The organism is Aeromonas rivuli (assembly GCF_000820045.1).
Lineage (GTDB): Bacteria > Pseudomonadota > Gammaproteobacteria > Enterobacterales > Aeromonadaceae > Aeromonas > Aeromonas rivuli.
On record NZ_CDBJ01000052.1, the window covers coordinates 1 to 43,796 of the forward strand.

The following is a 43,796-nucleotide window of genomic DNA, read 5'->3' on the forward strand; positions in this document are numbered from 1 at the left end:
GATTCACTAGAGCCTATACAATCGCCAAGGTGATCTGAGCGCTGCCTTGACCGTTCCTGAGTGAGCGGCTGACGTCAGAGACAGAGAGGCCCGCCATGTGCGGGCCTCTCTTCATTTATATATCCCTATCAGCGACGACGCTTGCTGCTGCCCCCGAGCAGGGAGCCGAGCACGCCCCGTACCAGCTGGCGCCCCATCTCGTTCCCCAGGGTGCGGGCCACACTCTTGGCGGCCGTCTGCACCACCCCATCGTGCTGACCCCCCCGGGGGCCGGTGCGGCCAAACAGTATCTCGCCGATGGATCCAAAAAGGCCGCCGTCACCCTCGGCTTGCTCGGGGGCTTGACCGGGCTGGGGAGCTGACTCAGGCGCGGCTTGAGCCTGCCCTTTCAACCGCTCGAAGGCTGACTCCCTGTCCTGGGTCTGTTCGTACTGACCAAACAGCAAGGAGCCTTTGATGAGAGCCTGGCGTTCGGGGGCCGTCAGCGGGCCTATTCGGCTGGCGGGGGGCGCTATCAGTGCGCGCTCCACCACTTGGGGGCTGCCCTTCTCATCCAGGGTCGAGACCAGCGCTTCACCGACGCCGAGTTCGGTGATGACACCAGTGGCGTCAAAGGCCGGATTGGCCCTGAGCGTATCGGCGGCGATACGTACCGCTTTCTGATCCTGCGGGGTGAAGGCCCGCAGCGCATGCTGTACCCGGTTGCCGAGTTGGCCCAATACGCTGGCCGGGATATCGGCCGGACTCTGGGTCACGAAGTAGACGCCCACCCCTTTGGAGCGAATAAGCCGTACCACCAGCTCTATTTTTTCCAGCAGCGCCTTGGGGGTATCGGTAAAGAGGAGATGTGCTTCGTCGAAGAAGAACACCAGCTTGGGTTTATCGGGATCGCCAATCTCGGGCAGCTGTTCGAACAGTTCGGAGAGCAGCCAGAGCAGGAAACAGGCGTAAAGGCGGCTCGACTGGGTCAACTTATCCGCCGCCAGGACGTTGATGTGACCACGGCCCTGCTCATCGGTCTGCAGCAGATCCTGGATATCGAGCATGGGTTCACCGAAGAAGTGATCGGCCCCGGCGCGCTCCAGACTGAGCAGATTGCGCAAGATAGCGCCGACAGACGCGCTCGATACATTGCCGTAACTGGTGGTGAGCCGTTTGGCATTTTCGCCGACGAACTGCACCATGGCCCGCAAGTCTTTCAGGTCTAGCAGCAACAACCCCTCGTCATCGGCCACCTTGAACACCAGCTCCAATACACCGCTCTGGGTATCATTTAGGCCAAGCAACCGCCCGAGCAGCAAGGGACCCATATCGGAGATGGTGGCGCGCACCGGATGGCCCTGCTCGCCATAGAGATCCCAGAACACCACGGGACTGGCGGCAAAGGTGGGGGCCGCAATGCCCATCTGGCCGAGTCGCTCCTCGAGCTTGGCGGAACGGGTACCCATAGCGCCGAGGCCACTGAGATCGCCCTTCACGTCAGCCAGAAAGACGGGGACCCCCTGATTGGAGAAGCCCTCCGCCAGCACTTGCAATGTCACTGTCTTGCCAGTCCCGGTTGCTCCCGTTATCAGGCCATGGCGATTGGCCTTGGCGGGTAGCAGTGAGAGAGGGTGTTTGCCGGCATAGGCGAGGATCAGGGGGTCAGCCATGGGAGCTCCTTGTGGCAGGTTCGAGTAGCAACCGATTGATTGCACTCAGTGTGGTGCCAAGATGGGCCCCTGACAAGGGACGGGCAGGGCGGAAGATAAGGGAGGCCGAAGGAGACGGCTATCGCGAGGGGGCGGTTGGGATCATGCCGGTTTTCGCCGGCTCAATGACGGCGAAACAGCCTGAGCAGGAGGGCGCAAAGCAGGCCTCCCAGGCTCGCGGTCAGCAGACCAAGCAACAGACTGCCGAGCAGGAAGGGGGGCAGCAGCGTGGCGGCCTCCTGTTCGAACCAGGTCAGCGACCACTCCAGATGGAAGGGGGCCGGGGTCAGCTGAAGCAGTGCGCAGCCGGTGCGGTAAGCCCACAGATACATGAAGGGCAGGGTAACGGGATTGTTGAACCAGACCGCCAGCAGTGCCAGGGGCAAGTTGAGGCTAAACAGCAGTGCCAATCCCACGGCGATCAAGCTGTGCATCGGCAGGGGGATCCAGGATGCGAACAGACCGGCCGCGCAGGCGCCGGACAGAGCCCGGGTGCCCGACTGCCAGAGTTCAGGGGCGAACAGGCGCTTCCCAAACAGGGCAAACCACTTGTGCTGGCGCAGCTGCTCCGGGGTTATCCGGAACCGGCTACGCCAGTGGGCGTTCATGGTTTGTCCACCCCTGACTTGTCTGCGCTGCGATTGCGCCATTGACGCACTATGCTCAGCCGCCAGAGGCCGCGAACTACCACATAGCCTGTGATGGAACTGAGGATAGCCAGCACCAGGGAGCCGAGCAGCAGGGGCGGGGCTATGGTCTCGAAGACAGATGTCAGCCAGCTCCAGGTAAATTCAATCTCGATATGCTGGGAGGGCTGGCCAAGCAGATGGCAGCCAACCACGTAGGCGGCGTAGAACAGCGGCGGCATGGTGAGGGGATTGGTCAGCCAGACCAGGGCAACCGAGAGCGGCAGATTGACGCGAAAGAGGATGGCGCCACCGGCGGCCAACAGCATCTGGAAAGGGACGGGGATCCAGGCCATGAAGAGGCCGACCGCGAAGGCGCCAGCGGCGGAGCGACGGTTCAGATGCCAGAGGTTGGCATCGAGCAGCAGGTCACCGAAAAGACGTAAGTGCTTGTGTTCCTTGAGCGTTTTATGATCCGGCATCCAGCGTTTAATGAGATGTTTGGGCATAATGAAACCTTGCTAAATACTTGCTCCATGGATCTGCGTCTATTGTCGTTTGCCCTCGGGGCAAGCTCCTGTCTGCTTTGGCCATGGTTGCCTTCATTCCAATGGGGGGGATTATGGCTGTCCCTGCTGATCCCCTTCTGTTTTATACGCGCCTGGCGGCTGCTGTTTTTGGTACTGGGCATCCTCTGGATGCAGGTCAACATGCAGGCACGGCTCTCCTGGTTGGACACCCTGGGGGAGCAGGCGAGCCACATCATAACCGCACAGGTGCAAAGTGCAGAGCCTCAAGATAATAAATTTACGCGGCTGCGGCTCAAGCTCATCGAGCTGGATGGTCGCAGCTTACCCCTGCCTCCCTCGGTGCGCATCAATGCTTACCAAACTTTACCCGAGCTGACACCGGGCTCGACGCTGACACTGGTCGCCTCTCTCAAACCCGCCCACGGTTTGGCCAATGAGGCTGGCATGGATGGCCGCCGTCTGTTGCTGGGCAAGGGGATCAGCGCGACGGGCAACTTGCGTCGCCTCATCAGGGTTGACCGCGAGCCACCCGGTCTGCGGGCCCGCTGGCTGGCCAGCGCCGGGCAAGCCTGGCAAGGGTTGGCGCAGGCGCCTTTGCTCAGCGCGCTTACCTTTGGCGAGCAAGCTGGCATCTCGGATAGGCAATGGGAGCTGTTTCGCGGCGCAGGCCTGACCCACATCATCGCCATCTCGGGTCAGCACATCGCCCTGGTGGCGGTGTTGGGTTTCTGGTTGGGACGGCTGTTTGGCTTGAAAGGGGCATTGGTCGGCACCTTGCTATTTGCTGCCACTTACAGCTGGTTGGCGGGTTTTGCAGTGGCGACCGAGCGGGCCCTCATCATGGTGCTGGTCTGGAGCATACTGCGAGTCTGGAAGCGGGATTGGCCCCCTTATCGGGTCTGGTTGCTGGCCTTCGTGGCCATCTTGTTGTGGGATCCCTTTGCGCTCTTTGCCGCGGGCTTCTGGCTCTCTTTCCTGGCGGTGGCGCTCTTGATGGGGGCGAGTTACCTCTATGGCAGGCCCAGCCTGCTGCGGCTGCAAGGCCTCTTGCTGCTCGGCCTGTTGCCACTGCAACTCGCGTTGTTCGAGGGCGTGGCACCCTTGGCGCTGTTCATCAACCTGCTGGCTCTGCCACTCTTTTGCCTCTTTATCATCCCGGTGGCGCTCATTGCCGTGCTGGTGAGTCTCTTCTCCCCGAGCCTCGCCCATGGTCTGTTCTGGCTGGCCGATGGGGCGCTCGGCTATATCATGGTCAGCCTGGAGTGGCTCAATGGACAGTGGGCACTCTGGTGGCCGGTACCGGGCTGGGCGCTGCCGCTCAGCATCTTGTTTTTGCTGGGCTGGATAGCCTGGACGCTGCCTGGCGGCCGCTGGTTGGGGTTGCCGCTGCTTGTGGCCGCCTTGCTCGCCGGCTGGCCAACTGCGCCGAGCTGGCAGGTGCGCGTGCTGGATGTGGGGCAGGGGCTGGCGGTGCTGCTCAGCAGTCGTGGTCATCACATTCTATTTGATACCGGCGATCGCTTTCCCGGTGGTTACAACATGGCGGACGCGGCCATCTTGCCGATGTTGTATCGATTATCGGTCGATGAGCTCGATATGTTGATATTGAGTCACAGAGACCGGGATCATGCGGGCAATCGGGAGGCCCTGCGCGCGGCGCTGCCGGTCAGGGCCGAGTACTCGTCTTACGCTTTCTCGGCCAGCACCCAGGCCTGTCGACGTGGTCAGCAGTGGCAGTGGCAAGGATTGACGCTGCGCATGCTGTGGCCTGAGCGCAGTGGCGCCGGGCGCAACAACGATGGTTGCGTATTGCAGATAAGCGACGGGCAGGTGAGCGTACTGCTGAGCGCCGACATTGAGCGGGAGGCCGAGACCCGCCTGTTGGCACTGGAGGGGGAGGGAGTGCGCAGCACTGTGCTGGTCAGCCCGCACCACGGCAGCAAAACCTCCTCAACACCGGGTTTTGTGAGTGCGGTGGCGGCCACCGAGGTTGTGCATAGCGCCGGTTTCATGAATCGCTGGCACTTTCCTCGTCCTGAAATCGTGGCACGCTATCGCGCCCTGGTACCCGACTCACGGCAATGGATCAGTGGGGAGTCGGGGGCGATATTGATCGAGGTGGGGTCAAATGGACTTGAGATCCGGGGTGAGCGAGATGCCGGGCCCTGGTATCGACGCAGTGGAGCTTGGTGGAAACCACAGCTTTGGCTAGAATAGCCCGTCATTTCCCATTTATAACGGCGATTCATGCAACAAGATAACTCTCAAGATACCTCTCAAGAGAGCTGGCCCGTGTTCAAGCGGCTGCTCGCCTATGTGCGCGATCGCAAGCTGGGCTTGGCGGGCGGCATCATTGGCATGCTGGGTTATGCGGCGGTCGATACTGCCTTTGTCTACTCCATCAAGCCGCTGATCGATCAGGGCATCAATGGCAACGACAAGACGGTGCTGACCTGGATGCCCTTCTTCGTACTGGGCATAGTCGCGCTGCGCGGTGTCGCGACCTTTCTCTCCACCTTCTGCATGGCCTGGGTCGGTAACCATGTGGTACTCAAGTTGCAGCAGCAGGTGTTCAACCACCTGATGGCCATGCCGATGAGCTTCTTCGACCAGCAAAATACCGGTGCCCTGCTCTCCAAGGTGACCTATGACGCCAGCCAGGTCTCTTCTGCGGCGAGCTCGACCCTGGTCTCCATCGTGCGGGAAGGGGCGACCGTCATCGGTCTGCTGGGCCTGATGTTCTGGCACTCCTGGCAGCTCTCCATCATCTTCCTGGTGGTCGGCCCCGTGGTCGGTGTCTTGATAAGCTTCATCAGCCGCCGTTTCCGCACCATCAGCCGCCAGATCCAGAAGGCGATGGGCAACATCACCACCTCGACCGAGCAGATGCTCAAGGGTCACAAGGAGGTGCTGATGTTTGGCGGTCAGGAGGTGGAGTCCAAGCGCTTCTTCCGGGTCAGCAACCACATGCGCCAGCAGAATATGAAGATGGTCGCGGCCAACGCCATCGGCACGCCCGTGGTGCAGATGGTGGCCTCCATCGCCCTGGCGGTCTTCCTCTATGCGGCGACCGTCGACGGGGTGCGCGAGACCCTGACCGCGGGTACCTTCACCGTGATGATCACCTCGATGATGATGCTGCTCAAGCCGCTGAAGAGCCTGACTGACATCAACAACCAGTTCCAGAAAGGCATCACCGCCTGCCAGAGCCTGTTTGGCCTGCTTGACAGCCAGCCTGAGCCCGATACCGGCACGCGTCCCCTGGACCGGGCCCGGGGCGAGATCGAGTTTCGCAATGTCACCTTTACCTACCCGACCAAGCAGACCCCGGCGCTGCACAATGTCAGCTTCAAGGTCGAGGCGGGCAAGTCGGTGGCGCTGGTGGGCCGCTCCGGCTCTGGCAAGAGCACCATCGCCAGCTTGCTGACCCGTTTCTACGACATAGAGGAAGGGGAGATCCTGCTCGATGGGGTCAACATTCAGGAGTACCGTTTGAGCGATCTGCGCAAGCAATACGCCCTGGTCTCCCAGCATGTGCACCTGTTTAACGACAGTGTCGCCAACAACATCGCCTATGCTGCCGGCGATCGTTACAGCCTCGAGCAGATCCGCCATGCCGCCGTGGTGGCCCACGCCGATGAGTTCGTCAGCAAGATGAGCGACGGTTACGATACCGTGGTGGGCGAGAATGGCGCCTCCTTGTCTGGCGGTCAGCGCCAGCGGATCGCCATCGCCCGCGCCCTGTTGCGCGATGCCCCGGTGCTGCTGCTCGATGAAGCGACGTCCGCACTGGATACCGAATCCGAGCGTCACATTCAGGCCGCCATCGACGAGCTGTGCAAGGCGCGCACCTCGCTGGTGATCGCCCATCGTCTCTCCACCATAGAGAAAGCGGACGAGATCCTGGTAATTGATGAGGGGCGCATCGTCGAACGCGGTAATCATGAGGCCCTGATGACCCACGGTGGCACCTATGCCCAGCTGCGCGCCATCCAGTTTGGCGACGTGCCTGTGGGACATAAAGGCTGATGCTGGATCGGCTCTGGTATGGGCAGAGTGGCTGGCGCTGGCTGTTGGCCCCCTTTGCCCTGCTGTTTGGTCTCATCAGCGGTCTGCGCCGCCTGGCTTTTCGGCGTGGCTGGCTGGAGGCTTATCGCGCCAGCCTGCCGGTGATCGTGGTGGGCAACCTCTCGGTCGGCGGCAATGGCAAGACGCCGGTGGTGATCTGGCTGGTGGAGCAACTGCAAGCAAGAGGCTGGCGACCCGGCGTGGTCAGTCGCGGTTATGGCGGCAAGGCCCCCCATTACCCATATCGGCTCGATGCTGGCAGTACGACCGCAGAGGCGGGGGACGAGCCGGTGCTCATTGCCCGCCGTTGTGGCTGCCCCGTGGTGGTGGCGCCCACACGGGCCGATGCGGTGCGACTGCTCGAGGCAAGTGGTGAGGTGGACATCATCATTACCGACGATGGTTTGCAACACTATGCCCTGGCGCGGGATATCGAGCTGGTGGTGGTGGATGGCATGCGCCGTTTCGGCAACCGCTGTCTGCTGCCCATGGGGCCGCTGCGTGAGCCCCTTTCCAGGCTTAAACGGGTGCATGCCGTGCTCTGCAACGGTGGTGAACCCGAGTTGGGGGAGTACGGCATGCAGCTGGTGGCGGCCGCGCCGCGCCGGGTGCTGGACGACTCTGCCCCGGATGTTCCCCTGGGACCCGAGATCGATGCCCTGGCGGGCATCGGCCATCCCCCTCGTTTCTTTGCGACTCTGACCGAACTGGGCTATCAGCTGCGCCAGGCTCAGGGTTACGCGGATCATCACCCCTTCGATCCCAGCGAGCTGCTCGCCCGTTTCGCCGATCGTCCCCTGTTTATGACCGAGAAAGATGCCGTCAAGTGCCGCGCCTTCGCGCAGCCCCATTGGTGGTATCTGCCGGTCAGTGCCGAGCTGCCTCAGGCATTGCTCGACACCCTGTTGAAATCCTTGAAGGAGTCTCGTTTTGGCACTGGACATTAAGCTGCTCGACATCATTGCCTGCCCGGTTTGCAAGGGCAAACTGCAATACCACAAGGAAGCGGATGAGCTCATCTGCCGCTTCGACAAACTGGCCTATCCCCTGGAAGAGGGCATCCCCGTGCTGCTGGAGAATCGTGCCCGCACCCTGACCAGCGATGAGCTGCCCTCATGAGCTTCGTGGTGGTCATCCCGGCCCGCTACGCCTCGACCCGCCTGCCGGGCAAACCCCTGGCGGACATCCATGGCCAGCCCATGGTCGCCCATGTGGTGGCCAAGGCGCGCCAGTCCGGGGCAGAGCGAGTCATCGTTGCCACTGATGATGAGCGAGTGCGCGCAGCCCTGTGCGAGAGCGGGGTCGAGGTGTGCATGACCTCGAAGGATCACCAGTCTGGCACCGAGCGCCTGGCCGAGGTGTGCCGTCACTACGGCTTTGCCGCCGATACCATAGTGGTCAATGTGCAGGGGGATGAACCGCTCATTCCCCCGGCGATCATCCGCCAGGTGGCCGACAACCTGGCGGGGGCCAGCGCGCCCATGGCAACCCTGTCGGTGCCGATCCTGGCGGCGGAGGAGCTGTTCAATCCCAATGCGGTCAAGGTCGTGACTGACAAGGATGGCTATGCCCTCTACTTCAGCCGCGCCCCCATTCCCTGGGATAGAGACGGTTTCGCTGCCAGCAAGGAGCAGGCCGGCCCCTGGTACCAGCGCCATATTGGCATCTATGCCTATCGCGCCGGCTTCATCGAGCGCTATGTGGGCTGGGCACCGAGTCAGCTCGAACAGGTGGAATCCCTCGAACAACTGCGGGTGCTCTGGTATGGCGAAAAGATCCATGTGGCTCAGGCGCTGGAAGCGCCGCCGGTGGGGGTCGATACCCAGGCCGATCTGGACAAGGTACGGGCCCTGCTGGCGGTATCCTGATGACGCTGCCCATGACCAATACGGCATCTTCGGATGCCGTTTTTTGTTGATGGCTTATATAATTATTTGATTAATAACGTTATTCATGTACTTCCTCAAACTTTTCCCCGCCATGATTTGCCAAATCGATCAGTTTGGTTATGATGCAAGACGCCGTGTTAACCCTAACTGGCACATAACAAGATAAGAAACGGGGTGTTTGGGTGATAAATGTATTCCTGGTCGATGATCATGAGTTGGTGCGTACAGGGATAAGACGCATTCTGGAAGACGTCCGTGGTATCAAGGTGGTGGGCGAGGTACAGAGTGGCGAGTTGGCGGTCACTTTCTGCCGTCAACATCACCCGGATGTGATCCTGATGGATATGAATATGCCGGGGATCGGCGGGCTGGAAGCGACCCGCAAGATCCTGAGATTGCGGCCCGATGTCCGCATCATAGTGCTGACCATTCATTCTGAAAATCCGTTCCCGACCAAGGTGATGCAGGCGGGTGCCGCCGGTTATCTCACCAAGGGTGCCGCGCCGGAAGAGATGATCCACGCCATTCGCCTGGTGCACTCTGGTCAGCGTTACATCTCCCCCGAGATAGCCCAGCAGATGGCCCTGAGCCAGTTTGCCTCCGCCGACGAGAACCCCTTCAAGTCTCTGTCCGAGCGCGAGCTGCAGATCATGATGATGATCACCAAGGGGCAGAAAGTGACCGATATTTCAGAGCAGCTCAACCTGAGCCCGAAAACGGTCAACAGCTACCGCTACCGGCTGTTCAGCAAACTCGATATCAATGGTGATGTAGAGCTGACTCACTTGGCTATTCGTTATGGCATGCTCGATGCTGATACCCTGTGACGATTGATGAGAGTGAAATATAAGGAGGCGGCTTGAGCCGCCTTTTGCGTTCTTGGGCGGCGACGAGGTAAGCTGCTGCCATCCAAGTCTTTTGTTTCGCTGCCACGCCGAGTGCCTTATGACGACCAGCCCATCCTCCTCCTTCGACAGCAAAGCCTTCCTCAAGGTGGTCAGCCACCAGAGCGGCGTCTACCGCATGTATGACAGCGGCGGCACTGTCATCTATGTGGGCAAGGCGAAGGATCTGAAGAAGCGGCTCGCCTCCTATTTTCGCAGCAAGGTCGACAGCATCAAGACCCGTACCCTGGTGCGCCAGATCAGCGATATTCAGGTGACGGTGACCCATACCGAGACCGAGGCACTGATCCTCGAGCACAACCTCATCAAGCAATATCAGCCGCGATACAACGTGCTGCTGCGCGATGACAAGTCTTACCCCTGGATAGTCATCACCGGCCACCGCCATCCGCGGATCGGCCTGCACCGGGGGGCCCGCAAGTTAAAGGGGGACTATTTCGGCCCTTACCCCTCAGGGGGCGCGGTGCGCGAGAGTCTGCACCTGATGCAGAAAATATTCCCGGTGCGTCAATGCGAGGATGCGGTCTATGCCAACCGCAGCCGCCCCTGCCTGCTCTATCAACTCAAGCGCTGCGCCGGTCCCTGCGTGGCCGGTCTGGTGAGCGAAGAGGAGTATGCCCAGCAGGTCGAGCTGGCCCGCTTGTTTCTGGCGGGCAAAAATCATCAGGTCATAGGCTCGCTGGTGGGCAAGATGGAGTCTGCCAGCGGCGACTTGCGCTTCGAAGAGGCGGCCCGCTATCGGGATCAGATCCAGGCGCTGCGCAAGGTGACCGAGCAGCAGTCGGTGAGCGGCAACGTGCTCGATGAGCTGGATGTGGTCGGGGTGGCCTTCGAACAAGGTACCGCCTGTATTCATGTGCTCTTCATTCGCCAGGGCAAGGTGCTCGGCTCGCGCAGCTATTTCCCCAAGGTGCCCGCCGATACCGACCTCGATGAGGTGGTGCAATCCTTCCTGCTGCAGTTCTATCTGTCGGGGCAGGGGGGACGCCAGATCCCGAGTGAAGTACTGCTCGATGTGGCCCTGGAGGATGAGGCACTCATCGCCGACACCCTGAGCCAGACCGCGGGTTACAAGGTGCGGGTACAGAGTCGCACCCGTGCCGAGCGCGCCCGTTTCATCAAGCTGGCGGCCATCAACGCCCAGAGTGCGCTGCGCTCGCGGCTCGCCCACCAGAGCACCATGGCGGCGCGTCTTGCCCAGCTCGAGGAGTTGCTCGAGCTCGATGGCCCCATCAATCGCATGGAGTGTTTCGATATTTCCCACACCATGGGGGAGCGCACCGTGGCGTCTTGCGTGGTGTTCAACCGGGAGGGGCCCTTCAGCGCCGAGTATCGTCGCTTCAACATAGAGGGGATCACCGGCGGCGATGACTATGCCGCCATGGAGCAGGTGCTGGAGCGCCGCTTTGGCAAGCAGCAGGAGCCGGACAAGGTGCCGGATGTGCTCTTTATCGATGGCGGTCTGGGGCAGTTGCGCCGCGCCGAGGAGATCCTGGCTCGCCAGCTGGATTTTCTGGGGGGCAAGCACCCCCTGCTCATCGGCATTGCCAAGGGGGTAACCCGCAAGGCGGGGCTGGAGACCCTCATCATGGGGGAGAGCCATGAAGAGCTTCATCTGCCGGCAGACATGCCTGCCTTGCACCTTATTCAGCACATTCGCGACGAATCCCACCGTTTCGCCATCACGGGTCACAGGGCGCGCCGCGCCAAGGCGCGTACCACCAGTACCCTGGAAGAGATCCCGGGGGTGGGACCGAAACGGCGTCAGGCGCTGCTCAAATATCTGGGGGGTCTGCAGGAGGTGAAGAAGGCCAGTATCGATGATCTGGCCCGGGTCCCCGGCATCAGCACCGAACTGGCACAGGCCATTCATGAAGCGCTGCACGGCCATTGAGCATGGTGGCATGCATAAGGGCCGTGACGGGGAGGGGACCGAAATGCCATAATGACCCGGTATTTCAAGGTTATTGATGGATTAATAAACTAAGGCGGGTGTCAGCCCGGTTGTCATGGCAACCGGCTTGGGGCTACCATCTAGCGGCATACAAGAAGTGGCTGAAAATAATGACAAATATTCCTAATCTTTTGACGTTTTTCCGGATATTGCTGATCCCCGTCTTCGTCGTCCTGTTCTACCTGCCTTACCAGTGGTCCTATCTGGCGGCGGCAATCGTCTTCTTCCTGGCGGCCGCCACCGATTGGTTCGATGGCTACCTGGCCCGCAAGCTCAACCAGTCCACCGCCTTCGGTGCCTTCCTCGATCCCGTCGCCGACAAGATCATGGTGGCTGCCGCCCTGGTGGTCATCGTCGAGCACTACAACACCGTCTGGGTCACCATACCCGCCATGACCATGATAGGGCGCGAGATCATCATCTCGGCCCTGCGCGAATGGATGGCAGAGCTCGGCAAGCGCTCCGCGGTCGCGGTAAGCTGGATTGGCAAGTGGAAGACCATGATCCAGATGGCCTCGCTCACCGGCCTGATCTGGCAATACGACATCTGGATGGTATGGTGCTCTTACCTGCTGCTCTATGTCGCGACAGTGCTCACCTTCTGGTCCATGTTCCAGTACCTGCGCGCGGCCTGGGGAGATCTGACCTACCACTCCCGTTTCTGATCGAAAACACACTGCCATGTTCTGGGCCCGCGCCAGCGAGCGGGTCTGGAGCAAGAGTGATGGTTTAGTGCTTTGGGTCCAGGTAATGACAACAAGCATTGAAAAAAGACAAAAAGAGTAAAAAATGGTCGAACGATCAGAGTATTAAATATTTGGGGTTGACTGGTGAGCCAGCATCGCTAGAATGCGTCTCGTAGTCAGGCGTTATGCCAGACCCTGCGGGAATAGCTCAGTTGGTAGAGCACGACCTTGCCAAGGTCGGGGTCGCGAGTTCGAGTCTCGTTTCCCGCTCCAAATTTAGACAATCGAGAGCCAACTCTCTTTTGCATGGCGCGTTAGCAAAGCGGTTATGCAGCGGATTGCAAATCCGTTTAGTCCGGTTCGACTCCGGAACGTGCCTCCATATTGATAAGCTCGCATCATGAGCTTGATACCGATTGCGGTGCCCGAGTGGTGAAATCGGTAGACACAAGGGATTTAAAATCCCTCGCTTTCTGAGCGTGCCGGTTCGATTCCGGCCTCGGGCACCATATTAGAATATCATACTGTATCAAAACATATCTGAAACCCGCATAGCTTAAGGCTATGCGGGTTTTTTGTTATGTCTTGTCGTATCATATCCAGTCACAACATACCCCCATCTATGGGGGTACATCTGGGGGTATTGGTTCTGATAGGGGTTAAAAGTACCCCCAAACGTGCCTAGCCCTTGCTCTGTCTGGGCTGTGCCGTGGTGACAGATACCCCTGTGTGTGCAAGTACCCCCAAGCAAACACACGGGAGATACCCCCATATGCCGTTATCTGATATCACTGCCCGACAAGCCAAGTTCAATGGCAAGCTGCAGAAACTATCCGATGAGAAAGGGTTGTTCTTGTTGGTCAACCAGTCGGGTAAGTATTGGCGCCTCAAGTATCGCCACGGTGGCAAAGAGAAGACGCTCGCCTTGGGCGTCTATCCCGAAGTGTCACTGAAAGAGGCAAGGGCCAAACGGGATGATGCTCGCCGGCAGCTAGCTGAAGGGGTGGATCCGGGCCTCGTCAAAAAGCAGAGCAAGATCGCCAACAAGCTGGCAAGCGAGAACAACTTCGAGGCACTGGCACGAGAGTGGCACCAGAGCCAGCTTGCCCGCTGGACGCCTGTCCATGCAGCCAGGGTGCTAAAATCGCTTGAAGTGGATGTCTTCCCCGATATTGGGGTTGTGCCAGTTGCCGAGCTGACCGCGCCCATGATGCTAGATGCTCTGCGCAAGGTCGAGAAGCGGGGAGTTACTGAAACCGCGGGCCGGATCCTGCAGCGGATCGGCTCTATCATGCGCTACGCCATCCAGACCGGACGAGCCAGCTACAACCCAGCCCAAGACCTAAGAGGGGCGCTCAAGGCCACCAAGCAGGAGCACAGGCCCGCCTTACCCCGTTCTGAGCTGCCAGAGTTCTTCCGCCGCCTTGAGGCCGAGCCGCTGAATCCGGCGACTCGCCTTGCCTTCCATCTTCTGATGTTGACCATGACACGCCCTGGTGAGGTGCGCTTTGCCCGTTGGGATGAGTTCGACATGGAGCGGGCAGAATGGCGGATCCCTGCTGCGCGGATGAAGATGCGAACAGAGCACCTTGTCCCCCTTTCCCAGCAGGCGTTGGCCGTACTCGATGAGCTGCGCCTGCTGACCGGCCATTGTGAATTGCTATTCCCGAGCGAGCGCAAGCTAATCAATCCCATCAGTGAGAACACCCTGAGCTATGCCATGGGGCGTATGGGTTACAAGGGGATCGCCACGCCGCATGGATTCAGGGCGCTGGCATCCACCACACTGAACGAAGAAGGCTTTGATCCTGATGTGATAGAGCGTCAGCTCGCCCACGCCGAGCGAAATAAGGTGAGGGCGGCCTACCACAGGGCCGAATATCTGGACGATCGCCGCAAGCTGTTGCAGTGGCTGGCCGATTTCTACGAATCCCAACAGGGCTGCAACGTGCGCCCCGTGAATCTTACACGAGTGGATTAACAACGTTGAAAGGTGACACGATGACCCGGCATTCCAATCAAACTACTCCGAGCAAGCTGAACATTCTGAAACAACTTGAATACTGCCGCCTGGATAGGGCTGCAGAACTGCTAAGCTGTGAGGTCTCAGATCTAATCCATTTTGGAGTTACTGAGCGAGTGACGGTATATTTATTACTGGCTACTGAGCATGCTGCCTCTGTTCATTTTACAAAGATTACAGATGCGTTTTCTAATTCTTTAGGCACATACAAAAGTGGAACTTTTACATTCGATTTAAATACATCCATGCGCCATTTTAGACTTGATGAATTGGAAGACTCAAGCCTGTCACTTAGAGCCTTACTCTATGGGCTTTGGCAGTTGCCACCTTATATAATAGGTGACATTGAAAGTGATATATTGCCGGATCTCGACAACCTTAACGTACGAATTTCTGCCGAGACCGCCCAGGGGGAAATTGCATACGCGGACTTGAGCGAGTGGGATTTCAGGCCTACTGTCAAAGATCTATATCTCAAACAAGCTGACTTACAATCGCTATATGATCACCTTGCCAAGGGAACTCTATTGGAAAGGAAAACCAAATCATCTTGCGAGCAAGAGGCGCAAGCCAGACCGACTGCAGAAACAAAACATCGCACTACTATCAAGCAATGTGAAGCTATTGTTGATGCACTGAAAATGGCTGGACTAACTGATGCGGATTTTAAGGGAACTATTGAAGCACTAAAAGATAAACTCGCAGATCTGGGCTCAGATAAATTGGTATACGTAGACAAGAACACGCTGATTGACTGGCTAAATCGCGCTGGTGTTAGATAGCTCCTGGTGTTAGCTAGCTCCTGTCGGTGAGTTTTCATAACTCACGGTGAATTTTCAATAACTCACACACAACGCCACCGTTCTATGGTCTGATTACTCCCAACACACTACAACACTAAGGGAGTACCTAGACCATGTCTGTATATGAAGTTCAAGAAACCCACCTGCACATGTTACCCATGGGAGGTTATATCCGCGCCAAAGTATTAGCTCCTCTGCTGGGGATCGCCGTTGTTACCTTATGGCGCTGGTCTGCCATTGGCAAGATTCCTAAGCCTGTGAAGTTAGGTGAACGCGTGACCGCATGGCGTGCCGACGAAGTCCGCAACTGGATGAACGACCGTAACAACAAACAAGTGATATAAGGGGAAACATAGAAGCTACATCAGCAGCGTTGTGAGCATAGTTTTCTACTGTATCAATGTTCTTGTTCTGTACGCCAGGTTTGAACGACTTTATACATTGGAAGTCGCCGCGACGATGTAAACAATGGAAACTGCAAGGATAGGCAGAACTTAGGTTATGGTTTCAAATATGATGGATGGGCCAAAGATCTAATAATACTTCATGCTGATCTTGATGCAATTATCTGTGCAAAGTACTAATGTCGTCTATTCAATAATAGCTGACGGCATTGGACGTTTCATATTGAAATATTTCTTCTCGAAACATTGCGGGCCTTAACCATGGCGTCATAAAGAAAAATATTATTGCACCTTGTAAGGAAGGCGCAAATAAGTCACAAGTTCTGAATTCAGATTGCATAAGGTGCACGTCGTTATGATAGTGCGAACGTTAAATTTAATGAGTGGCTTCGAGAGTGGCCAACATAAGGATTTAGGTATTAAAAATGGAAAACTTCATTAGTGCTGAAGTAAATGAGCTTATTGCAATCAAGTCATTGCTGCCAAAATTTGAGACAAAGAAAGCATGTCGGGACGAAAAGAAATTTAGAATACGAAAGCTCACTAAAGCGAGTGGCTTTAGCGCGAGAGGCCTTGCCACAAAATTATCAGACTGTAACGAAGAGGAACCTTGCTTTAGCTTTGCCTGCCCTGAGTGCATAAGGCGATTACGAGTCAAAATGATAAGCCGATTGGCATTTTTCTGTGAAGATTATACAGAGTGGAAGTTTGCAACGTTCATCTATTATGACGAGATGGTTTGCGAGTTAGATCATCTGGACATTGCTCGCCTGAAAGATAGGTTTCGCAAGCAACTGCAACGTTCAAAGGTGAAGGATATAGCGATAGGTTTCTTTGAGGTTGACTATCATCCAGAGTATCAACAATGGATGCCTCATTTTCATCTCTTGGTTAGATGCGAAAACTCCCGTTCTAGAGAATGGCAGAAGGTGAGGGAACTATTTGAAAAGCAGCAAATATCAAGCGATATCTACATCCGAAATCGTAGGCCTGTTTTGTTTAAGGGCTTTAAAAATCCGTTAAGGCAAGTGGCTTACATTTGTAAGTTCATGTGGCAGCAAGTGGAGTCGTATTATGATGGAAGTGATAATAGGAAGACCAAAAAAACAAGGCTGCAACCTCACAACGTTGTCTCTTCATTGCTGATGCTGGACTCGTTGAGATTATCGGATCTGGAATTTATGTACGGGGTTAAAAGATATGGTGCAAAGTTGAGGGAGACTGTCCGTGATAAAAAATGACCCCTCGTTATTCTATGCTGGCAGATGACGAATACAAGGCTATGTAGCTATCTATTTACTGTACTAAGTGGCTAACACTACTCATCAGGTTGCATTGTAAGCTTGTAGCCTGATGAGCCAGTTACCCCCTTTCAAGTATCGTGCCCTAGCGGAGGGTCTTTTAACAACGTGATGTTTGCCGCAGACTTCCTCTGCTCATGAAGGCTGCGATGGTTCTTGCGGCGACTTTATCAATCGGCACTTTGGGCAAGGATTGCTTTCAACAATGTTAACCGTTTGTTCTACCATTACTATGATGATATTGGTTGTGACAATCACAAATCTAATGATTATTGATAAGTCAGAAGTTTTGTGAGTTTCACAATTATATAGTCTGCACAGTTGGTAGTAATAAGGTCTCACAGTTAAAGTTTGTGAGGGTCACAATTCGCTGCGCTTGCATATGTGAGTGACACAATTTTAGGGCGTATGGCTGGGCGGGCAGCAACTTAAAATGCCTTTGTGAGCGTCACTAACTCCTGTTAGAACACCATTAATTGAAGTGACAGCCCCCCAGAACCATAGTATGTAACTCGTCTGAAATGCTGCAGTTTGTGTGATGCAATTGGCGACAATACTATGTTTTAAATCTAACTTTCTGAGTAAACCTTTAAATTTATTTTTAGTGAGGCAAATTTATGAAGGGTAAGCGTGTGACAAAAATTAATAAAAAAAAGCCCTCAAATCAACGTTCTGCAGAACGAAAATTGACAACTCCACAGGCGGCTGAGATTTTCACTTCTCAGGTTACAAAGGAAGGTTTTTCTTCGGAGAATACTCGCCACGCGATGGAGAGAAAGAGGGTATCAAAAAACAGAGTGGTGGCATCTGGGTTTAAGCCAATGACATTAAATTTAGATTCTGCAGTTATGGAGTTGTTACATGACCTTTATGGTGGTGCAGGATTAAAATATACTACAAGAAATGGTGAGATATGTTTTAAGGTAGCTGAATTGTCTATGATGATATCATATTTGATTACCACCCACTATAATACCACTGTTACAAATCAGATATCTGGGTATAAAGTATATTTGCATAAAATAATGGCAGTTGTAAAGTTCAGAAAAGAATTTCAATTTGAAAATGAGAAAGAAATATGTGATTTTTTGAATGTAAATAAATTCAAAAGATATGCATCGGTGTTTCGCTTTAAGAATGGTTATGATTCAACGTGGGAACCCAAACACTTAGCTATGTACATTGAGGCTAAGTCTGCTGATGAGGTCTATAAAAAAATGAAGGATAGGAGAATTAGATTGATGAAAAAGGTTATTAATTGATTGTAGGTGATTTCAATAAAAATCTAGTTGCTGATTCAATCTGCATTTATATGTGCAGATGAACATTTCATTGCAATATATTTAATGTGATAAATATCACAGTAGTTATTTTGGTCACTAGCATCGACATGACAATTATGGCACTCTGTATCAATTTTGATTGATGGAATATAATGGGTGATGAATATGGCAATGTTAGAAACTGAAGAGCAACGAGAGGCAGCAGTATTAGAACTTAGGAAGGAGATGGAAAAAACGGCGGCAAAGATAAGGTCATTAGTAGTGAAAATGCCTCCTAAAGATCTTCTTGGGTACATTTATTCGCAACGTATCATGGGCGTAATGGCTGGGGCTTTATCTTCTCCAGATGAAAGCGACACTCATGATCCAATCAATGAAATTCAGTTTTTATTGGAATATGTGCATGCCGTCCTTGCATCAGATAATGCTCCTTCTGAAGTTGAATTTCATGAAGCAGATTGTGTTGAACTCTTTTCACTTAGTAACAATTTGCGACAACAAGCGATGCTATTTGCTATGGCATCTTCTATAGATTCCCCTAATAAGGAGTTTGGTTCTGCGACGGCAGATATAGAGTTCCATGCAAAAACAGCATGGGTTTTACTCAGAGGGAATCGCCATCAGGTTTTAGAAGGTGAATTTTATCGCTATGTCCTCGCCCCTCACGATGATGTCTTTAATGAAATATACGGGATTGGTTCAAATGATATTGCCGAAGGTTTTCAAGAAATAGCAGATTCTTACCGATTGGGGTTTGATAGTGCCATAAATGGTATAATGGGCCAGTATGGGGCTGTACAGAAATTTGCTGAAGAGCAGGGAAAGTCTCTTGAAGAAGCTATGGATGAATGGGCAAAAAAGGAGCCAACACAAATAAATGCTGCTGGATTGGCTTTGGACGATATGTTCTTTGGCGGTGTGGCAAATGTAAGTCGCCATACAAAATTGCCCCCAGTGCTACTAACTGACTTAGCATACCAACGTGGTGAGGATACTGATTTTTTTGCTGATGATGAATTTATGGGAACCCCATTTAGAACATTACCATCGCGCAAAAAGCCATTAATAAAGTTAGATGCTGACTACTATGCTATTGATCCATGTTTCATTCGAGATGCTGGCTATCGTGCACTTCTTTTTAATCTTTTACAGCGGAAGCCTGACTATAATGAGCTCTTCAAAGAGCGTCAAAAGGTAATGAGCGAGGCCGCTTTCCATGACATCCTCTCTGGGCAACTACCCAACGCGGTAGTCTATCAAGAAGTGTATTATAAAGACCCAGTGACCAAGCATTGGTCGGAAAATGACACATTGATTTTAATAGAGGACGTGCTCTATCTTGTTGAAGCAAAAGCTGGCGCTGCTGCCACTATTTCATCACCTGCAGTTGATTTTAAACGACATGCTCAATCTGTTCAGGATTTAATCATAAAAGCTTACAAACAGTGTAAAAGGTTTTTTGATTACTTATATTCAGCAGAAGAAGTTCCACTCTACAATAGGGTAAATGGGGAATATGAAGAATGTGGCCGTATTCGACATTCAAAGTACCGAGTTATGATCCCTATTGGCCTAACTGTAGAGTCATTCTCTCCGTTTTCATCCTTTTGCAAAGAATTGCCTATCATAGAGCCTCTTCTAGGAAAGCATGGTTTCATCTCCATGTCGATTGATGACTTGTTTGTTCTAAAACGTATCTTGCCTACACCTGGACAATTTTCGCACTATATGGAGGTGCGTCAATCTGTTGCGTCTATTCGAGGAGCCCATCTTTTCGATGAATTTGACCATCTTGGTGCTTACATAACCAAGAACAGAATTGATCAAACTATTGTTGACCAGACTAGAAAAAATTCTGCTGACTTAGTAGTATTTAATGGGATGAGCAGAGTTGTTGATAAATTCTTCGAAAGTGAGAGTTGGGAAACAGATCAAATACCTCAACAAAATTTTCCTGATGAGCTATTGAAAATGCTTAGCGCATTAGATGCAACGCGATCACAAGGATGGCTCTTAGCAGAGAGTTTAATTCGTGACTTTGGTGATCAAGCACGACATGATCTGGCTCAAACTCTTTTAGAGTTACGTAATAAAATAGACAAGTACCCAACCCGTTACTTTGCATTTTCTGGCGATGGCAAACCTCTATTCGTATGGATGCAAGGTACGGAATGTGATGTTGATTGGCAAAAGATAACAGACAAAGCATCTGCTGTTGCGCTATTTGCAAAGGTATCCACCATCGATGGTGTAGTAGTTCGAGTTAGTACTGCGGGGGGTTATGAAACAGCTAACCACTTCAAAGGTAATGCTCCTTCTGAGAGAACCGAAGCTAATGAACATATCTTCGAAGATGCAAAACATATGAGTCAGAAGAAAACCGCGCCTCTTTCCCAGCCCAGAGGACATGTTCCTGTGTCTACGCACACTAAAAAAATTGGACGTAATGAGCCATGTCATTGCGGAAGTGGAAAGAAGTACAAACGCTGTCATGGCCGCTAGGCGGCGGGTCATGAGTGAAAAGGAAAGGCCTCAGTAAGTGGGGCGGAGCCAGCAAACAGCCCGGCAAGTTCGTTGCCAGCTGGCGAGCCGAAATTTTTGGCTGAAAAACGCGATATCTGGAGAATGACCATGGATGAAATCGTAGTTTTTTGTGTCTTAACGTATCGTGCTATTGCAACTAAGCTGGGGGTATTTTTGGGGGTATATTTTAAGTGGTTGAAAGTTAAATCCATTAAAATCAATGCATTACGTAGTTGATTCGATAGAGGCCTCGGCACCATTAAAATTCAAAGACTTACGAAGGCCACTAGCGATAGTGGCCTTTTTGTTTTTTCCTCAGTGTCCACATTGGATCCACACAGAATTATTCTGGCAGTTCTTCTAGCTTCACCTCGAGTTGCAGGTGGTGACCCTGGTCGCTGAGGTCATGAATCATCTGGGACAGGGCGCAGAGCTGACATTTATATTGGTAGTTTCACATTCGCCGTTGAAAGGTATGCTTTCCAAGTCCAAGTCCAAGTCCAAGTCCAAGTCCAAGTCCAAGTCCAAGTCCAAGTCCAAGTCGTGGCGCCATCAATTAATGCAATGAACTAAGGTCCCCCAAGGGGGTGGCCTTAGTTTTTATGCTTAGAGGGATGGACATCAGTTCATATTGTGTTGGCCTACAGCCGAGTCGAGCGTGGTTAGAGGTATCAGACAAGTGAGTGCCTTCTTGTGGCGTTAGATCGAGAAGAGAGGATGGCGAGATGGGTGAGAACCCAGGCGAGCGTAACCGCCCGCCTGGGGTTGGGATCAACCTTGGACGTTGACCACTATCCGGCCGCGTACCTTGCCAGCCAGGAAGGCATCACCCTGTGCAACGGCCTGGGAGAGAGGGATTTCCCGGGTGATGAGGTTGAGGCGCTCGATGTCGAGATCGTCGGCCAGCCTTGCCCAGGCCTGATGGCGCAGGGAGAGCGGGGCCATGACGCTGTCTATGCCGCAGAGGGTCACGCCACGCAGGATGAAGGGCATCACGGTAGAGGGGAAATCCATGCCCCCAGCCAGTCCACATGCCGTCACGACGCCGCCGTAACGGGTCGTCGCGCAGGCATTGGCCAGGGTGTGACTGCCCACGGTATCCACGACACCGGCCCAGCGCTCCTTGCCAAGGGGGCGGCCCGGCTCGGACAGTTCGCTGCGATCGATCACTTCTGCCGCGCCCAGTGACGTGAGGTAATCCGCTTCGGCGAGACGCCCGGTGGAGGCGACGACCCGATAGCCCAGTTTGGCCAACAGGGCAATGGCCACACTGCCGACGCCGCCATTGGCGCCAGTGACCAGAATGCTGCCATCACCGGGGGCCACGCCGTGTTTTTCCAGTGCCAGCACGCAGAGCATGGCGGTATACCCGGCCGTGCCAATGGCCATGGCTTCCCGGGCACTGAAGCGAGGGGGCAGGGCTACCAGCCAATCCCCCTTGACCCTGGCTTGTTCGGCCAGTCCACCGCAATGGGTTTCACCCACGCCCCAGCCATTGAGCACCACCTTGTCGCCAGCCTGCCAATCGGGGTGGCTGCTGTCCAGCACTGTGCCTGCGAAGTCGATCCCCGGGATCATCGGGAATTTACGCACCACAGGTGATGCCCCGGTCAGTGCCAGGCAATCTTTGTAATTGAGTGATGACCACTCGACGGCCACGGTGACATCCCCCTCGGGTAACGTCTCCTGGGCGATGGCCTGGTAGGTGGCGCGATAGCCCGCCTCATCTTTCTCAATCAGGATACCCTTGAACATGCTGTGCACTCCCTTAATTGGACTGGTTGCTTATTAATGATCGGTAAAAATCACTTCGCTATCTTCATGAAAAATTGGAGGAAAGAGGTCATTGGCTCGGTGGAGCCCGCCAACCTTGCCCGCAGCACGGCCCCTTCCCAGCCGATCCAGAACTGGTGGGCGAGGGCCGCGCAGTCGCTCTCCGGGGCCAGCTCTCCCGCGGTCACGGCGTCCTTGAGGGATTGCTCAAGCAGCGCCTCCCAGCCGCAGAGGATCTGCTCGAGCCGCAGACGCAGCGCAGGTTCGAGCTGAACGACCTCCTGACCCAGGTTGCCGATGAGGCAACCGCGTTTGAAATCAAACCGCTCCAGTCCCCGGCAGGCGCTATCGACAAAGGCATGGAGTCTGGCCAGGGGCGCTTGGCTGCTATCCCCTAGGTAGCGGGTCAGCTTGGCGCAGAAGTAGTGGTGATAGGCATCCATCACCGCCAGGGTGAACTCACTCTTGTTGGCAAAGTAGTGATAGAAGGAGCCCTTGGGGATCTGGGTGGACTTGAGCACCTCGTCAATGGAGGTGGCACTGATGCCCCGCTCGGTCAGCAGCGCCATACCACGGCGGATCAGCAGGTCACGGGTGTCTGCATAGGATTGCCCATGGAGGGCTGGGCGGCCACGGGGGCGGCGGGGAAGCGCGTCGTTTGTGTGCATAGGGATTATTAGACGCCTCATCTAGAAATAGATCAATCCACAATGATGAACCCATGTTGAGCCTGGTTTCTCCCTCCACCCTGGGCAGTCATCTGAGGGGAGCAGGCGGCAGCCATCCCCCTGGTTGGCCTCTCTGTTGAAGAGAGCCAGCATCACCACGCCAGGTTGAACCCAATAGCAAGGGCGCCCCAAGGCGCCCTTTTGATACTAGATGGCCGTGACCGGCCGCTTAGTTGCTCATCTTCTTGTAGATAAACAGCACCAGCAGGGCGCCGATCACGGCGATGATCAGGCTGGGGAGATTGAAGCCCGTCACTGTGCCCATGCCGAGCAGGGTGCTGACGTAGCCCCCGACCATGGCACCGACCACCCCCAGCACCACCGTCATGATAAAACCGCCGCCATCTTTGCCCGGCATGATCCACTTAGCCAGTATGCCCACGAGCAGACCCAGCACAATCCAGGAGAAGAATCCCATGACACTATCCTCATCAATGTTTGGAAGTCAGACTATAGGCCCAAATGTCACCCAGGCACAGGGCCCTCAGGAGGGCATGAGCCAGCAATCGTCGGACTCATGGGCCGTTAACAGCCTAGTTCATCAGCACTTTACTCGATAGGACGCAGTGGCCGTGCCTCAAGCTGCTGGCCACTGGGCTTGCACACCAGTATGGATCCCTGCTCGAACCAATCCCCCAGCACGATGCGGCGGGCGCTGCGCTTGCCGAGGCGAAAGTCGTGAATGGCGGGTCTGTGGGTGTGGCCGTGGATCAGCAACTGGCAGTCATGGGCTTTCATCAGATCTGCCACGGCCTGCTCGGTGACGTCCATGATGGTGTGGGGCTTGTGGCTGTTTTGCTGCTGGCTCTGGCCACGCAGCTTGCCCGCTATCTTGCGACGGCGCGCCAGGGGCAGGCGCAGGAACAGCCAGCGCAGCCAGCTTAACTGAGTGATGCGGCGAAACTTCTGGTAGTCGACATCGTCGGTACAGAGCCGATCCCCGTGGCTGAGCAGGGTGCGGGTGCCATAGAGATCGATGATGCAGGGATCGGGCAGCAGCATCATGCCAGCCTGTTTGGCAAAGCCCTTGCCGAGCAAAAAGTCGCGATTGCCGTGGATGAAATAGAGCGGTACCCCGCGCTTGCTCAGGGCCAGGAAGGCATCGGCCACCTGTTGGTGGAGCGGGCAGGGATCATCATCGCCAATCCAGAACTCGAACAGATCGCCGAGCACATAGAGGGCATCGGCCCCCGGCGCCTCCTGTTGCAGAAACTGGATCAAGGCCGCCGTCATGTCGGGGCGGGCGCTGCAAAGGTGAAGATCACTGATAAAGAGGGTGCTCATGGGGCCCTATTGGTGAAGGTCATGGCGAAACGCCAGGGTTAAGAGTTGAAAAACGGGAATGCGGGATCCGTTAACGCTGGGGCCAGTGTAACAAGCCAAGGTCGCTCCCTTCCAGCGTTAGCAGTGCCAGATAGGGATCGCCCGGCAGCGCCAGTAGCTGGCAGATGGCGGCTTCCCCCTTGAGACCCTGCGTCAATCGCAGGTGCAGCACTGCGCGGTAGAAGTCGATGCCAAAGTGCTCAAGCAGCGCCGCCATCAGGCCAAGATGACGCCAGCCGTGCAACGATTCGATGGGCCCGGGCGTGACATAGAGCTCGAGAGGCCAGCGTTGACCATCTTGCCCGGTCAGGTGTCGCTCCAGCAGCCAGATGCCGTTGCCCTTGTCCCGGCCATGCCAGCCCTGTGCGGCGAGGCCCATGGCAAGGCTTGCCGGCTCTGGATGCTGGCAAATGATATCGAGATCGCTGCCGGGCCTGTCCAGACCGATGGTCAGGGTGCTGACCAGGGCCAGATCCTGACTAGTTGCCTGCAAGGCTTCCCAGAGGCCACGTTCGCTCAGCAGGGCATGGGCCGCGCGTTGGCGATCATTGCCCTGGGCCAGATAATCGATGCGGCGCCAGTCAGCGCCATGCTGGCCTCGCGCAGATGGAAAAACTGCGGCCGGGGCCGCAGTGTTATCAGTGCGCAGAAGGCAGCAATCAGTCAGCAAGGGTGACCTTGGTGATGACCACATCTTCTACCGGTACGTCCTGGTGCATGCGGCCGGAGTTGCCGGTCTTGACGCCCTTGATCTTGTTGACCACGTCCATGCCGGCGGTCACTTCACCGAATACGCAGTAGCCGAAGCCCTGGGTGGTGGCGGATTTGAAGTCGAGGAAGTCGTTGTTGCTGACGTTGATGAAGAACTGGGCGCTGGCGGAGTGCGGCTCGGAGGTACGGGCCATGGCGATGGTGCCAACTTTGTTGGACAGGCCGTTGGCCGCTTCGTTCTTGATGGAGGCGCGGGTCTCTTTCTCGTCAAAACCGGCGGCGTAGCCACCGCCCTGGATCATGAAACCGTCGATGACGCGGTGGAAGATGGTGTTGTCGTAGTGACCATCGCGGCAGTATTGCAGGAAGTTGGCCACAGTTTCCGGGGCTTTTTCCGCGTTCAGGGTCAGGGTGATGTCGCCGTGGTTGGTGTGCAGAGTAACCATGATATGTCCTTTATTCTGTCGGGTGAAAAGTGGGCATGTGACCGGGCCCGGAGGCAGTCACAGGCAAGCTTTCATCTAGGGGTAAAAATAGTGGCCGCAATTCTAGCCTATCCCGGTCCCCGGGCAAAGTCGCACGACCCTCTCAGGAGATCAACCCATGACGGGCGTCAGCAGATCAGCCAGGGTTCATGCTGGGGAGCGGCCTGGCCCCGTCCCCATCTTGGCTGCGTCGATACCGGCATGGCCGCCAATTGGCGAAAAAGCAGCCAGCCTGGACCAAAAAGGCGGCGACTGGTGGCCCCGGCTCGTTTTCTAAAGGGGATGCGGTTAGAATGGCAGGCCATTTCACTCACAGGCAGTGGTTCTCATCGATGCTGAAGATATACAACACACTCACTCGTCAAAAAGAAGAATTCAAACCCATCCACACCGGCAAGGTGGGCATGTATGTGTGTGGTGTCACCATCTATGATCACTGTCACATCGGCCATGGCCGCACCTTCGTCGCCTTCGACGTGGTGGCCCGTTACCTGCGTTACTGCGGCTATGAACTCAACTACGTGCGCAACGTCACCGACGTGGACGACAAGATCATCAAGCGCGCCGCCGAGACCCGGGTCACCTGTGACGATCTCACCGAGCGCCTGATTGGCGACATGCACGCCGATTTCGACGCCCTCGGCATGGTGCGCCCGGACGTAGAGCCGCGCGCCACCCAGCACATCCCCGAAATCATCGACATGGTCGAAGCACTGATCGCCCGCGATCATGCCTACGTGGCGGACAACGGCGACGTCATGTTCATCGTCGAGTCCTATGCCGACTACGGCAAGCTCTCGGGCCAGGATCTGGAGCAGCTGCAGGCCGGTGCCCGGGTCGATGTGGTCGAAGCCAAGCGCAACCCGCTGGACTTCGTGCTGTGGAAGATGTCCAAGCCCGGCGAGCCGACCTGGGAGAGCCCCTGGGGCCCGGGTCGTCCCGGCTGGCACATCGAGTGCTCCGCCATGAACTCCAAGCACCTTGGCAACCATTTCGACATCCATGGCGGCGGCTCTGACTTGCAGTTCCCCCACCACGAGAACGAGATCGCCCAGTCCTGCTGCGCCCACGAAGGGGAGTACGTCAACACCTGGATGCACAGCGGCATGGTGATGGTGGACAAAGAGAAGATGTCCAAGTCCCTTGGCAACTTCTTCACCATCCGCGACGTCCTGACCCATTTTGATGCCGAAACCGTGCGCTACTTCCTGATGTCCGGCCACTACCGCAGCCAGCTCAACTACTCGGAAGACAACTTGAAGCAGGCCCGCGCAGCTCTGGAGCGGATGTACACCGCCCTGCGCGATCTGCCTGCGGCCGTTGCCGCCGGTGGTGACGAGCAGGTGGCCCGCTTCAAAGATGCCATGGACGATGACTTCAACACCCCGGAAGCTTACTCCGCCCTGTTCGACCTGGTGCGCGAGATCAACCGCCAGAAGGCCGAAGATATCAATGTCGCCGCAGGCCTAGGTGCCCGCCTGCGCGAACTCGGCGCCGTGCTCGGCATACTGCAACAAGACCCGGATGCCTTCCTCAAGGGTGGCGAAGCGGACGACGAAGTGGCCGAGATCGAGCAACTGATCGCCCAGCGCAATCAGGCCCGTGCCGACAAGAACTGGGCCGCCGCCGACGCCGCCCGCAACCGTCTCACCGAGATGGGCATAGTGCTGGAAGACAGCGCCGGCAAGACCAGCTGGCGCCGTGCCTAAGATCGGTGGTCCTGTTGCTGCCAACTGGTTAGCCAAATAAAAAACCGCAGCCCTAGGCTGCGGTTTTTGTTTGTGCCTTTTCCCTCGACACCTCTCAAGCCTCGGTGGCCTGAGTTCTGATCCCCTCTCCCCTTGCGGGAGAGGGCCAGGGTGAGGGGCCTCTAACCTCTTTGGCTCGCCAGTCTGGCGACAAGCCGACGGTTTTGGTTTCAGCCTAAAAGAGGCGAGGGCTCTGCCCTCGAAGGGGTTTCGCCCGCCCTTCGGGCTGGGGCGAGTGACTTTGGAAAGACCCGCTCTCTTTGGCAAATAACACCAAAGGTCTTCTCCCCCGACAAACCGCCCGCTTCGCGGGTTCCCTCGTCTCGTTCAACGGGTCGGACGGAGCGCTGCAGAGGGTACTTTGGCCTTCGCCATCCCTGGCTTAGGCCAAAGTCCGCTTCGAACCTCCCTGTTCTCGCGCCAAATCGGGGTCGAGCAGTGCTCGCCCTGACCCGATTTGGCCCCTATGCCGGCTGCTGCTGCGCCATCATCCATGATGGCGCTCCTGACCTGTTGAACTCGACTCGGCGGTTTGCAGGGGGACCAATACCGTGCCCGCCCGTGGTTTTAGCGTGCATGTTGACCGTCTATTCCGCCGAAAGGGGAGAGCAGAGCAAGGGGTTGACGAAATAGCGTTTTGGTTTGGGTCAAAGCTTGTTTGGGGAATAGAAATAAAAACCGCAGCTCAAGGCTGCGGTTTTTTAGATGGGGATAAACATGGGATGTTCGGAACGTCGTAATTAGGATTTAAGTGTGCTAATTATATAATTAAGGTAAATACCACTCAACTAACTCTTGTATATGTGGCGAACTAAAGGTTACATCTGGCTTGAATAATATGTTTTCTTCGGAGATTTTATCAATGTATTCTGATATTTCTTTTAGGTCATCGGGTGGGAATCCATACCTAATTAATAGTGTATGTATAGTATTGTTTGTACCATACTTTAGTAACTCAATCATTTTTAATGCTTTACTATCTTTTGTCGCACTGTGATAAATATGGAATGCACCTATCAGTACATCTGATAGAGAAAATGCAATGACAGTGTCAAGATAGTCGTAGGTATCGAAAACTATCGCATCATAACTTACATCCTTTGCTTTGGTACCTTGAAACAAAGAATATGCATTTCTTAATGTGCTGTCGGGTAACTTATTAGCCGGCTGTGTGAATTTTGCCAGCGCATTTCTATCTCCATCACGGTCAGATATATCGTTATACCGGATCCCCACTATCTCCTTGAAAGGTCGGCCTCTAATAACACTAAAGAAAATAACTATGGCAGTATTAAATACATTTAACTCACCGTCTAGCAATTCTCTCCCAAGTGAGGCTTCATATATGATACGTAGGTTGTTTTTGACAATGTTTCGGTTTTCTCTGTTTTTACGGCCAAATAAATGCTTGCCAAACTCATCACCATAAATTAAATGAAGAGTTTCTTTAATTAAATCGAATGTGTGTTGATTGGATAGTCGTTCTATTTTTGTTTGAGGTAAATTAATATCCTCATTGAACGTGCCATCGATTATTGAGGAGATTAGCTCTTTTTCATCTGTAAAGTCGTCTGCATCTGATTCCAATAGAGAGGTTTCTGACAGACGGTAAGAGCTGTTAACTCTAGAGCATAAGAGCTTGGCATTACTTGTATAGACAAAGCCAAAATCAAAATCAGGTTTATTTGAAAGTCGTCCGCTTCTGCCAATTAGGTTCTTAAATGCTAAAGATTTGTCTTCTTCAGATTCACCTTGCATTCTCATATTATCCAACCAGACAATATCAAAAGGCATATTGATACCTTGAGCTAAGGTACTAGTTGCGAAACAAATTTTAGCAAAGCCCTCCCTAATGAAATCCTCAATCAAAAATCTTACATTCAGGGGAACTGAACCATGATGAATAACAACTCCGATTTTTAATAGCTCAACTAGTTTTGATTTATGATTATTGTCATTTGCCCCTAGGACTTCCTCTACCTCTCTAATTATATCCAATGCCCTTTTATTGGTTATTTTATCGAAATGGTCAACAAATTTCTTAAAGCTATCAAGGAAGTCTCCACGATAAAGAGATGCTTTGGATACAAAGACTAGAACTGATTTCTTTCCATCAAAAGCAAATTTTTCAAAATCACTATCTAACGCAATGCAGTTTTTTAAATTATGTCCTTTTTCTATATAAGGTGAAAAATAATAGTCTTTGCGATTTTTATGGCCAAAAACAAATACTTTTCCTACTGTGTTGTGAGGATAAGACCTTGAGTATGAACTTGTTTCATCTATAGCGTGCTTTTTAAATTGAGCTTCTGGATTATCAACAAATGGATGTGCAAATATTAATTTTGCTTTTGGGTAGTGTTTTTGTACTCGCCTTACCAACACATCAAATATAACTCCTCTTTCTTTTTCTTCTGAGACTTGAGCTTCATCAAAAAAGAATAAAACTATATTTAAGTGCATGTTTGATGTAAATAGCTCCCTAGCTCTTTCAGGAGTCAGAATGAAAATTCGCCTTAACTGTCTTTTTGTAAATACATAGTCAACAAAAGATGAAATCATAACACTCTTATCATCTTTAAACTTATCGCGCATTGTTTTTATATACTCTGCAATTAATGCGCGAGATGGGACAATAATGACGCAGTCACCTTGAAGATCAAAAATATAATCTCGAATAGAGAATGATTTTCCTGCACTTGTTGGTGCTGATATAGACACGAACTGCTTTTTTTCTACTGCTGTTCTAACACTAGCCTGAACGGGGGTAAGGTATTCACCAAATCTTTCTTTGTGGTTATGACCAATGTTTGAAAGGATGAAGGAATATAAATTTTTAGGTTTTGTGTTTTTGTAAAACAGGCCTAGAGAAGAAATTATTTTCTCTTCATAAATTGTGAATGTTTCTGGGTGGAAAATTTTATAGTATGTTAAGTTTTCTATAATTTTATTATCTATGGGGCCATCAGAATGTAACTTTTCAATTAATTTACAAAGGTCATCTTCTGGACTATTGGATTCTTTGATACTTTTTATGTTGAACATATCACACCCACTAAATAAATTGCAGTGGCACCTTTGACTAAACTTGAACGACAGATGCGATTAAGAGCGTTATCCATTATGGCTTGATGGTTGTCAGAATTTATTGAAAATGCAGCTATTACACCGAAGCTATCATCATCTAAATTATTTATTGATTTGTCACTAGCGATGTTTTTTAGGTGGGTCCTATCTCTAAAATGTTTCTCTTCGTTTATAAATTGTTCTATCTGTGGGATCGCCTTTATATGGGAGTTGATTGATCCAGAATACTTTGCCTCTCCGAAATTAATAAGGTTTTCTGGGCATTCTGTATGAAAATCGAAACCTTCATTTTGTTTTTTCTGTGGCTTCCAAATTTCAGCTATAGGTAGTGCTTTGTGTTCAAAAACTATTTCTAAGGCCCGTGATGAACCTATTGATATCATTATTTCGCCAAATTCAGAGCCAATTTCATTGCTGTCTTGAAATTTTTTAAAAATAGCGACAAGTGCTTCTGCTGTCTCATTAGCTGTATAGCTATAAGAGCGCTTTGTTCCCTTGTCCATAGAAAGCATCCATGAAGTATCCAGAACAGATTCAGTTAATTTTTGGGCTATGCATCTTAGATCGCTTACAGTAATCAAGCACGACTTTATATTTCCACTTGCTGGGAGCTTTTTATGTTTACATCCCCATTCTTCATCATCCTTTATCACAATGCCCCCTATGTTGAAATTTAATTTAATCAAGATCTTGTTTTCGATTTATGGAGTATTATCAGACGTTATTAAAAATAATCTATTGTCACAGCTGAATACTTACTATCTGGTCTTAAATATAAAAACTATTCCCCGATAGAGATATGTGCCGCTTGCTGTTGTATTCACAATGATTTTTTCACCTATGCAACCATGTCGACGGCACCTGTTGCATAGGTGCGACAATCTGATCCCACCATGGGGTGGCCTAGGGGCAGGATCAGGAAAATAGCTCTTCCAAGCTCGGTCCCAAATACATAGGGCGCTATTAACTGGCCTCGGAGTTGCGGGTTGGGTGTTGCCCCCTGTTGTTCGCCGAGGTGAGCCCCTTTGTCCAGGCCGCGAGGCAGGACGCCGAGCGAGCGCCGCTGGGCCAGGGATGGCCCATCGGCGCGTGCCGTCGGACAAACGTGTGAACCGAGGGCTCCCGACGCAGGAGGGCGAACAAGCGGGGGTGGCCTTTCTTTTGGTGACTTTTCTTTGGCCACGCAAAGAAAAGTCACTCGCCAAGCCGCGCAGCGGCGGCGAAACCCCGTCGAGGACGGAGTCCTCGCATCCTGCATGGCGAAGCCATGCCAATACCTTGTTGCAGGGCAATGACGTTACCGAACCCCTCACCCTAGCCCTCTCCCGCAGGGGGAGAGGGAATTGTTACCCTGGTGCAATGCGCTGTGCTTATTGCACCCTACCGTTCTCCCGCAGGGGAGAGGGGATGATTACCGTGGTGCAATGCGCTGCGCTTATTGCACCCTACACGCTTATTGGCACCCAACGCCTCTCCCCCAAGGGGAGAGGGGATGGTTACCGCGGACGATTACGCTTCGCTACTCGACCCTACTTGTCCCGGGTCCCGGGGCCGTCGGAAACCCCGTCGAGGGTGGAACCCTCGCACCTTGCGGAGGCGCGGGATGCCGGGCTGGCATCCGCCAACGACGCTACCGCCCCTGGCTCTCGCTACCACAATGCGCCGCTGACCCGACGGAACAAAACAGGGGCCAACGGGCACCCACCCCCATCCTACGGAGCCGACGGGGCCCGATCCATGGATATTGCTGACCCAAGTGTCAGAATCGACAGGTTTTTTGCGCTGGTTCAACGTTACGGCTGCAAGCCTGGGGTGGCGCGGGGCGTCAAGCCTTGGCGGGGGGCGCACCAAAGTGTGAACGGGCCGATATTTCCCCAGGTCGGTCCCATCTCCCCCTTGTCGGGCGTGTCCCGAGTTGGCTAAGGTGGTCGCCCATCACATGCAGGCAGTGGAGATAGGCATGGACAACATATTGCAGACCCTGTCGGAGCGGGTCACCCAGGCGCGGGATCTGGAGAGCCTGACCCGGCCGCTGTTGGAAATGCTCGAGGCGGTGACCGGGCTGGAGTCGACCTATCTCACCGAGATCGATCTGGTGCAGGGCAAGCAGAGCATTCGCTATGCCAACAATGCCAACGACGTGGCCGGGCTGCAGATCCCGGAGGGGATCACGGTGGACTGGAGCGATGCCCTGTGCCGGCGCGCCATCGATGAGGGGCGCATGTTCACCGACAACGTGGCCGAGTGCTGGGGCGATTCGGATGCGGCCAGGATCATGGGCATTCGCACCTATCTGAGCAGCCCGGTGCGCACCCCCTCGGGGTCGCTTTATGGCACCCTGTGCGCCGCCAGCGCCGAGCGCAAGCCCTTCGTGGCGGGCTCAGAGCAGCTCATCGGCTTCTTCGCCCGGTTGATCGCCGAGCATGTGGAGCGGGAGCAGTTGCTGCAGCAGTTGCAGCAGGCCAACCAGGAGCTGGCGCGCCAGGCCCTCAGCGATCCCCTGACCGGCCTGCCGAACCGGCGGGCGCTGATGCAGGAGCTGGCTCGCCTGTTTTCCCTGTCGGAGCGGGCCGGGCACCCTGTGCTCATCGCCTTTATCGATCTCGATGGCTTCAAGCAGATCAACGACACCCACGGTCACGAGGCGGGGGACAAGCTGCTGATCACCATGGCGCAGCAACTGTCGGCGGCCCTGCGCGGCGGCGATCTGCTGGCGCGGGTCGGGGGGGACGAGTTCGTCGTGGTGGGCATGGGACCTCATCAGGGGCATGAGACGGTCGAGGGGGCGGTGCAGGGCTTCCAGCGCCGGCTGTTCGAGCAGAGCGTCTTTCAAGTGCCAATCCCCTCCCGGGTGCTGGACTATCCCGGCGCCAGCGTGGGGGCCGTGGCCATAGATCCGGCGCACACCAGCATAGACGACGCCCTGCGCCAGGCCGATGCGCGCATGTATGCGGTCAAGCGCCAGCGCCGCGCGCTGGAGGGGCGGGCAGGTTGCGTCTGAGGCGCCCCTGCCCATGGCAAGGGGGCCAGGGGCCGCGGCTTTGATGCCGCGCATTGTTGCCCCTGCGCCCGGGATGCTAGGATGCGTCTCCCTCAACACAGGCACTCTCTACCATGGCAAACCGCGTTATCGGCCAGCTCCGCGCCCTGGCGGCGAAAGTGGCCACCCTCTTTGCGGAGCTCTGTGAGTTTCAGCAGCGCATCTGGGTGGTCAGCATCATCAAGGATGCCTACACAGACACCTTTATCGTCAATGAAGACAGCTTCGAGGAGCCGATGCAGTGGATGCGGCGCAAGGGCTACAGCGCCGACTTGCTGCAACGGGTCAATGAGATGCGGCGCTCCCAGGTGATCCAGCTTGAACTCGGGGATGTCAGCCATCGCCTGATGCGGGTCAAATAGCCCCGCTGGATTAGCGCTGTCGCCAACCCGCCCCCAGATGCCATGGGCGGACAAGCCCCCGTGACGTCACCCTTGCCCCATCGGCCCCCGCGATGGTGGCCTATGCCACTGCTTATTTTTCTTTGGTTCTCTCCGCCTTCAGGGCCCCGGCATAGATGCAGAACGCCGAGTTGTAGTCGTTATAGGCAATGGCGTAATTGAAATCGCAAAAGTAGGCCGGGTGCTTGGTCGCAATGGCATCCCCTGCCTTGCACTGGGTCTGCATGTTCTCCACGAGCCCGTCATTGTTTCCCCCCAGGCAGGCCTTGCCCGTGGTCTTGTCGTCGCCGCAGGCCGTCAGCAGGGTACAGAGGGCGATGCCCATCAAGGGTTTGATTAGGTAGTGCATGTTGATCCCGACCAAATGAAAAATCCTGACTGTGATGAGGGCGCCATGGGCTGCTGACGTTTCACCATGCATAGGTGCCATGCGCGTCGCTTGTTGGCGCCCTGCGGGAGCCGCATGCGTTAGACACGCTACCGCCCCTGGCTGTCGCTGCCACAGTGCGCTGACCCTGGATAAAAGAGGGCCAACAGGCACCCATGGCCATATTACGGATCCCGCCAGGCAGGAGTCACGGCATTGCGACGATCCCGGTCGGATATATCTGGTTTTCTTGCGCTGCTTCAAACTTCGGGCCATCCAGGTCCCTTTTTATCTCACAAGCCGGGGTGGCCTGAGGGGGACATCGTTGGCTGAACGGCCCCGTGACGGATGTTGATGCGCCATGGATGAGGGGGCGGGCAGGGGCGGGTTGAAGGCGTGTCTTGCGGTGCAAGGCGAGGGGCCTTGGGCGTTCACGTCAGGGGCAATTCTGGTCGGCGATATGCGGTTCTGTGAGCCGCGGCCTCTGGCGAGGCCGCGCTGAAGAAGGGATCAGGGGGCGGGGAAGTACTTGCGCTGGATCTGCTGAAATTCGCTGCTGGCCAGCACCTGGGTCAGGCCCTGTTGGAAGCTCTTGACCACTGCATCATCGACCCCCTGGCTAAAGGCGTAGCAGAACTGCTCCGAGCTCAGCACCCAGCGCACCTGATAGCGGGTCGGATCCGCGCCCGGGCTGCTTAGCAGACTCATGACGGTGGTCTTGTTGGTCGACACCAGATCGATCCGGCCCGAGTCGAGCATCTTGATGGCCTGACCCAGGCGGTTGGCACTTATCACCTTCTGTTCGTCAAAGCCGTTGTTGAGCAGCAACTGCTCCCCGACGTCGGCCCGCACCGCCCCTATGTTGTACTGCTGGGCATCTTCGAGTTTGTTGATGGTGATCGCGCGCCGGGTCAGACCCAGCAACACTATCTCGGCGTAGCCGATGGAACAGGCCCATTTGAACAGCGGATCCCGCGCCTCGGTGCGGGCGGTGGAGAAGAGCACCACATTGGGTTTCTGGGTCAGCAGGTAGTAACCCCGGGCCCAGGGCATGATGGCGATAGGCTGGGGCGGCGTTGCTGTCTGTTGCCAGACCCGTTGCAGCAGCTCGACCGCGAGGCCCGCGGGCTGGCCCGTCTCATCGAGGTAGTTGTAGGGGCGATACTCTTCGCTCAAGTAATGGAGGCTCGCCAGCGGCGTGGTGGCCCAGGCCGGTGCGGCGAGCATGAAGATGATCAACGGCAGACTGAATGGGGTGGTCCATGCTCTCATGCGGCCTTCTCCTGTGCGCCTGGGGCAACCTTGAGTGTCGCCAAGTCACAGGATTTCGCCAGCCATGGCCCCTCGACCTAGGGAGGGCCATGGGGCTCACCAGCGGCCGCGGGTCTCTCCCAGCGGGCGCAACTGCTCATCGCGCAAACCTAGCAACAGGCTGCTGCCATCGGGCTGCAGGCGAAACTCGCCATAGGCCGCCCCGGTCAGCGTCTCCCCTTGCCCCTCCTCGAAGAAGTAGGCGTCCGGCCCGACCTTGACCATGCCTTCCCGGCGAACGAGGTTGAGCAGCCGCTCGTCCGGCGCCAGTTTCCCGGTATCCCCGTGGGGCTGCCAGTGGGCCACGCCTTGGTTGTCTAGCCGGATCACCAGCTGGCTGCTGCCCGCCGGTTGCCGTGGGTGAGCCTGGGCCCATTGGCGGGCTATCTCGTAGTTGAGCCGCATATAGTCCCCCTGCATCAGGGAGCGGGGATCCACCGGGGCCAGACGCAGCAACACGGGTTCGCCGCTGTCGATGGCGTGCTCGAAACGCCACACCTGGGCGTTGACGCCCAGCAAGATGGCGAGGCCACAGAGCAAACTGGCAAGGGTTCTCATGAGTGTCTCCCAAGGCGCAGCAACAGGGCGCGCATCAACAAGAGGGCGGTGCCAGAGCCGAGCAGCAGCCAGGACTTGGTCATCAGCGGCAGGGCCAGATCGTAGTAATAGAGCGAGCCGAAACCGAGCAGCAGCAGAGCGGCCAGGGTCATCATGCCCAGACTCCCGGCGTAGAAGCCGAGCAGCAGCACCAGGGCGCCCGCCCCCATGCCGGGGATCAGCGCCGCCAGCAACACCAGGGGCAGGGCAAACAGCCCCTGGCGGCGAGGCAGCTTCAGATGGTGAAGCAGGGCGAGCAGCAAGGCCGCGCACAGCAGCGGGTTGAGCCAATGGGGCAGCCGCGACCGTCCCAGCTCCTCGAGCACGCTGGTTTCGTCAAACAACGGCTGATGCAGGCGCCCAAGCAGGATCAAGGAGAGGGCCAGGCCAAAGGCCATGGCTTCGAACCGCTCGTGTTGATGAGGACGGCGCTGTGCCCAGAGCCAGCAGGCGCAAAGCAGCGCCATCACCAGTGGCAGGGCCAGGATCTGCAAACCGAGGCAGGCGAGCGCCAGGGTCAGCAGCAGGGCGGCGGCCAGGGTGTGAAACAGCCGGATCAGCCAGTGTTCAAAGCAGAAGGCGATGGCGAACGCCAGTGCCGAGAGCCCGGCCCAGGCGCCAAAGGCGTGCACGTCCATCCTATCTATCAGGCCATAGAGCAGCCAGGCATCCGCCGCCAGGGTCAGGGCCAGCACGAACTGATCCCAGAGATCGCCGCTGCGGGCACTGCGATTGAGCAACAGGGCCATGGCGAGCAGGGTCGCGCCAAGGGCCAGGGCATGATCCGGGCTGTCTATCAGATCGCCAACGCTCAAAAAGAGGAAAAACAGCAAGAAGAGGGCGGCGAGCCAGCCGACCACCCCCAGCATGAAGCGGTTGGCCCAGTGGGGTTCGTTATCCCGGGGTTCATCCCCCTCGACCAGCTTGGCCGAGCGCAGGATCTGCCAGAGTTCAGGCTGTGAGGACATAGGGGCTCCGGCAAGGCAGGGAAACTGAACGGGCCGAGGCCCTCTGGTTACTGATTGGCAGCATGGCGACTCCTCTGTTGTTGCAGCCAGCGGCTGGCGGCCACCGACAGGCCAATGGCGACGAGGCTGAGCAGCAAGAAGCCATTCACATCCGGCTCCATCCATTTGCCGAGCGCCGCCAGCAAGACGACGATGACGCTGAGGCAACCCATGGCGAGCCCGGTGATGAAGCTGTGATGCCAGCAGGCATAGGCGGCGCCGAGCCAGAGCAGCCAGAGCGGCCAAATCCAGGAAGAGGCGGCATCAAACAGGGCGAGCAGGGCGAGCAGGGTGACCCCAAGCCCGGCCATCAGCGCGGGCAGGTAAGCGGGCATCACCTTGTAGCGGGCAGGCAAACTCCAGAGCCCTCCCCAGAGCAGGGCATTGAGCAGGGTGAGGCACCAGGCCAGCCCCTCCTCATCGAAGGAGAAGAACAGCGTGAACAGGCCGAGCCGCCAGTAGAGCACCAGGGCGAGCTGGGCCAGCAACCAGCTCAAGGTCCAGAGCAGAGGACTCTTGCCGAGCAGGGCCCAGGGCAGCAGCAGCATGGCCCAGAGCGCAAACAGCTGCCAGGGATCGGCCCCGGTCTGATAGGTCTGGCCCACCAGGGCGAGCAGGGCGCCGAGATTGAGGGCGCACAAGCAGAGCAGCCCCTGACGGGCGCCGTCACTGAGCCGGACGCGCCACAGCACCAGCAGCATGGCGAGCAGGGGCAGCTCGACCAGGCCCAGGCGCGGCAGTCGCCCCAGTGCCTGCCAGTTGAAGGCGACAAAGAAGATGAGACCGGCGCCAAGGCAGAGGCAACCGAGCAGCAGCAAGAGGCGATCGAACAGCACCTGCCAGCGTGCGGGAGCGGGGGGCAAATCGGCCAGACGAAGGGCCTCGGGCAGCTGTGCTGGGGCGAGGTGGCCTCGCTTGACCCAGTCGAGCAGGGGACGGCGGGAGTGATGCTGCATGGAATGGCTCCGAATAACGTGCCCCATTATGGCATAGGGCCGGGGCGCCAACACCATGGCCGAGTCCCGGGAAGGGCTGCCGATGGCTGACCTCGGCGCAGAGAGAGGCAAGACACAGACGAGGGTGGGCAAGAGGGGAGCAGGGTTGAACGGGATAGCGTGGCGGGATGTGCCGAGATGGTGCCTGGCAGGGGAGGCGTTAAAGACACAGGCCCCATCATTTGATGGGGCCTGTGTCTTCTTATATCAGGGCTATCTTAGTGGCGCTGGCTATCAGGCGGTGACGATCAGGGTGCTGATCCCCAGGGTGATAAACAGGACGGCGCAGCCAATCCGGATGCTTTTGAGGGGCAACTTGTCGGCGCCGAGCTTGCCGAGCAGCACCACGGGCACGTTCGCCAGCATCATGCCGATGGTGGTGCCAGCAATGACCTGAGTGAGCGAGTCATACTTGGCGGCCAGCAGCACGGTGGCAATCTGGGTCTTGTCGCCAATTTCGGCGATAAAGAACAGCACGAAGGTGGCGAGGAAGGGGCCGTACTTGTCGAGCTTGCTATCTTCATCGTCCATCTTGTCCGGCACCAAAATCCAGACCGCCATGGCGATAAAGGCTCCCGCCACCAGATAGGTCATCAGTTTGGGATCGAGCCAGCGACTGATCAGCTCGCCAATCCAGGCCGCGCCCGCATGGTTGAGCAGGGTAGCGGCAAACATGCCGGCGATGATGGGCCAGGGCTTGCGAAAGCGACAGATCAGCAGGAGTGCGAGCAACTGGGTCTTGTCGCCTATTTCGGCGACGGCCACGCTCAGGGTGGAGGTTAACAGGGCTTCCATAAAGATACCGGGGGACGGAATTGTTATAAACCAGAGACAAGCCTGCGCCATCCGTCCCCGGTATTGGCACTGGCCCGTCAAAGGTCTTGTCAAATCCGGCATTGCTCGTTGCGGATCACGCTGACCATGGTGAGTTTGCACCAAGTATGTTGATCAACGTCTGCGGGCCTTTTAGCCCGTCAGCGACTACTCCCCCTCGATGGGAGCGGGCATTCTAGGAAAGATGCCCGGTAATTACAAGAGGTTGGCCAAGGTGAGAGCCTGATGAGGGTGACCGGCTGGTAAATCGCACATCCGGCGCTCTGCTATCGGGAAACCTGTCAGCCTCGACCTTAGCCGCCGACCTGCTTGACGGTGAAGCCCGCCTTCTCCAGCTCGCTGCGGATGAGATCGCGCTTGTCGCCCTGGATCTCGATGATCCCCTCCTTCAAGCCGCCGCCGGTACCGCACTTTTTCTTGAGCAGGGTGGCGATGGCTTTTTGCTGCGCATCAGGCACCCCATGAATGGTGATGACGCCGGCGCCCTTGCGCCCCTTGGTCTCGCGGCGAATACGCACCACCCCATCGGTGGGGAAGGGGGAGGCTGGGCTGGCCTGGGTGCTGGGGGTAATGGCACCGCCATCTGTGCTGAAAACCAGACGGCTGTTGTTGTCCTGATGCATGGTGAACTCTGCAACTAGCTAAGCGAAGTTTGATTTTACGCAAATTGTTGCGCAGGTCACAGCTTATAATGGCCACAGAAAAGAGAATTGTTCTTGTTTAGAGTCGTCACAGTTTCCACCTAGGGGTTGGCCATGGTTCTCACGCAGTTATCACCGGGGCAGAGCGCTCGTATCACAGATTTGAATGCACTGGATCGCAGCCTGCGCCGCAAGCTGATGGTGATGGGGCTCTTGCCGCAATCGGAGGTCACCCTGCTGCGCTGTGCGCCCCTGGGGGATCCGCTCCAGATCCAGTGCCAGGGCATCTGCCTCTCAGTGCAAAAAAGCCTGGCCAACCAGATAGAGGTGGAGTGCCTATGAGCATCAATCTGGTCACGGTCGGCAATCCCAACAGCGGCAAGACCTCACTGTTCAATGCCCTCACCGGGGCCCGCCAGCAGGTGGGTAACTGGAGCGGGGTCACGGTCGACAAGAAGATGGGCAGCTTCAGCGTCGGGGAGCAGGATTATCGGCTGACCGACTTGCCCGGCATCTATAGCCTGGCGGCGCAGGATGCCAGCCTGGATGAGCAGATAGCCAGCGGCTTCGTACAGGGCCAACGCCCGGACTTGCTGCTCAACGTCATCGATGCCGCCAGCCTGGAGCGCTCCCTCTACCTGACCTTGCAACTGCGTGAGCTGGGTCTGCCCATGCTGGTGGTGCTCAACAAGATGGATCTGCTGGAGAAGCGACGCATCACCGTTGACGAGACGCTGCTCAGTGCCCGGCTCGGCTGCCCCGTGGTGTCGCTCTCGGCCCACAACCTGGCTCAGGTGCGCGCTCTCAAGGCCAGGCTCCATGAGTTCATCGGCTCGCCCCAGGCGGCGCTGCAGCTCGATTACGGCCAGCCTCTGGAGGCAGGCATCAGCGAACTGGAGAGCCTGCTTGCCCCCCATCCGCTGGCGAGTCGTGGCCGCGCCCTGCGCCTGCTCGAAGAAGATCCCGTGATGGCGCAGACCCTGCTGCCCGGTCAGCAAACGGCGGCCGCCAATCTGGTGCGCCGTGCCCAGGGTCAGCAGGATATCGACCTGCAACTGGCGGACGTGCGCTACGGCCACATCCACCAATGGTGCCAGCAGGCCTGCCAGCAGCGGGGCAAGCTCAACGCCGCCCAGAGTGAGTGGCTCGACAGGGTGCTGCTCAATCGCTGGGTCGGCATCCCCTTCTTCCTGCTGGTGATGTATCTGATGTTCATGTTCGCCATCAAGGTGGGCAGTGCCTTCATCGACTTCTTCGACATCCTGGGGGGCGCCCTGTTCGTCGATGGGGTCCACCATCTGCTGGGGCTAGCCCATGCTCCCGAGTGGCTGGGGGCCATATTGGCGGATGGCTTTGGCGCCGGTCTGCAGACGGTGGCGACCTTCATCCCCGTCATCGGTTGCCTCTATCTGTTTCTTGCGGTGCTGGAGAGCTCGGGCTATCTGGCCCGGGCCGCCTTCGTGGTCGATGCCCTGATGCGTCGCCTCGGCCTGCCCGGCAAGGCGTTCGTCCCCATGCTGATGGGCTTTGGTTGCACCGTGCCCGCCGTGATGGCGACCCGCACCCTCAACTCCGAGCGTGAACGGCTGATGACTTCGGCCATGGCCCCCTTCATGTCCTGCGGCGCCCGCCTGCCGGTCTATGCCCTGTTCGCGGTGGCCTTTTTCCCGGCATCTGGCCAGAACCTGGTATTCGGCCTCTATCTCGTCGGCATTGTGGTGGCGGTGCTCACCGGCCTGCTGCTGCGCAGCACCCTCTTGCCCGGCAAGAGTGACTCCATGCTGATGGAGATGCCCGATTACGAGCTGCCCCGCCCCATCAACGTGGGGATCAAGACCTGGCAGAAGCTGAAATCTTTCGTGTTCGGTGCCGGTAAAACCATAGTGCTGGTGGTGGCGGTGCTGAGCGTGCTCAACTCCCTGGGCACGGATGGCAGCTTCGGCCATCAGGATCAGGAGAGTTCGGTGCTGAGCAAGCTGAGCCAGGGGGTGACACCGCTGCTGCACCCCATCGGCATTCGTGAGGATAACTGGCAGGCGACGGTCGGCATCGTCACCGGTATCTTCGCCAAGGAGGCCGTGGTCGGCACCCTCAACAGCCTCTATGGGGGAGGCGAGCAGGCCGCCGATGCCGAGTACGATCTGTGGCAGAGTGTGCAAGATGCCCTGGCCAGCATCCCCGCCAATCTGGCGGCCATCAACCCGGCCGATCCCCTCGGGATAGATATCGGCGAGGTCGGGGATGCCAGGGTTGCGGCGGCGGAGCAAGAGGTGAGTCTCTCCACCTACGGCAACATGCAGGCTCACTTCGACGGGGCGGCGGGTGCCTTTGCCTACCTGCTGTTCATCCTGCTCTACATGCCATGCGCCGCCGCCATGGGCGCCCTGGTGCGTGAAACCGGCCGTCCCTGGGCTATCTACACCGCGCTCTGGTGCAACTACATGGCCTTCATGGGCGCCACGCTCTTCTATCAGGGGGCCAGCTTTGCACGCCATCCCGAGCAGAGCCTGGCCTGGATAGGTTTCTATCTCGGCTCCCTGCTGCTGCTCTGGTGGCTGGGACGCATGCGCGGTGACATAGTGACGCGCCGGGTGGTGGCGCAGTGATACTGCATGAATTAGGAGACTATCTGGCCCGGGAGCACAGGGTCAGTCGCCGGGATCTGGCCCGTCACTTCCACACCTCGGAAGATGCCGTCGAGGCCATGCTCGGGGTCTGGATGCGCAAGGGGCGCGTCATCAAACAGGAGAGCCAGCTGTGTGGCGGCAGTTGCTGCGGCAAACAGCAGCTGGTGATATTCGAATGGTGCGAGCCGGGCCGTATCGGCCTGGTGCAACGCGGCTAGGCGGTATCGCCGTCCCGGATGCCAACGAAAGAACCCGCCAGCGGCGGGTTCTTGGTCTCTGATCTGCCAGGGCAGCCGGTGGCGCTCAGGTCCAGTCCAGCTCGTCCTTGTCATCTTTGCCTGGTTCCAGGCTCCAACCGCTGGCGTCGCTGCTATTGGCAATCTGCCCCTTGTCACGCCACAGCTTGATCTTGAGGCGCAGGTTGGTCTGCGAGTCCGCATTCTTGATCGCCTCCTCGTCCTCTATCACCCCTTCCACCACCAGATCGAACAGTGCTTCGTCGAAGGTGATCATGCCAAGGGTGCGGGATTTCTCCATCACCTCCTTGAGGCCGCCAAACTCGCCGCGTTTGATCATGTCGCGAATGGTGTGGGTGCCCAGCATGATCTCCACCGCCGCCCGGCGCCCGCCATCCGCGGTTTTCACCAGTCGCTGGGAGACAAAGGCCTTGAGGTTGTTGCCCAAGTCGTTGAGCAGCTGGGGACGGCGCTCCTCGGGGAAGAAGTTGATGATGCGATCCAGCGCCTGGTTGGCGTTGTTGGCGTGCAGGGTGGAGATGGCGAGGTGGCCGGTCTCCGAGAAGGCCAGGGCATGCTCCATGGTCTCGCGGTCACGAATTTCGCCGATGAGGATCACGTCCGGTGCCTGACGCAGGGTATTTTTCAGGGCGGCGTGGAAGCTGCGGGTGTCCACGCCCACTTCGCGCTGGTTGATGATGCTCTTGCGGTGGCGATGCACGTACTCCACCGGATCCTCGATGGTGATGATGTGGCCGCCGCTGTTGCGGTTGCGATGGTCGATCAGCGCCGCCAGCGACGTGGACTTGCCCGAGCCTGTGCCGCCGACGAACAGCACCAGGCCCCGTTTCTCCATGATGGTATCGAGCAGCACTGGGGGGAGCTTCAAGTCCTCGAAGCGGGGGATCTCGGTCTTGATGTTGCGCGCCACCAGGGAGACTTCGTTGCGCTGCTTGAAGATGTTGACTCGAAAGCGGCCTATCTGGGGCAGGGAGATGGCAAGGTTCATCTCCAGCTCCTTGTCGAACTGCTGCTTTTGCTCAAGATCCATGATCTCTGCGGCGATGGCGGCCACCTCGCCCGGGGCGAGCGGGGCCTCGCTGAGGGTGCGCAACACCCCCTGAAACTTGGCGCTGGGGGGGGCGCCGGTAGAGAGGTAGAGGTCGGAGCCATCCTGGCTCGCTGTAGCCGCGCGGGTG

The 43,796-nt window shown here is 56.3% G+C and carries 39 protein-coding genes and 3 tRNA genes; 23 read left to right on the forward strand and 19 right to left on the reverse strand.

Annotated features, from left to right (window positions below):
• Window positions 1-128: 128 nt before the first annotated feature.
• From BN1130_RS10985 to BN1130_RS10995, 3 genes are all read right to left on the reverse strand, one after another.
• Window positions 129-1,652, reverse strand: coding sequence for a helicase HerA-like domain-containing protein (locus tag BN1130_RS10985; protein WP_042042064.1), 1,524 nt, complete (start codon window positions 1,650-1,652; stop codon window positions 129-131).
• A gap of 161 nt (window positions 1,653-1,813) precedes the next feature.
• Window positions 1,814-2,299, reverse strand: coding sequence for a DUF2062 domain-containing protein (locus BN1130_RS10990; RefSeq protein ID WP_042042065.1), 486 nt, complete (start codon window positions 2,297-2,299; stop codon window positions 1,814-1,816).
• A complete protein-coding gene (locus BN1130_RS10995; RefSeq protein WP_042042066.1) occupies window positions 2,296-2,826 on the reverse strand; it encodes a DUF2062 domain-containing protein in 531 nt (176 codons plus the stop codon). Before BN1130_RS10995 ends, BN1130_RS10990 begins: the two co-directional genes overlap by 4 nt.
• 27 nt (window positions 2,827-2,853) lie before the next feature.
• Between BN1130_RS10995 and BN1130_RS11000 the strand changes: the two genes are divergently transcribed.
• The 17 genes from BN1130_RS11000 (at window position 2,854) to BN1130_RS21685 (ending at window position 20,665) form a co-directional block, all read left to right on the forward strand.
• Complete coding sequence (locus tag BN1130_RS11000; protein WP_042042067.1) at window positions 2,854-5,064, forward strand: DNA internalization-related competence protein ComEC/Rec2; 2,211 nt, start codon at window positions 2,854-2,856, stop codon at window positions 5,062-5,064.
• A 30-nt stretch (window positions 5,065-5,094) separates the two neighbouring features.
• Window positions 5,095-6,876: a lipid A ABC transporter ATP-binding protein/permease MsbA gene (gene msbA / locus BN1130_RS11005; protein ID WP_042042068.1), complete on the forward strand. Its 1,782-nt coding sequence runs from the start codon at window positions 5,095-5,097 to the stop codon at window positions 6,874-6,876.
• On the forward strand, window positions 6,876-7,862 hold the full coding sequence (gene lpxK, locus BN1130_RS11010) for a tetraacyldisaccharide 4'-kinase (protein WP_042042069.1): 987 nt from the start codon (window positions 6,876-6,878) through the stop codon (window positions 7,860-7,862). The genes msbA and lpxK overlap by 1 nt, the downstream gene beginning before the upstream one ends.
• A complete protein-coding gene (locus tag BN1130_RS11015) occupies window positions 7,846-8,034 on the forward strand; it encodes a Trm112 family protein (RefSeq protein WP_042042070.1) in 189 nt (62 codons plus the stop codon). Before lpxK ends, BN1130_RS11015 begins: the two co-directional genes overlap by 17 nt.
• Window positions 8,031-8,783, forward strand: coding sequence for a 3-deoxy-manno-octulosonate cytidylyltransferase (gene kdsB / locus BN1130_RS11020; RefSeq protein ID WP_042042072.1), 753 nt, complete (start codon window positions 8,031-8,033; stop codon window positions 8,781-8,783). The genes BN1130_RS11015 and kdsB overlap by 4 nt, the downstream gene beginning before the upstream one ends.
• A 203-nt stretch (window positions 8,784-8,986) precedes the next feature.
• A complete protein-coding gene (uvrY, locus tag BN1130_RS11025; RefSeq protein WP_005904670.1) occupies window positions 8,987-9,631 on the forward strand; it encodes a UvrY/SirA/GacA family response regulator transcription factor in 645 nt (214 codons plus the stop codon).
• Between the two features lie 118 nt (window positions 9,632-9,749).
• Window positions 9,750-11,603 carry an excinuclease ABC subunit UvrC gene (gene uvrC / locus BN1130_RS11030; protein WP_042042073.1) on the forward strand — a complete coding sequence of 618 codons (1,854 nt, stop codon included), beginning with the start codon at window positions 9,750-9,752 and terminating at the stop codon, window positions 11,601-11,603.
• 170 nt (window positions 11,604-11,773) lie between these two features.
• The gene (pgsA, locus tag BN1130_RS11035; RefSeq protein ID WP_042042074.1) at window positions 11,774-12,328 is read left to right on the forward strand and encodes a CDP-diacylglycerol--glycerol-3-phosphate 3-phosphatidyltransferase; all 555 of its coding nucleotides are present in this window, start codon (window positions 11,774-11,776) and stop codon (window positions 12,326-12,328) included.
• A gap of 218 nt (window positions 12,329-12,546) precedes the next feature.
• Window positions 12,547-12,622 (forward strand) — tRNA-Gly (locus BN1130_RS11040).
• A gap of 35 nt (window positions 12,623-12,657) precedes the next feature.
• Window positions 12,658-12,731, forward strand: a tRNA-Cys gene (locus tag BN1130_RS11045).
• Between the two features lie 41 nt (window positions 12,732-12,772).
• A tRNA-Leu gene (locus BN1130_RS11050) sits at window positions 12,773-12,858 on the forward strand.
• Between the two features lie 263 nt (window positions 12,859-13,121).
• On the forward strand, window positions 13,122-14,330 hold the full coding sequence (locus BN1130_RS11055; RefSeq protein ID WP_042042075.1) for a tyrosine-type recombinase/integrase: 1,209 nt from the start codon (window positions 13,122-13,124) through the stop codon (window positions 14,328-14,330).
• Window positions 14,331-14,350: 20 nt separating this feature from the next.
• Window positions 14,351-15,154, forward strand: coding sequence for a hypothetical protein (locus tag BN1130_RS11060; RefSeq protein ID WP_157013979.1), 804 nt, complete (start codon window positions 14,351-14,353; stop codon window positions 15,152-15,154).
• 134 nt (window positions 15,155-15,288) lie between these two features.
• Complete coding sequence (locus BN1130_RS11065; protein WP_042042077.1) at window positions 15,289-15,519, forward strand: helix-turn-helix transcriptional regulator; 231 nt, start codon at window positions 15,289-15,291, stop codon at window positions 15,517-15,519.
• A 485-nt stretch (window positions 15,520-16,004) separates the two neighbouring features.
• Entirely contained in the window at window positions 16,005-16,820 is an 816-nt protein-coding gene (locus BN1130_RS11070; protein ID WP_042042078.1) for a rep family protein, read from the forward strand.
• Window positions 16,821-17,497: 677 nt separating this feature from the next.
• Entirely contained in the window at window positions 17,498-18,142 is a 645-nt protein-coding gene (locus BN1130_RS11075; protein ID WP_157013980.1) for a hypothetical protein, read from the forward strand.
• Window positions 18,143-18,322: 180 nt separating this feature from the next.
• Window positions 18,323-20,665: an SEC-C metal-binding domain-containing protein gene (locus BN1130_RS21685; RefSeq protein ID WP_232301969.1), complete on the forward strand. Its 2,343-nt coding sequence runs from the start codon at window positions 18,323-18,325 to the stop codon at window positions 20,663-20,665.
• Window positions 20,666-21,457: 792 nt separating this feature from the next.
• On the opposite strand, the gene acuI is transcribed toward BN1130_RS21685, so the two are convergent.
• The 6 genes from acuI to BN1130_RS11110 form a co-directional block, all read right to left on the reverse strand.
• A complete protein-coding gene (acuI, locus tag BN1130_RS11085) occupies window positions 21,458-22,441 on the reverse strand; it encodes an acrylyl-CoA reductase (NADPH) (RefSeq protein ID WP_042042081.1) in 984 nt (327 codons plus the stop codon).
• A 50-nt stretch (window positions 22,442-22,491) separates the two neighbouring features.
• Window positions 22,492-23,127: an acrylate utilization transcriptional regulator AcuR gene (acuR, locus tag BN1130_RS11090; protein WP_042042082.1), complete on the reverse strand. Its 636-nt coding sequence runs from the start codon at window positions 23,125-23,127 to the stop codon at window positions 22,492-22,494.
• Between the two features lie 229 nt (window positions 23,128-23,356).
• Window positions 23,357-23,605 (reverse strand): GlsB/YeaQ/YmgE family stress response membrane protein, encoded by a 249-nt coding sequence (locus BN1130_RS11095; RefSeq protein ID WP_042042083.1) that lies wholly within the window; start codon window positions 23,603-23,605, stop codon window positions 23,357-23,359.
• 131 nt (window positions 23,606-23,736) lie between these two features.
• Window positions 23,737-24,471, reverse strand: coding sequence for a UDP-2,3-diacylglucosamine diphosphatase (gene lpxH / locus BN1130_RS11100; protein WP_042042084.1), 735 nt, complete (start codon window positions 24,469-24,471; stop codon window positions 23,737-23,739).
• Window positions 24,472-24,541: 70 nt separating this feature from the next.
• On the reverse strand, window positions 24,542-25,180 hold the full coding sequence (locus BN1130_RS11105; protein ID WP_042042085.1) for a DUF4269 domain-containing protein: 639 nt from the start codon (window positions 25,178-25,180) through the stop codon (window positions 24,542-24,544).
• Window positions 25,170-25,667, reverse strand: coding sequence for a peptidylprolyl isomerase (locus BN1130_RS11110; protein ID WP_042042086.1), 498 nt, complete (start codon window positions 25,665-25,667; stop codon window positions 25,170-25,172). The genes BN1130_RS11105 and BN1130_RS11110 overlap by 11 nt, the downstream gene beginning before the upstream one ends.
• A gap of 371 nt (window positions 25,668-26,038) precedes the next feature.
• Here BN1130_RS11110 and cysS point away from each other — a divergent pair, with 371 nt between their 5' ends.
• Window positions 26,039-27,415 (forward strand): cysteine--tRNA ligase, encoded by a 1,377-nt coding sequence (cysS, locus tag BN1130_RS11115; RefSeq protein WP_042042087.1) that lies wholly within the window; start codon window positions 26,039-26,041, stop codon window positions 27,413-27,415.
• A gap of 807 nt (window positions 27,416-28,222) precedes the next feature.
• On the opposite strand, the gene BN1130_RS11120 is transcribed toward cysS, so the two are convergent.
• Together BN1130_RS11120 and BN1130_RS11125 are read right to left on the reverse strand one after the other, a co-directional pair.
• Complete coding sequence (locus BN1130_RS11120) at window positions 28,223-30,499, reverse strand: DEAD/DEAH box helicase (RefSeq protein ID WP_042042088.1); 2,277 nt, start codon at window positions 30,497-30,499, stop codon at window positions 28,223-28,225.
• Window positions 30,487-31,194, reverse strand: coding sequence for a hypothetical protein (locus tag BN1130_RS11125; RefSeq protein WP_198135264.1), 708 nt, complete (start codon window positions 31,192-31,194; stop codon window positions 30,487-30,489). Before BN1130_RS11125 ends, BN1130_RS11120 begins: the two co-directional genes overlap by 13 nt.
• A 1,307-nt stretch (window positions 31,195-32,501) precedes the next feature.
• On the opposite strand from BN1130_RS11125, the gene BN1130_RS11130 reads away from it, so the two are divergent.
• A complete protein-coding gene (locus tag BN1130_RS11130) occupies window positions 32,502-33,542 on the forward strand; it encodes a sensor domain-containing diguanylate cyclase (protein ID WP_042042103.1) in 1,041 nt (346 codons plus the stop codon).
• Window positions 33,543-33,655: 113 nt separating this feature from the next.
• Window positions 33,656-33,943 carry a hypothetical protein gene (locus BN1130_RS11135; RefSeq protein WP_042042089.1) on the forward strand — a complete coding sequence of 96 codons (288 nt, stop codon included), beginning with the start codon at window positions 33,656-33,658 and terminating at the stop codon, window positions 33,941-33,943.
• Between the two features lie 112 nt (window positions 33,944-34,055).
• Here BN1130_RS11135 and BN1130_RS11140 read toward each other — a convergent pair whose 3' ends face one another.
• From BN1130_RS11140 to BN1130_RS11170, 7 genes are all read right to left on the reverse strand, one after another.
• Window positions 34,056-34,331: a hypothetical protein gene (locus tag BN1130_RS11140; protein ID WP_042042104.1), complete on the reverse strand. Its 276-nt coding sequence runs from the start codon at window positions 34,329-34,331 to the stop codon at window positions 34,056-34,058.
• A 528-nt stretch (window positions 34,332-34,859) separates the two neighbouring features.
• The gene (locus BN1130_RS11145) at window positions 34,860-35,621 is read right to left on the reverse strand and encodes a substrate-binding periplasmic protein (protein ID WP_042042090.1); all 762 of its coding nucleotides are present in this window, start codon (window positions 35,619-35,621) and stop codon (window positions 34,860-34,862) included.
• A gap of 96 nt (window positions 35,622-35,717) precedes the next feature.
• Window positions 35,718-36,218: a GDYXXLXY domain-containing protein gene (locus tag BN1130_RS11150; protein ID WP_042042091.1), complete on the reverse strand. Its 501-nt coding sequence runs from the start codon at window positions 36,216-36,218 to the stop codon at window positions 35,718-35,720.
• Window positions 36,215-37,225, reverse strand: coding sequence for a DUF4401 domain-containing protein (locus BN1130_RS11155; protein ID WP_042042093.1), 1,011 nt, complete (start codon window positions 37,223-37,225; stop codon window positions 36,215-36,217). Before BN1130_RS11155 ends, BN1130_RS11150 begins: the two co-directional genes overlap by 4 nt.
• Before the next feature lie 47 nt (window positions 37,226-37,272).
• Window positions 37,273-38,220 (reverse strand): DUF2157 domain-containing protein, encoded by a 948-nt coding sequence (locus BN1130_RS11160; RefSeq protein ID WP_042042094.1) that lies wholly within the window; start codon window positions 38,218-38,220, stop codon window positions 37,273-37,275.
• Between the two features lie 273 nt (window positions 38,221-38,493).
• Window positions 38,494-39,054 carry a TMEM165/GDT1 family protein gene (locus tag BN1130_RS11165; protein ID WP_042042095.1) on the reverse strand — a complete coding sequence of 187 codons (561 nt, stop codon included), beginning with the start codon at window positions 39,052-39,054 and terminating at the stop codon, window positions 38,494-38,496.
• Window positions 39,055-39,386: 332 nt separating this feature from the next.
• The gene (locus tag BN1130_RS11170; protein WP_042042096.1) at window positions 39,387-39,716 is read right to left on the reverse strand and encodes a translation initiation factor; all 330 of its coding nucleotides are present in this window, start codon (window positions 39,714-39,716) and stop codon (window positions 39,387-39,389) included.
• 132 nt (window positions 39,717-39,848) lie between these two features.
• Here BN1130_RS11170 and BN1130_RS11175 point away from each other — a divergent pair, with 132 nt between their 5' ends.
• From BN1130_RS11175 to BN1130_RS11185, 3 genes are read left to right on the forward strand one after another with little or no spacing between them, the layout of a single operon-like run.
• On the forward strand, window positions 39,849-40,076 hold the full coding sequence (locus tag BN1130_RS11175) for a FeoA family protein (protein WP_042042097.1): 228 nt from the start codon (window positions 39,849-39,851) through the stop codon (window positions 40,074-40,076).
• Window positions 40,073-42,340: a Fe(2+) transporter permease subunit FeoB gene (feoB, locus tag BN1130_RS11180; protein ID WP_042042099.1), complete on the forward strand. Its 2,268-nt coding sequence runs from the start codon at window positions 40,073-40,075 to the stop codon at window positions 42,338-42,340. Before BN1130_RS11175 ends, feoB begins: the two co-directional genes overlap by 4 nt.
• Entirely contained in the window at window positions 42,337-42,579 is a 243-nt protein-coding gene (locus tag BN1130_RS11185) for a FeoC-like transcriptional regulator (protein ID WP_042042100.1), read from the forward strand. The genes feoB and BN1130_RS11185 overlap by 4 nt, the downstream gene beginning before the upstream one ends.
• Before the next feature lie 85 nt (window positions 42,580-42,664).
• On the opposite strand, the gene BN1130_RS11190 is transcribed toward BN1130_RS11185, so the two are convergent.
• On the reverse strand, window positions 42,665-43,796 hold a 1,132-nt coding region (locus tag BN1130_RS11190), incomplete at its 5' end, for a PilT/PilU family type 4a pilus ATPase (RefSeq protein ID WP_042042101.1).

Excerpts from the sequence above, each read along its gene's own strand:
- BN1130_RS11150 (WP_042042091.1), bottom strand. The coding sequence starts at position 36,218 with ATGAGAACCCTTGCCAGTTTGCTCTGTGGCCTCGCCATCTTGCTGGGC.
- BN1130_RS11060 (WP_157013979.1), top strand. The coding sequence starts at position 14,351 with ATGACCCGGCATTCCAATCAAACTACTCCGAGCAAGCTGAACATTCTG.
- BN1130_RS11135 (WP_042042089.1), top strand. The coding sequence starts at position 33,656 with ATGGCAAACCGCGTTATCGGCCAGCTCCGCGCCCTGGCGGCGAAAGTG.
- lpxK (WP_042042069.1), top strand. The coding sequence starts at position 6,876 with ATGCTGGATCGGCTCTGGTATGGGCAGAGTGGCTGGCGCTGGCTGTTG.
- BN1130_RS10990 (WP_042042065.1), bottom strand. The coding sequence starts at position 2,299 with ATGAACGCCCACTGGCGTAGCCGGTTCCGGATAACCCCGGAGCAGCTG.
- BN1130_RS11055 (WP_042042075.1), top strand. The coding sequence starts at position 13,122 with ATGCCGTTATCTGATATCACTGCCCGACAAGCCAAGTTCAATGGCAAG.
- acuI (WP_042042081.1), bottom strand. The coding sequence starts at position 22,441 with ATGTTCAAGGGTATCCTGATTGAGAAAGATGAGGCGGGCTATCGCGCC.
- BN1130_RS11065 (WP_042042077.1), top strand. The coding sequence starts at position 15,289 with ATGTCTGTATATGAAGTTCAAGAAACCCACCTGCACATGTTACCCATG.
- BN1130_RS10995 (WP_042042066.1), bottom strand. The coding sequence starts at position 2,826 with ATGCCCAAACATCTCATTAAACGCTGGATGCCGGATCATAAAACGCTC.
- pgsA (WP_042042074.1), top strand. The coding sequence starts at position 11,774 with ATGACAAATATTCCTAATCTTTTGACGTTTTTCCGGATATTGCTGATC.
- BN1130_RS11000 (WP_042042067.1), top strand. The coding sequence starts at position 2,854 with ATGGATCTGCGTCTATTGTCGTTTGCCCTCGGGGCAAGCTCCTGTCTG.
- cysS (WP_042042087.1), top strand. The coding sequence starts at position 26,039 with ATGCTGAAGATATACAACACACTCACTCGTCAAAAAGAAGAATTCAAA.
- BN1130_RS11175 (WP_042042097.1), top strand. The coding sequence starts at position 39,849 with ATGGTTCTCACGCAGTTATCACCGGGGCAGAGCGCTCGTATCACAGAT.
- BN1130_RS11170 (WP_042042096.1), bottom strand. The coding sequence starts at position 39,716 with ATGCATCAGGACAACAACAGCCGTCTGGTTTTCAGCACAGATGGCGGT.
- BN1130_RS11120 (WP_042042088.1), bottom strand. The coding sequence starts at position 30,499 with ATGTTCAACATAAAAAGTATCAAAGAATCCAATAGTCCAGAAGATGAC.
- BN1130_RS10985 (WP_042042064.1), bottom strand. The coding sequence starts at position 1,652 with ATGGCTGACCCCCTGATCCTCGCCTATGCCGGCAAACACCCTCTCTCA.
- BN1130_RS11075 (WP_157013980.1), top strand. The coding sequence starts at position 17,498 with ATGAAGGGTAAGCGTGTGACAAAAATTAATAAAAAAAAGCCCTCAAAT.
- BN1130_RS11145 (WP_042042090.1), bottom strand. The coding sequence starts at position 35,621 with ATGAGAGCATGGACCACCCCATTCAGTCTGCCGTTGATCATCTTCATG.
- msbA (WP_042042068.1), top strand. The coding sequence starts at position 5,095 with ATGCAACAAGATAACTCTCAAGATACCTCTCAAGAGAGCTGGCCCGTG.
- BN1130_RS11155 (WP_042042093.1), bottom strand. The coding sequence starts at position 37,225 with ATGTCCTCACAGCCTGAACTCTGGCAGATCCTGCGCTCGGCCAAGCTG.
- BN1130_RS11130 (WP_042042103.1), top strand. The coding sequence starts at position 32,502 with ATGGACAACATATTGCAGACCCTGTCGGAGCGGGTCACCCAGGCGCGG.
- BN1130_RS11110 (WP_042042086.1), bottom strand. The coding sequence starts at position 25,667 with ATGGTTACTCTGCACACCAACCACGGCGACATCACCCTGACCCTGAAC.
- BN1130_RS11165 (WP_042042095.1), bottom strand. The coding sequence starts at position 39,054 with ATGGAAGCCCTGTTAACCTCCACCCTGAGCGTGGCCGTCGCCGAAATA.
- BN1130_RS11160 (WP_042042094.1), bottom strand. The coding sequence starts at position 38,220 with ATGCAGCATCACTCCCGCCGTCCCCTGCTCGACTGGGTCAAGCGAGGC.
- lpxH (WP_042042084.1), bottom strand. The coding sequence starts at position 24,471 with ATGAGCACCCTCTTTATCAGTGATCTTCACCTTTGCAGCGCCCGCCCC.
- kdsB (WP_042042072.1), top strand. The coding sequence starts at position 8,031 with ATGAGCTTCGTGGTGGTCATCCCGGCCCGCTACGCCTCGACCCGCCTG.
- BN1130_RS11095 (WP_042042083.1), bottom strand. The coding sequence starts at position 23,605 with ATGGGATTCTTCTCCTGGATTGTGCTGGGTCTGCTCGTGGGCATACTG.
- uvrC (WP_042042073.1), top strand. The coding sequence starts at position 9,750 with ATGACGACCAGCCCATCCTCCTCCTTCGACAGCAAAGCCTTCCTCAAG.
- BN1130_RS11140 (WP_042042104.1), bottom strand. The coding sequence starts at position 34,331 with ATGCACTACCTAATCAAACCCTTGATGGGCATCGCCCTCTGTACCCTG.
- BN1130_RS11070 (WP_042042078.1), top strand. The coding sequence starts at position 16,005 with ATGGAAAACTTCATTAGTGCTGAAGTAAATGAGCTTATTGCAATCAAG.
- acuR (WP_042042082.1), bottom strand. The coding sequence starts at position 23,127 with ATGCACACAAACGACGCGCTTCCCCGCCGCCCCCGTGGCCGCCCAGCC.
- feoB (WP_042042099.1), top strand. The coding sequence starts at position 40,073 with ATGAGCATCAATCTGGTCACGGTCGGCAATCCCAACAGCGGCAAGACC.
- BN1130_RS21685 (WP_232301969.1), top strand. The coding sequence starts at position 18,323 with ATGAATATGGCAATGTTAGAAACTGAAGAGCAACGAGAGGCAGCAGTA.